30 protein-coding genes and 7 pseudogenes are annotated in these 45,851 nt (G+C 70.6%); 18 read left to right on the forward strand and 19 right to left on the reverse strand.

Going from position 1 to position 45,851, the window contains the following annotated elements; all coding sequences use genetic code 11:
* Window positions 1-297: 297 nt before the first annotated feature.
* Window positions 298-645: pseudogene (locus ABT300_RS17620) on the forward strand (DUF6417 family protein); the annotation flags it as partial.
* A gap of 178 nt (window positions 646-823) precedes the next feature.
* Here ABT300_RS17620 and ABT300_RS17625 read toward each other — a convergent pair.
* Window positions 824-1,279 carry a hypothetical protein gene (locus ABT300_RS17625; RefSeq protein WP_351676348.1) on the reverse strand — a complete coding sequence of 152 codons (456 nt, stop codon included), beginning with the start codon at window positions 1,277-1,279 and terminating at the stop codon, window positions 824-826.
* Window positions 1,280-1,319: 40 nt separating this feature from the next.
* Window positions 1,320-1,499 (reverse strand): annotated as a pseudogene (locus tag ABT300_RS17630) (GNAT family N-acetyltransferase); the annotation flags it as partial.
* A gap of 357 nt (window positions 1,500-1,856) precedes the next feature.
* On the opposite strand from ABT300_RS17630, the gene ABT300_RS17635 reads away from it, so the two are divergent.
* Complete coding sequence (locus ABT300_RS17635; RefSeq protein ID WP_351676295.1) at window positions 1,857-2,645, forward strand: hypothetical protein; 789 nt, start codon at window positions 1,857-1,859, stop codon at window positions 2,643-2,645.
* 526 nt (window positions 2,646-3,171) lie between these two features.
* Here ABT300_RS17635 and ABT300_RS17640 read toward each other — a convergent pair.
* The 6 genes from ABT300_RS17640 to ABT300_RS17665 form a co-directional block, all read right to left on the reverse strand.
* Window positions 3,172-4,269 carry a hypothetical protein gene (locus ABT300_RS17640; RefSeq protein WP_351676297.1) on the reverse strand — a complete coding sequence of 366 codons (1,098 nt, stop codon included), beginning with the start codon at window positions 4,267-4,269 and terminating at the stop codon, window positions 3,172-3,174.
* Window positions 4,266-7,196 carry a hypothetical protein gene (locus ABT300_RS17645; protein ID WP_351676299.1) on the reverse strand — a complete coding sequence of 977 codons (2,931 nt, stop codon included), beginning with the start codon at window positions 7,194-7,196 and terminating at the stop codon, window positions 4,266-4,268. The genes ABT300_RS17640 and ABT300_RS17645 overlap by 4 nt, the downstream gene beginning before the upstream one ends.
* Before the next feature lie 295 nt (window positions 7,197-7,491).
* Window positions 7,492-8,481, reverse strand: a complete 990-nt coding sequence (locus ABT300_RS17650) for a sugar-binding transcriptional regulator (protein WP_351676301.1) — start codon at window positions 8,479-8,481, stop codon at window positions 7,492-7,494.
* A 41-nt stretch (window positions 8,482-8,522) separates the two neighbouring features.
* Window positions 8,523-10,022 (reverse strand): FGGY family carbohydrate kinase, encoded by a 1,500-nt coding sequence (locus ABT300_RS17655; protein WP_351676303.1) that lies wholly within the window; start codon window positions 10,020-10,022, stop codon window positions 8,523-8,525.
* Complete coding sequence (locus ABT300_RS17660; RefSeq protein ID WP_351676305.1) at window positions 10,019-11,035, reverse strand: transketolase family protein; 1,017 nt, start codon at window positions 11,033-11,035, stop codon at window positions 10,019-10,021. Before ABT300_RS17660 ends, ABT300_RS17655 begins: the two co-directional genes overlap by 4 nt.
* Complete coding sequence (locus tag ABT300_RS17665; protein WP_351676307.1) at window positions 11,032-11,913, reverse strand: transketolase; 882 nt, start codon at window positions 11,911-11,913, stop codon at window positions 11,032-11,034. The genes ABT300_RS17660 and ABT300_RS17665 overlap by 4 nt, the downstream gene beginning before the upstream one ends.
* A gap of 166 nt (window positions 11,914-12,079) precedes the next feature.
* Between ABT300_RS17665 and ABT300_RS17670 the strand changes: the two genes are divergently transcribed.
* On the forward strand, window positions 12,080-13,069 hold the full coding sequence (locus ABT300_RS17670; RefSeq protein ID WP_351676309.1) for a sugar phosphate isomerase/epimerase family protein: 990 nt from the start codon (window positions 12,080-12,082) through the stop codon (window positions 13,067-13,069).
* 74 nt (window positions 13,070-13,143) lie between these two features.
* On the forward strand, window positions 13,144-14,898 hold the full coding sequence (locus ABT300_RS17675) for a DUF5605 domain-containing protein (RefSeq protein ID WP_351676311.1): 1,755 nt from the start codon (window positions 13,144-13,146) through the stop codon (window positions 14,896-14,898).
* Between the two features lie 110 nt (window positions 14,899-15,008).
* Here the strand turns inward: ABT300_RS17675 and ABT300_RS17680 are convergent, their stop codons facing one another.
* From ABT300_RS17680 to ABT300_RS17700, 5 genes and pseudogenes are all read right to left on the reverse strand, one after another.
* Complete coding sequence (locus tag ABT300_RS17680) at window positions 15,009-15,980, reverse strand: NAD-dependent epimerase/dehydratase family protein (RefSeq protein WP_351676312.1); 972 nt, start codon at window positions 15,978-15,980, stop codon at window positions 15,009-15,011.
* A gap of 17 nt (window positions 15,981-15,997) precedes the next feature.
* On the reverse strand, window positions 15,998-17,056 hold the full coding sequence (locus ABT300_RS17685; RefSeq protein ID WP_351676314.1) for a family 43 glycosylhydrolase: 1,059 nt from the start codon (window positions 17,054-17,056) through the stop codon (window positions 15,998-16,000).
* On the reverse strand, window positions 17,049-17,378 hold the full coding sequence (locus ABT300_RS17690) for a fibronectin type III-like domain-contianing protein (protein ID WP_351676347.1): 330 nt from the start codon (window positions 17,376-17,378) through the stop codon (window positions 17,049-17,051). Before ABT300_RS17690 ends, ABT300_RS17685 begins: the two co-directional genes overlap by 8 nt.
* 119 nt (window positions 17,379-17,497) lie before the next feature.
* Window positions 17,498-18,403: pseudogene (locus ABT300_RS17695) on the reverse strand (glycoside hydrolase family 3 C-terminal domain-containing protein); the annotation flags it as partial.
* 31 nt (window positions 18,404-18,434) lie between these two features.
* A complete protein-coding gene (locus ABT300_RS17700) occupies window positions 18,435-21,248 on the reverse strand; it encodes a family 78 glycoside hydrolase catalytic domain (RefSeq protein WP_351676316.1) in 2,814 nt (937 codons plus the stop codon).
* 260 nt (window positions 21,249-21,508) lie between these two features.
* Between ABT300_RS17700 and ABT300_RS17705 the strand changes: the two are divergent.
* The 10 genes and pseudogenes from ABT300_RS17705 to ABT300_RS17755 form a co-directional block, all read left to right on the forward strand.
* Window positions 21,509-21,667 (forward strand): annotated as a pseudogene (locus tag ABT300_RS17705) (LacI family DNA-binding transcriptional regulator); the annotation flags it as partial.
* A gap of 100 nt (window positions 21,668-21,767) precedes the next feature.
* Complete coding sequence (locus ABT300_RS17710) at window positions 21,768-22,334, forward strand: substrate-binding domain-containing protein (protein ID WP_351676318.1); 567 nt, start codon at window positions 21,768-21,770, stop codon at window positions 22,332-22,334.
* 310 nt (window positions 22,335-22,644) lie between these two features.
* Window positions 22,645-24,180: an ABC transporter substrate-binding protein gene (locus ABT300_RS17715; RefSeq protein ID WP_351676320.1), complete on the forward strand. Its 1,536-nt coding sequence runs from the start codon at window positions 22,645-22,647 to the stop codon at window positions 24,178-24,180.
* Between the two features lie 30 nt (window positions 24,181-24,210).
* Window positions 24,211-25,149, forward strand: a complete 939-nt coding sequence (locus tag ABT300_RS17720; protein WP_351676322.1) for an ABC transporter permease — start codon at window positions 24,211-24,213, stop codon at window positions 25,147-25,149.
* A complete protein-coding gene (locus ABT300_RS17725; protein WP_351676324.1) occupies window positions 25,149-26,915 on the forward strand; it encodes a dipeptide/oligopeptide/nickel ABC transporter permease/ATP-binding protein in 1,767 nt (588 codons plus the stop codon). The genes ABT300_RS17720 and ABT300_RS17725 overlap by 1 nt, the downstream gene beginning before the upstream one ends.
* A 3-nt stretch (window positions 26,916-26,918) precedes the next feature.
* Window positions 26,919-27,770, forward strand: coding sequence for an ATP-binding cassette domain-containing protein (locus ABT300_RS17730; RefSeq protein WP_351676326.1), 852 nt, complete (start codon window positions 26,919-26,921; stop codon window positions 27,768-27,770).
* Between the two features lie 336 nt (window positions 27,771-28,106).
* Window positions 28,107-29,378 (forward strand): MFS transporter, encoded by a 1,272-nt coding sequence (locus ABT300_RS17735; protein ID WP_351676328.1) that lies wholly within the window; start codon window positions 28,107-28,109, stop codon window positions 29,376-29,378.
* Window positions 29,375-30,919, forward strand: coding sequence for a glycoside hydrolase family 43 protein (locus ABT300_RS17740; RefSeq protein ID WP_351676330.1), 1,545 nt, complete (start codon window positions 29,375-29,377; stop codon window positions 30,917-30,919). Before ABT300_RS17735 ends, ABT300_RS17740 begins: the two co-directional genes overlap by 4 nt.
* A pseudogene (locus ABT300_RS17745) lies at window positions 30,916-31,644 on the forward strand (beta-galactosidase); the annotation flags it as partial. The gene ABT300_RS17740 and the pseudogene ABT300_RS17745, both read left to right, overlap by 4 nt.
* Window positions 31,645-32,094: 450 nt before the next feature.
* Window positions 32,095-32,745: pseudogene (locus ABT300_RS17755) on the forward strand (RNA-guided endonuclease InsQ/TnpB family protein); the annotation flags it as partial.
* Window positions 32,746-32,780: 35 nt separating this feature from the next.
* Here ABT300_RS17755 and ABT300_RS17760 read toward each other — a convergent pair.
* The 4 genes from ABT300_RS17760 to ABT300_RS17775 are packed head-to-tail and all read right to left on the reverse strand — an operon-like array spanning window position 32,781 to window position 36,309.
* Window positions 32,781-33,521: an SDR family NAD(P)-dependent oxidoreductase gene (locus tag ABT300_RS17760; protein WP_351676332.1), complete on the reverse strand. Its 741-nt coding sequence runs from the start codon at window positions 33,519-33,521 to the stop codon at window positions 32,781-32,783.
* A complete protein-coding gene (locus ABT300_RS17765; protein WP_351676334.1) occupies window positions 33,518-34,567 on the reverse strand; it encodes a zinc-dependent alcohol dehydrogenase in 1,050 nt (349 codons plus the stop codon). Before ABT300_RS17765 ends, ABT300_RS17760 begins: the two co-directional genes overlap by 4 nt.
* Window positions 34,568-34,578: 11 nt before the next feature.
* Entirely contained in the window at window positions 34,579-35,439 is an 861-nt protein-coding gene (locus ABT300_RS17770) for a fumarylacetoacetate hydrolase family protein (RefSeq protein ID WP_351676336.1), read from the reverse strand.
* Between the two features lie 45 nt (window positions 35,440-35,484).
* Window positions 35,485-36,309, reverse strand: a complete 825-nt coding sequence (locus ABT300_RS17775) for an IclR family transcriptional regulator (RefSeq protein WP_351676338.1) — start codon at window positions 36,307-36,309, stop codon at window positions 35,485-35,487.
* A gap of 49 nt (window positions 36,310-36,358) precedes the next feature.
* Between ABT300_RS17775 and ABT300_RS17780 the strand changes: the two genes are divergently transcribed.
* The 4 genes from ABT300_RS17780 (at window position 36,359) to ABT300_RS17795 (ending at window position 43,284) form a co-directional block, all read left to right on the forward strand.
* Complete coding sequence (locus tag ABT300_RS17780) at window positions 36,359-38,071, forward strand: IlvD/Edd family dehydratase (RefSeq protein ID WP_351676340.1); 1,713 nt, start codon at window positions 36,359-36,361, stop codon at window positions 38,069-38,071.
* Window positions 38,058-40,883, forward strand: a complete 2,826-nt coding sequence (locus ABT300_RS17785; RefSeq protein ID WP_351676342.1) for an FAD-binding and (Fe-S)-binding domain-containing protein — start codon at window positions 38,058-38,060, stop codon at window positions 40,881-40,883. The genes ABT300_RS17780 and ABT300_RS17785 overlap by 14 nt, the downstream gene beginning before the upstream one ends.
* A gap of 48 nt (window positions 40,884-40,931) precedes the next feature.
* Window positions 40,932-41,612: an SDR family NAD(P)-dependent oxidoreductase gene (locus ABT300_RS17790; protein WP_351676344.1), complete on the forward strand. Its 681-nt coding sequence runs from the start codon at window positions 40,932-40,934 to the stop codon at window positions 41,610-41,612.
* A gap of 391 nt (window positions 41,613-42,003) precedes the next feature.
* Entirely contained in the window at window positions 42,004-43,284 is a 1,281-nt protein-coding gene (locus ABT300_RS17795) for a phosphatase PAP2 family protein (protein WP_351676345.1), read from the forward strand.
* A 226-nt stretch (window positions 43,285-43,510) separates the two neighbouring features.
* Here the strand turns inward: ABT300_RS17795 and ABT300_RS17805 are convergent, their stop codons facing one another.
* The gene (locus tag ABT300_RS17805; protein ID WP_351676346.1) at window positions 43,511-44,557 is read right to left on the reverse strand and encodes a LacI family DNA-binding transcriptional regulator; all 1,047 of its coding nucleotides are present in this window, start codon (window positions 44,555-44,557) and stop codon (window positions 43,511-43,513) included.
* A gap of 201 nt (window positions 44,558-44,758) precedes the next feature.
* Window positions 44,759-45,851: pseudogene (locus ABT300_RS17810) on the reverse strand (Tat pathway signal sequence domain protein); the annotation flags it as partial.

Here is a 45,851-nt window from a genome sequence, read left to right on the forward strand (position 1 = left end):
GCCAACGGCTCCAAGGTCCAGCTGTGGAGCTGCACAGGGGCCTCCAACCAGAAGTGGTCCGCCTCCAGCGGCGGCTGACGACGAGGCGCGGGTGGGCCCCTCTCCGCTCACCCGCGCCCTCCCTTTGGCGCCGCATGGTGCCGAGCGCACAACTGCTGCGGCGTCTTCGGCGGCGTCGAACTTCTGCAGCCGAAACCGGCTCGAGGCAACCGTGTGGAAGTGCCGCGCCATCCCGCGGCGGCGGGGAAGACGGGGGCGGGACTCCCTGACCTGCTTGTTCCCGAGGCCGGGACGGGAATGCCGGCCCGGCTCGGCGTGTTGTGCGGGGTGTGGTCGTGGAGGGGACAGTGTCCCCGGGCCTCACCCATCGCCTGCGGGGACGATCGTTCGGCTGAAGCCCCGCAGAGCCTTTCGCCGCGTAGGCGACCGCCCTCCACCACCACACCGCTCCACCCCGCGGCCCCGGGCTGGCGACAACGCCGCCCCGGGGCCGCGGCGTTCACCGCCGTGAAGCGCGACACGAGAAGGCTGTTCCTGCCGGCGCTGGACGAGGCCAATGACCTGCTCCGAGTGCTGCGCACGGTGGCCCTGGAGGGCGGCACGGCCGCGCCAGAGGCGGACCGGCTGATACGGGAGATCGGCGCCCGCATCCCTTCCGTGGGCCGATCAGCGCCGCCCCGGCCGACTGCGGCGGTGCATGCGTCAAAGGGGAGCGCTGTGTGCCGGGGCGCACCGGTCATGGCGCTTCATGCGGCGCCTCGCCGCCGGTGGGAGCGCGCTCTTGGCGTGCCGCGGTGTCACCGAGAAGGCGCCTTCGGGAGGGTCAGTAACTCCAGCTGTAGAGGCCGCCCCCCATGTTCACCGCTGACGCCGCAAGTCGGGCGACTGCCTGCAGGACGGCCAGCAGGTCGTCGTCGGTCATGTCGTCGCCGTCCTCAGACCGCAGCCGCGCGGTCCAGCGGCCTGCGAGCTCTTCGAGTTCGGCAGGGCTCGCGCCGGCCAGCGCCCGGGTCAGCCGGTTCGGCAGGGCGAACACTTCAATGCCGTCGTTGAGGGGAGCGGTGACGTACTGAGGCCACGGCCGCCACGCATAGACCTGCTCGAGCGGCGGCGTCTGGGCCGAAGGCTCCTCGAAGTACATGTCCCACTCGGCGATGGCACTGTCCGGCTCGATGAAACGGCACGTCACAGATCTGAACGCGTCACCGGGTCCCCGCAGACGCGTCGCAGCGGCGGCCTCGTCGTCGGGAGCGAGGAAGAAGACTATGTCGTGGGCCATCCGAGCATGATCGCAGCCCACCGAACGCCCGCCGACGCAAGGACTCGACCTGCGGGCGGCGCCGGCCCACGTACTTGGCGGCCACTTCCTCGCGCGACAGCGGCACCCCGCCCCAGTGCTCCACGAAGTCGGGATCGGCGAACCAGTTCGCGAGCAGGCCCAAGTCGTCCTCGGACGTGGGGACAAGGCGCGTCAGCTCTCCGCTGAGGGCGAGTCCCATGCCGTTCGACTCCTCATATGGCGCTGCCGGTTTCGTCGGTGCGGTCAATCGTCAGAGGCCGTGGAGGCGCGTGCGGGTATTGACACGCCCTCTCCGCCAACGGCTCGGTGATCAGCGCATTGACGCTACACCGTCGACCGCGGTGCCGAACCGGTGACCTCGAAGGATGAAGCTCGCCGAAACACCTCGTGCTTCCCGCTCAGTCCCCGCCCGCGAGCGCGCACGGGGGCGGCGTCCTTGGACTGTCCGGTTGCGCAGCTCTGGGGACGAGGCTCGTGATCGGAAGAGGATCTCGCCCGGCGGGGACGGACAGGCTCAACGGGGTTCGTAAGCCGATGCCTTGGGGGACGAGGGACGATGCTGACTGCCGACGATCTGACAGCAGCCGAGCAGCAGGTGGTACGTGCAGTCGCCCGCGGCCAGGCCGTTGACCTGCGGGTCGGCGATGCCGCCGCCGACGAGCCGAGTCGCGGCGCATCATGGCCACCGGAGCGGACCATTCGGGCTGACCTTGTGGCCCGGCTGCTCATGGACACCGACGCACGCTCCCCAGTCCGTCTGGCGGGCGCGCGGATCGCCGGCTCTCTTGACCTGGAAGGCGTCACGCTGGGGCGATGGCTGCTGCTCACGGATTGCTGGCTGGACGAGCCCGTCGTCCTGGCCCACGCCACCGCCCCCCTGATCGGCATGACCGGCTGTCACGTGCCTGGACTGGACGCCGAGAACGTGTGCATCCACGCTGACCTCACGCTGGATCACGGGTTCACCGCTCGCGGAGAGGTCAAACTGGCCCGCGCCCGGGTCGGCGGCGTTCTGTCCCTGGCCGGGGCACGCCTGGACAACCCTGACGCCACCGCGCTGGACGCCGGACGGCTCACCGCCGACCACCACACGCGCATGGACGCACGCTTCACCGCCCGCGGTGAAGTCCGCCTGACCGGCGCCCAGATCAGCGGAGACCTCGTCCTCACCGATGCGCGGCTGATCAACCCCGGAGGCGTGGCCCTGGCTGCCAGCCAGCTTCACGTGGCCCAGAGCATGACAGCCGATGGGCTCCGGGCCGAAGGCAGCATCCACCTGACCGGCGCGGAAACAGGCGGCTCGCTCACCCTCACCGGAGCCGGCCTCGCCCAGGACGGCGACTGAGCTCTGACCGGCTCCGCATTGCGGGTGGCGCAGGAGATGCAACTCAGCCTCGGCTTCACTGCGCGCGGTGGCATCGACCTTCAAGGAGCACACCTCGGGACGCTCACCCTCGACGGAGCCGAACTCGACAACCCCGACGGCTCCGCACTGGAAGGCGGCTGGCTCACGGTGGATCGCCAGGTCTCAGGTCGCCGACACCTCACTGTCCGGGGCGAGTTCAGTTTGTACGGCGCACAGGTCGGCGCGCGGGTGGACCTGCGCGACGCTGCTCTCCGGCGCCGGATGGGTGCTGACCACGGCAGTAGCAGCGGGGCTGAGCGGGATACTCAAACGCGACTGAGCACCCACATCAGGCAGGAGACCACCTGCAGTCGGCCTCCTGCTGGATGACGTCGTCGGTGCGTGCGCTGTGCCAGACAGTGCCTTCCCACTTCACGTATCGGGGTTCGCGGTCGCGGAGGAGTGCTGGTTTGAGAGGGGGCGATGCGGCAGTTCTGGCGCCGGGCAGGGTGCGGGGGCCCTACGGCTACGGCTGTGGTTTGGCGCAGGCGGAACCCGGGGCGAAGCGGGCGTAGCCGTGGCCCTCGGGGTCGAAGGTGAAGCCGAGGTGGCTGCGGTAGAGCGTGGCGTGCCGGGCATGGCCCGGGTCGACGGCCATCAGCTTGCCAGGCCCTTCGTAGATCGCCCCCGTGCCCATGGGCGCCGCGAAGGTGGAGACCTGCGCGGCGTTGGCGATCGCGGCGGCGTAAGTCGACTGGTTGGCCAGGCACAGGAAGTACCGCAGGTGCTTCCACTTGAGGGTGATCGCGCGCGGGTCGGGGAAGATCCCTGTCAACGGCCGCAGGAACCACTGGATATAGGCGACTTCGAGGTCGTTGAAATTGGTGAAGGTGAACGGGGTGTCGTCCGGGACCGAGGTCGCGCGGTAGGCGGCGTTGCGCTCGATCTTCCCCAGGATCTGGTCGAGTTCCTGGCGGTGCGCGCAGCCCCACAGCCAGACCCGCCCGTCCTTGGCGAACGCCTTCCGGAACTGGGCGAGTTTCACCTCGTCCATGGAGGGGGCGATGAAGTCCAGCGCCGGACGGGCGTCCTTGTCGTCGGGATCGCGCATGCCGGCTGGGACGACGATGTCCTCCTCCCTGGGAGGGCCGGGCACGCCGTCGCGGACGAAGAGCCGACTCGTGCGGTCGTCGTCGCTGTTGACCAGGATCGGACCGTCCTCCCAGCCGTGCGAGAACACGGAGAACTCCGCGAGCGTGCCGGGTTCCTCGGCGCCGATCCTGTGGATGGCCTCGTAGACATCGGTGATCGACATGACGCTCGTCTGACCGTTCTTGAACCGGCGGCGGACCGGCCGGCCCGGGGCGGCACGCGTCTCGAAGCTGGCCGGGGTGACCTTGCCGAAGAGCTGCTCGCTGGTGGTGGTCTCGACCCTGCGGCCCCCGCCGAACGTCACACGGGTCACCGCGACCTGGCCGGCCTGCAGGTCGAAGACGGTGAACTTCAGCGGGGTGCCGATGGCGCCGGCCTGGGTGAGCTGCTTCCGACGGTTGTCGCAAAGGACCCGGAAGGTGACGTTCTCCCCCTTGTAGTCCGCACCCGACAGCAGGACGTACTGCTTCATGGCGCTCCCTGGGTCCGAGTTCGGCCGGACTGGTTCGGCGTTTCCCCGCTATGGCGCTCGACCGGCACCCAGTCGTCGCCGGACTTCCGCCACTCCGGAAGGTCGCTCTCCGGGCGCAGCCGGACCAGCGTCGTCGGTACCCGTACGAGCCAGGGTTCGCCCAGAGCCGTCTCCGCGCCGGGCGCCCCGCTCGCCTCCTGGATCTCCTTCAGGATCGGAACGTACAGCGGGCTCGCCATGTCCGGCGGGGGCCCGCCGTTCCAGATTTCACCCGTCTCCAGGAAGTGCGTGACCGCCGACTCGAAGCCCGGGCGCACCGGGAAGACGACCCGGGCGGCCCCGGCCCGCAGAAAGTCGGAGAAGTCGGGGTCCGCGTCGTCCAGCAGCATCCGGTCCTGCCAGCCGGGCCGCCGCCCCCAGAAGTAGGGGTAGTAGAAGAACGCCAGGTGCTCCCACTCGAAGGCCTGCTCGAAGAAGCGGACATAGGGCATCTGCTCGGCGCTGAGCCCCAAGTCCGGCTCCGGGTAGCCTTCCTGCGACGACGACTCGATGGCGCCGAATCCCTCGAAGTGCTGGGCGGTGAGCAGCATCAGACACTGCTTGCGCAGCTCCGTGACGACCACCTTGCGATTCAGGCCCGGGTTGCCGCCGGGGATGACGACGCCGGCCGCCGCACGCGCCTCGGCGACGGCCTGCTCGTACTCCTTGAGCTTGGTGAGGTAGCCCTGGGTGAGTTTGGCGTGGGTCTTGAGCTGCCAGACGTGCAGCCCGCGCTCGGTGCGCTCGCAGTAGAGCTCGACGCCCAGTGCGAACGCCACGATGTTGCGGGAGTAGTAGGAGACGGGCACGACCTCGGTCTCCTGGGCCATGTCGAAGGCCGGCGTCGGTTCCTCGGCGAGGTCGTCCTGCACCTTGCCCGCCACGAGCCACAGATCGCGGTCCGCGCCGGTCGCCGAGAAACCGTAACCGCCTTGGAGGAACTTCGCCTGGTAGCCGTCCTCGACCGGGAGGTCGTAGGTCCCCGAGCTGAGCAACGGCGTCTGGGCGATGGTGGCGGCGATCGACTTGCCGGCGATGCGGTAGAGGGGCGGTGGCGCCTCGAGGTCCAGCACGTTGTAGAGCTGTCCCCACACGAGGTAGTTGCCCTCGTCGAGGTCGTAGGCCGTCAGCGGGAAGTCCGGCGGTCTGACCAGCTCGGAGGACTGGGCGCTGCGGCGCTGCTGGGCGTCGATGAACGCGGCGGCCGGTTCGGGGACCGTCACGTCGAACATCTGCCGCTTGCCGTAGTTGTAGACCTGGGCCTGGACGACTTTGTCGATCCACTGGTAGACGCCGCTGACCGGCTGGGCGCCCGCCGTGTTGTCCATGCCGTGCGCGTACTTCTCCTCGAACTCCTCGACGGTGGTGACCGAGCGGCGTTCCAGGACGCGCTCGACCACCTTGCTCACCGAGCGGTTGACCAGATCCTTGCTGAACTCGGTGGACTGGCGTACCGAGGACTCGGTCGCCGTCTTCGTGGCGTAGTCGGCGTTCGCCTTGACTTCGATGAACGGGCCGTACCTGGCGGTGACCGCGAGGCCGGCCTTGAACTCGGAGTCGCGTTTCACGGTGTCGGAGGTCTCGCGCTTGAGGGAGAAGCGATCGGTGGTCTGGCTGTCCCGTTCCTCGGTTTTCGTGGTCTCGCTCTCCTGGACGAGAGTCGCTTCAGTACGTTCCAGCCGTCGGGTCTCGCGGTTGAGCTTTTCGCGGGGCAGGACGTTCTCGATGTGGGCGAGCTCGCCGCCCTCGTAGCGGAGAGTGTGCTGCTTGACGATGAGGAGGTCGCCGATACCGGCGGGGCGGATGTTGCCGCGGGTGGTGGGGAGGGCGGTGGCCTCGTGGGCCACGGGGGCGGGGACGGTGCTGTGCTCGGTGTGCGCGGGGAGGAGGGCGCCGCCGAGCGCATACAGCCGGGTACCGGCCGGCAGCGCGGCTACGGCCGCGTCGCGCAGGGCCCGCACGCGGGCTTGCTGGAGGGCGTCGACCATGGCGGGGAGGTTGGCGGTGGCGGGGTCCGCGCGATGGGCGACCAGGGTGCGGCGTACGTCCTCGGGCAGCGCCTGGACGGCATCGGCGGTCAGGGCCCAGGGGCGGGTGACACGGCTGTGGACGTGGTGAAGCCCCTGCGGGGACGGCATCGGCTGGATCTCTGCGGACGCGATGAGCGGGGGCCCACCGGTGTTGTCCGGGGGCTGAAAACAGGCGGCGGACAGCGCGGCGAGAGCGGCCAGGGCCCGTTCAAGCGCTGGGAGGGTGTGAGCGGGGTCAGTGTCGCGCGTTACGGCGACGGGTGGGGCGGGTACGGCGGGGGTCACAGGTGGAGCCGAGTGGGGGGCCGAGGGCCGGTCACCGTTGCCGGGGGCCGACTCGGACTCAGGGTCCGCGCAGGCGAGTTGCAGGTCGGCGAAGGGCGGCTGCACCAGCGGCCGGAGCTGTACGCACTCGCCCCCGGGGGAAACGGACGCCCGGATCGCATCGTAGCCTCGGGCCAGGTCCGCCAGGCCCGGAGCGTCCGCACCCAGCGAGTCCGACAGCAGCTTCATCGCGACGAGCGAGTCCGCGAGTCTGGCCTCATCGGCGGCGAACCGGGGGTCGGCCACCACCTGCTGGGATGTCCTGCCGGCGTGGTCGTGCACGACGTCACGGACCTCGTCGGCCTCCGCCGGTTTCGGGGCGAGCAGGCCGGCGACGGCCCGGGCTGCCTCCGCGTACGTCAACGGGTCCGGTGTCCGCAGGAATCTCTCAGAGGCGGCGAACTCGCGGGCCTTCCGCCGCGCCGTCGGCCGGTCGGCCCCGGGCTCGACGAACGTGGGGCGCAGCATTTTGACCTCGCTGCTCTCAGGCCGCTGCGCGGGCCGTTGCAGCACAAAGCGTACGAGCTCATCCATGCGGCGCTTCCTCCTGCTTGCGGGAGTGGGCAAGGGCCAGGCCGGACGGGAGTTCCGGGGACGACTCATCCGCTTCCCATGCTCCCGCACCTCCGAGCCACCCGGCTGTCCCCCGTTTGAGCGGAGATCGCACTCCCGAATTGACGCGCCGTGAGCTGGGCACCTCGGCTACCGGGTCCAGGGGACTGCTCGTCGATTTCCTGATGAAGGCCAGGCCGCCGGCCGCGTTTGTCGGCGAGATCCTCCCAGCGGACTGTGACGCCTGCGGATCCGTACAGGAGCGTCAGGGGCAAGCTCAGGGCTCGTCGAGCAGGCGTCGAGCGGTGGCGATGTCGGTGATCAGCGCGGTGATCCAGCGGCCGCGCACCGCGGCGCGGACGGCCGTGTACTTGCGCTCACCGCCGGCGACGGCGATGCGGCGTGGGACCGTGCGCAGCTGGTCGACGGAGATGCCGATCGTCCGCTCGCCGAGTCCGGCGTCGACGTGGACGCCGTTCTCGTCGAAGAAACGTTGACAGATGTCGCCGACCGCGCCGAGGGCGCGCAGTCGGGTGATCTCCTCCTCGGCCACCGCGTTGCCGCTGAGCTGGAGCAGGGGGGACGGTTCGAGGCTTCCGACGCCCACCAGGACGGCGCTGAGCTGCTGCCATGCCTGGCTGACCTCCAGCACCGCCGGATCGCGCAGCAGGGACAGACGGGCTTCCGCGGAGCCGACGAGTCCGGGTGCGCGGACGAACAGCGGGGTGGCGCCGGTGAGTTCGGCGAGGCGGGCGGCCAGACGGGTCGCCTGCACCTGGCTGCGGGGGTCGCCGACGCCGCCCATGAGCTGGACGACCTGGGAGGCGCCTGGCGTCTTGGCGGGCCGCATCGTCTCCACCGCGGCCAGCAGCGTCTCGCTCCAGGTCGAGACGCCGATCAGGTCGCCGGAGCGGAAGGCGGTCTCCAGATGGCTCGCGGCCGCCGATCCGAGGCCGCGCAGCAGCGTGGCGGCGTGTTCCGGCTGATCCTCGTCGTCGAGGACCACGACGTCGGTCAGGTGGTAGCGCTCCGCGAGAGCGTCCTCCACGTCGCTGTGGATGCCGGGCGGCGAGACGACGACGGTCCGGACCACTCCCTGGTCCGCCGCGGAGCGGAGCAGCCGTGAGACGCCGGCCTGGGAAAGCCCCAGGGCTTCGGCGATGTCGGCCTGGCGCAGGCCGCGCTCGTGGTACATGCGGGCCACGCGCACGATGAGCCGCAGTTTGTCTACGGATTCGCCACTGGGGAGGTCAGAACGCTGGGCCACACCCCACACCCTACTGATCTCCGGCGGCCGCGGCGGAGCCGTCATGGCGACACCTCCGCGCCCGGCGGCGTCGCGGACGTCGTCCGTGCCCGTGACACCGCTTCGTGCCAGGCGCTCAGACGGTGGGCGCGCCGCGCGGGCGGCCACTGAGGGCGGTAGACGTCCGCCGCACTCGTCGTCGTGGTCAGGCTCTCCTTGGTGAACAGTCCGAGGGAGCACCCCGCGAGGTGTGCCGCGCCCAGGGCGGACATGGCACGGGCGCGGGGGCGGCGCAGGGTGCGCCCTGAGATGTCCGCCTGCAGTTGCATGAGCGTCGTGTTGTCGGTGGGGCCACCGTCCGCGAGCAGGGTGGCCACCGGGGCGCCCGGAGCGTCGAGCCCGGCCACGACGTCCTCGACCTGGAAGGCGATCGATTCGAGGGCGGCCCGGGCGAGCTCGGGCAGGCCCGCCGCGAAGGTGAGTCCACAGACGAGCCCGGCCGCCTCGTTGTCCCACCAGGGCGCGCCGAGCCCGCCGAAGGCCGGGACCAGGTGCACGCCCGCGGCGTCCGGCGCCGCCCTTGCGACGAGGTCGGACTCGTCGGTGTCGAACAGGCCGGCGAGCCAGCGCAGCGTGGCGCCGGAGGAGCGGATGTTTCCTTCCAGGGCGTAGGCGGGCGTGCCGTCGTCCCAGGCGATGGTCAGGCAGAGGGGGGAGTGTTCGGCCTGTGCCGGGGTGTCGATCAGGCCCATGACGGACGATCCCGTGCCGTAGGTGACCTTCACGCTGCCGGGTGCGAAGACGCCGTGGCCGAAGAGGGCGGCATGGGAGTCGCCCAGGACGGCGCCGACCGGGGTGCCGTCCGGCAACGAGGGCAGTCCTCGGGCGGCGGGGAAGGGTCCCGTCGAGGCCACGATCCGGGGCAGCGCTTCACGCGGCACGCCGAAGACGTCCAGGAGCCGCTCGTCCCAGTCCCGGGTGCGTACGTCGAGGAGCTGGGTGCGGGAGGCGTTGCCGATCTCGATCAGGTGCTCGCGCCGGCCGGACAGCCGCCACAGCAGCCAGGAGTCGACGGTGCCCAGACAGAGCTCGCCGCGCCGGGACCGGGTGCGGTCCGGGTCGTACGCGTCGAGGAGCCACTGAGCCTTCAGAGCGGTGAACATCGGGTCCAGGGGCAGACCGGTCGTCGTGCGGACGAGCGGACCCAGCCCTTCGGCGAGCAGCTCGGCGCAGGCGGGAGCCGTGCGACGGTCCTGCCAGCCGAGCACCGGGCCGAGCGGCCGCCCGCTGGCTCGTTCCCAGAGCAGGCACGACTCCCGCTGACTGGACAATCCGATGCCGGCCACCTGCGCGCGGTCCCGTCCGGCCAGGCAGACCTCGACGGCTCGCGTCACGCTTCGCCAGATCTCCTCGGCGGACTGCTCCACCCAGCCGGGGTGGGGATGCGCGGCGCTGATCGGTGCGGACGCCGAGCCCACGACGGAGCCGGCGCCGTCGATCAGCAGGGCCTTGGTCGCCGAGGTCCCCTGGTCGACGGCGAGAAGGAGCGGAGTGGGCGTCATGAGGCCGAGGATGGCAGACCGAGGGATTCGCGCGCGGCACGCTGGATGGCGTCGGCGGTCAGTCCGAAGTGTTCCAGCAGTCCTTCGGGGCTGCCGGTCGGTGCGAAGCCGGACACGCCCAGCAGCCGGAGCGGGACGGGGGAGTGCTGGCCGGTGAGCGAGGCCACGGCCGCGCCGAGGCCGCCGCTGAGGGTGGCCTCCTCCGCCGTGACGAGGGCCCGGGTCTCGGCGGCGGCCCGCAGGATCGCCGTCTCGTCGAGGGGAGCGACGAACGGGGTGTTGAGCACCCGCGCCGAGACGCCCTCCGCGGCCAGCCGGTCCGCGGCGATCAGCGCGCGCGGGACCATCGTGCCGATGGCCACGAGGGTGACGTCGCTTCCCTGCCGCAGGGTCAGTGCGCGCCCCGGGGCGAAAGGAGCGCCGGGAGGAGTCACGTCGGGCACCCTGAAGCGGGGGACGCGGAGATAGCTCGGTCCGTCGTGGGAGTGGGCCCAACGGACGGCGGCGCGGGTCTGGGCGCGGTCGGTGGGCACCACCACGGTGAGGTCGGCGACCGCACGGAGCCAGGACAGGTCTTCCACCGAGTGGTGCGTGGGGCCGAGTTCGCCGTACGCCATGCCGGGGCTCTGGCCGCACAGGATCACCTTGTGCCCGCTGTAGGCGCAGTCGGCCTTGATCTGCTCCAGCGCGCGGCCGGTCAGGAAGGGGCCGGCCGCGGAGACGAACGGTACACAGCCGGCGTTGGCGAGGCCTGCCCCGACGCCCACCATGTTCTGCTCCGCGATGCCGACGTTGATCAGGCGGTCGGGGAACTCGTCCCGGAATCCGGAGAGGTTGCTGGAACCCACCGAGTCGTTGCAGACGACGACCACGCGGCTGTCCTCGCGGGCGAGCGCGATCAGTTCCTCGGCGAAGGCCTGCCGGCAGTCGTACGCAGGCGCGTCAGCGAGGGGGTGGGCGACGGTTCCGGCCGTCGGGTCGGCAGTCCTCGCCGGGGACGTGGTCTCGGTCATCGGGTCAGCTCCTCGACGGCGGCGCGTACCTGGTCCTGGTCGGGCACCTTGTGGTGCCATTCGGCGCGGTCCTCGATGAAGGAGACGCCCTTGCCCTTCACGGTGTGGGCGATGACGGCGACGGGCCGTCCGCTCGTCGAGGGGGCGAAGGCGGCGAGCAGGGCCGCGTGGTCGTGGCCGTCCGTCTCGCGCACCTCCCAGCGGAAGGCGGCCCACTTCTCCGCGAGGGGGTCGAGGCCGACGGTCTCCTCCGTCCGGGCTCCCTGCTGGAGCCGGTTGCGGTCGACGACGGCGTACAGCCCTGCCAGCTCCTGGTGTCCGGCGGTCATCGCCGCCTCCCAGTTGCTGCCCTCCTGCAGTTCCCCGTCACCGAGGACGACCACGGTCCGGCTGTCGTCCCCCCGCAGCCGGGCGCCGAGAGCGCAGCCGACCGCGACGGGAAGGCCGTGGCCGAGCGGGCCGGTGTTGGTCTCCACACCGGGTACCTTGCGGCGGTTGGGATGCCCGTTCAGCGGGGACGAGGCGGTGGTGAACCCGGCGAGTTCCGACCGCGGGAAGTAACCGCAGTGGGCGAGCGTGGCGTAGAGGGCCGCGGCGGAGTGGCCCTTGCTCAGGATGAACCGGTCGCGTCCGGGTGCGTCGGGGTGTTCCGGATCGACGTCGACGACCGCTCCGAAGAGCGTCGCGAGGATGTCGGTGACGGAGAAGTCGCCGCCGATGTGCCCCATCCCCGCCTTGTCGATCATGTCCAGAACCATGAGGCGGATCTCCGCGGACATGGCACGCAGCCGTTCGACGGTCTCGTGAGGGCGTGCGGAGGGAAGGGAGCGCCGTAGTCGGCGGTACTCGGCGGCCGTACTCGGATCAGCGGTCAACATCTGTGAATATCCATTCAGTGATTGATATCTATTACACATGGATGGTGGAGTGTACCCGCCGTGACCGTCAACCCCCTGTTGGAAGGCTTGACAGTCGGTCGAGTGCCGACCTAGCGTCCGGTCAGCCGAAAGGAAATGAAGTGAATAAACATTCAGGAGGTCGAACATGAAGCCTGAGACGACCCTGGTCGACCGCACGTTCACCGGCGGTATGTGGACGTTCGGCCGCATCATCGACCGCTATGCCACCGACGGTTACGGACCGAGCGTGCCGACCCTGCGGGCCATCGAACTGGCCGCCGCATCGGGTCAGTTGGTCGGTCTGGACCTCAACTACCCCTTCGACGAGGGGGTGAGCGTCGACGACGTCGGCAAGGCCCTCACCGCGCACGGTCTGACGGCGGTCAACATCACGCCGGTGATCTACGACCGTGGCTTCCGCAGCGGCTCGTTCACCAGCGCCGACGCCTCCGCCCGCAGGCGTGCCGTGGAACTCGCGCACGAATCGGTGGAGGTGGCGGGCCGACTCGGAGCCCGCTACGTGAAGTTCTGGCCCGGCCAGGACGGTTACGACTATCCCTTCCAGGTCGACTACGCCGATCTGCGCCGCCACGCGATCGAGGGGATCCGGGACGTCGCCCGGAACTTCCCCGACGTCACCTTCGCCATCGAGTACAAGCTCAAGGAGCCCCGCAACCGTCTCTTCTGGTCGACGGCCGCCACCAGCCTGCTCGCGATCGAGCAGATGGGCGTGGACAACGTGGGTCTGGTCGTGGACTTCGGCCACTCGCTCTTCGCCAAGGAGAATCCCGCCGAAGTCCTCACTCTCGCCCACTCCATGGGCCGTCTCGTCGACATCGAGCTGGACGACAACTACCGGGAGTGGGACGACGATCTGACCGCCGGAGCACTCCACCTCGTGGAGACCCTGGAGTTCCTGCACGTGGTCCGGCAGATCGGCTGGGACCAGCCGCTGAAACTGGACCTCTTCCCCTACCGCGAGGACCCGGCGGACGCCGTCCGTGAATCCGTCGCCACCCTGCGCGCGCTGGAGGACAAGGCTGCCCGTCTGCCGCTGTCCGAACTGCGCGCCGCACAGTCCGCGCACGACGCCATGGCCGTCCAGCGCATCGTCCGCACGGCCCTGCTCGGCTGACCCGGCCCAGCCGCCGGCCGGTCGTCCCACCAGGCGTCTTCTCCGCACACCTCCCCGTTCTCAAGGAATCAGGAATGCCCTACGGCCCCGAATCCGTCCTCGGCGACGTCCTGCACGACAAGCAGGCCGAAGCCGTGGTGCGCAAGCACGTGCCCCGCCTCGACGACGAGCTGACGATGGTCCAGTTCAGATACGGAACGCTGCGGCAGCTCTCGTTCTTCATCGAGAGGCTGCGGACCGATCCGGAGGCCCAGGCCGCCCTCTACGCCGAACTGGCCGCCGTCCCCGAGACGGTCGTCGAGCCGACGCGCCCGGCCGCCGAGGCGGACGTCGTCCCGTCTCCCGACCACGAGTCGGCCGAGGTGCTCATCGGCAGTGCGCGGTGCGTGCACCCGGAAGCCGCGACGCGGTGGCAGCCGTTCGAACTGGAGCTGCACGGGCCCGAGCACGGCAACCCCTTCACGGACGTCGCGCTCCGGGCGGAGTTCCGCCACGGAGACCGCACGCTGACCGCGCACGGCTTCTACGACGGGGCCGGCGTCTACCGCGTCCGCTTCCTGCCGGACGAGGAGGGAGCCTGGACCTTCCGCACCGCGAGCAACGCCCGCTCCCTGGACTCGGTCACCGGCTCCTTCCACTGCGGCCCGGCCCGTCCGCACGACCACGGGCCGGTACGGGTCCACCAACGATTCCACTTCCGCCACACCGACGGCCTGCGCTACTTCCCCGTCGGGACCACCGCCTACGCGTGGACCCACCAGGGCGCCGAACTGGAGGAACAGACCCTCCGCACCCTCGCCGACGGCCCCTTCAACAAGATCCGGATGTGCGTCTTCCCGAAGTCGTACGTCTTCAACGGCGACGAGCCGCCCCTGTACCCCTTCGAGGGCTCACCCGAGTCCGGCTGGGACTTCCGGCGGCCGAACCCCGCGTACTTCCGGCACCTGGAACAGCGGATCGCCCAGCTCGGCGAGCTCGGCGTCGAGGCCGACCTCATCCTCTTCCATCCGTACGACCGCTGGGGCTTCTCCGACATGAGCCCGGTCGCCGACGAGCGGTACGTGCGCTACCTGGTCTCCAGGCTCGCCGCGCTGCCCAACGTCTGGTGGTCGCTGGCCAACGAGTACGACCTGCTGTGGTCCAAGAAGACCGAGGACTGGCACCGGATCGCCGCCGTGATCCGCGCACACGACCCGCACGGCCACCTGATCAGCGTGCACGACTGCATCGAGATCTGGGACAACGACGCCGAGTGGGTGACGCACTGCAGCATCCAGAAGCCCCCCGCGGGGACGGCGGACTGGCGTTCCCGGTGGGGGAAGCCGGTGGTGCTCGACGAGCTGGGCTACGAGGGCGACATCGAAGAAGGCTGGGGGAACCTCACGGCTCAGGAACTGATCCGCCGTTGCTGGGAGGGCGTGGTCCGGGGTGGATACGTCACCCACGGAGAATGCTGGCTGGCCGACGACGACGTGCTGTGGTGGGCGAAGGGCGGCGTCCTCAAGGGCGAGAGCGCGGCGCGCATGGGATTCCTGCGCAGCGTCCTCGAAGAACTGCCCGCCGACCTGGCCGGCATCGAACCGCTCCCGTCGCCCTTCGACTTCCCGTTCGGGGGAGTCAAGGGGCGCCGCCTGCTCGCCTACTTCGGCACCGGCCAACCCCGCCGACGGACCTTCCGGCTCCAACCCGGCGTCCGTTACCGGGCCGACGTCCTCGACACCTGGAACATGACGGTCACCGAGCTTCCCGGCACGTACGAAGGGGACTTCACACTCCCGCTGCCCGGCCGGCCGTACATCGCGGTCCGGCTGAGGGCAGTGGAGGACTGAGCGCGCTCTCCGGGAACACCTCAGAGGGGGTCGGCCTGGCGGCCGGCCCCCTCTGTTCGGCATGGATCCCGCGATCTGCCGTGATCACCCACTCCCGTCAGGGAGTCCCGTCATTCGACGAGCGGGCGTGCCACCTTCAGTTGGTCGTGTTCGATCAACCAGTGGACGGATTCGAGCACGGCGGTCTCGGGTTCGTAGCGCGGCGCGTAGTGGAGAAGCGTCCTGGCCTTCTCGATCGTGAGGCAGTGGCTGCGGTAGAGGTGTTCCCAGCTCACCGCAGCCTGGTCCGGGGTCGTGGTCCGGCGGAACTCGTCCCAGGTCACCGATTCGAGCGACGCGGTCTGTCCGAACCAGCCGGCTGCCGCGTGCGCGTAGCCGCGCACGTTCAACGCGGTGGGGGCCACGACGTTGAAGTCCTCTCCCGCCGCCGCGTTCCGATGCTCGACGGCTTGCTCGAAGGCATGTGCGACGTCGTCCGCGTGCACATGATGCATCGACTCCACGCCGACCCCCGGAATCTGCAACGGCTGCCCGGCCGACAGCGTGTGCCAGACCGCGGGGTCGACGTTCCCCACCGGACCGACCGGATGCCAGCCGGGACCGACGATGTGCCCGGGGTGCAGTGACGTGGTCACCAGACCCCCCGAAGCGGTCTCGTCCTTCAGCATCCGTGCGATGCGGTCCTTCTGGATTCCGTACTCCCCGACAGGAGCAGTCCCCGTCGTCTCCGAGATCGGCAGCTTGTGACTGGGGCCGTAGCGCCACAGAGTGCCGCAGTGCAGCAGGTGTCCGACCTCGCCGCGCAGACGATCGACCAGCGCAACGGCCGACTCCAGGGTGAAGCACACCAGGTCGATGACGACGTCGGCCTTCAGCCCGGCCACCCGGTCGCCGAAGGCGCCTGCAGCGTCCTCCTGCTCCCGGTCGGCGACGACCTGGCGCACCTGCTGCCACTCGGCGGCTTCAGCGTAGGCGGTGCGCGTGCCACGGCTGATGTTGATCACTTCATGGCCGGCCCGCACCAGCCGGGGGACCAGGAATGTGCCGATGTGCCCACTCCCGCCTACAACAGCAATTCTCATGTCCGTCCCAATCAATGTCAGGGGAGGTGAACCATGTCTTCGATCCGCCACTCGTCGTGCCAGTCGATCACCGGCATGGCCCCGTCGAAGCGGAGGGGAAGCCAGACGTGGTCGGCCACCGAGGTGTCGAACTCCTGCGGCGGCAGGGAGGCGCCCGCCCCGCCCTTCGCCTGCTCGGCGAAGTAGCGGTGGAACGCCTCGGTCTGGTCGGACTCCTCCTCCGACAGATGGGGGAGCCAGCGGTCGGCGATCGCGATGTAGAGGTCGGGTTGCGTCGGATGCCGCAGGACGGAGCTGATCTGGGACCGGAACGACGTGCCGCTCGCATCCGAGGGGTGCGGGTCCCCGAGGACGGTGTAGGGCCCATGGTAGGTGTCCGCCACCGCTGCCTCGGAGCGGTTCGGGAAGTAGCCCGAAGTGCCGGAGGTGATCAGGTAGTGCCTGCCGTCGCGCCGGAAGTAGGCGGGCGCCTCGCGGACCATCGGGGGGTGCCGGTGGGGGAAGTGGGTGGAGTAGTGGCCGGTGACGTCGGTGTAGTCGTCGGTGAGGTCGGCGCAGACGAGTTCGCTGTGCACCCGCTCGAAGTAGTAGTAGCCCTTGCCGTCCACGGGGTCGACGACCAGGTCGAAGTCGCCGGCGTCCATGCTGAGCGGCCGAAGCCCGCTGCGGAGGATCTCGTAGGGGCCGAGAAGGGAGTCGGCGGTGAGGACCGTGGAGCGCTGACCGCCGTCCTTGTCCATGATCTTGATCCAGCACACGTACTTTCCCGTACGCGGGTGGCGGACGATGTGCGGCCGGTCCACGCACTGCGACGGGTGCAGGGGCGACGAGGGGTCGTCGAGGACCGGAGGGATGATCAGCCCGCGGTCCTGCCAGTTGTAGAGGTCGGTCGACGAGTAGCAGCGGATGCCCCAGGTCCAGATGTCGCTGCCCGGCTTGGAGTACTCCTTGTTCTCGCCGTACCAGTAGTAGGCGCCGTACTCGTACAGCACGGAGCCGCCGTGCACCTGGATGCGCTTGCCTTCGGTGTCGAGCCAGATCCGGCCCGGGCGGATGGAATCGTATGTCTCAGGCATGCTCGGTCACCGTTTCGGAGAGGAAGGCCCGCTGGGCGGCGGTGAGTTCACGGGGATCGCCCACCAGGTCGAAGGAGCCCTCGACGCGGCGGTCGTCGGAGTCGAAGCCCAGGAAGAAGTCGACCCGCGCGGGTTCCACCGCGAAGGCACGGGCGGCGTTGGTGTGGCCCAGCTGGGAGGCGGCGAGGTCGAAGGCGACTCGGTGGGAGTCACCCGGCTCGGCCTGGAGCCTGCAGAACCCGGCCAGCTGCTGCGCGGGCCGTGTGACACCGCCCTTGGCGTTGACCCGGACGTACAGCTGCACGACGGTGGCGCCCGCCACCGGGCCGGTGTCGGTGACGGTGACGGCGATCCGGATCGTCCCGTCCGTCTCCGCCCGCGGTTCGTCGCGCCGAAGAGGACCTCGGTGATCGCCTTCGGCCCGAACGGGCCCGCGTAGGACGCCATGACGATCGCCGGAGCGTCCCGGACCACCTCGGGCAGCGCGTGGGCACGTCCCTGGACGAGCACGACGACGAGGGGCTTGCCGGCGACGGCCTCGGCGAGCCGCGTCTGCGCGGCCGGCAGCGAGATGTCCGCCGTGTCGCTGGCCTCTCCCTCGGTGCGCTCCCCGGCGGACCACAGACTCGCGCCGCCGAGGGCGAGCACCACCACGTCCGCGTGCGGACCGACCACGGCGACCCTCACCCCGTTGGACAGGGGAAGGATGCCGTCGTTCTTCGCGAGGACCACCGACCGCCGGGCCAGCTCCCGCGACAGCTCCGTGCCCTCGGCCGCGACGTCGATGCGCTCCGCCGGATGCGGGTTCTCGAACAGCCCGAGCTCGAACTTGGCCCGCAGCACCCGCCACACGCTGGTGTCGACGTCGGCGAGGTCCGCGTTGCCGCGCCTGACCTCCTCGGCGAGCACGTGCCCGTAGCCGTACGGCTTGGGCATCTCGACGTCGAGTCCGGCCGCGATCGCGAGGCAGGCGGCCTCCGCGGGGGTGTCCGCCACCCGCTGGCGCTCGACGAGCTGGACCAGCTCCGGGCTCCAGGTCGCGGCCAGGCCCGTACCGGTGGGGAAGGACATGTGCCCGCCGGCGAGGAACCCGCTGAGCGCCTCTTGGTGGAACAGGAGAGGAATCCCGAGCCGGGTCCGCTCGACGGTGATCAGCTGGGCGACATGGCCCGGCGGGTTGCGCAGCCACTGCTCGGCCTCGTCGGAGTCCGAGCCGTCGGCGCGGACCAGGGTCCACGGCATGACCGGGACGAGCTGGTGGCACTTCTCGACCGTCAGCTCCCGCAGCAACAGGGTGGCGCGTTCGCCGGCGGACAGGCGCACCTCGCGGTGATCGTCGGGGGACATGTGGGTGTGCTTCCTGTGGTGCGGATCGGTGTCAGGCGGGGCGCAGGCCGAGGATCGCGTCCAGCCGCTGCTCCAGTGCCCTGGTCGCGGGGGAGACCTCGTGCGGTGCGAGGGCCTTCGGGACCACGGCCACCGGCGAGTCGAGGTACGGGGCGAGACGGGAGGCGACGTCCGGTTCGCCGCCCGGAACGACGCCCGTCTCCACGGCCGACGCCACGACCCGGGACCACATGCCCGTGTCGTCGAGCAGGTCGCGGACCGTGGTCACGGCGCCGGAGCCCGTGCCCGCGGCCATCGGATCGGGCACGTCCCAGCGGTGCTCACCGTGGCCGACGGTCAGGATCTCATCGGTTCCGGGCAGCTGCACGCGGGCGGTGGCGCCGACCGGGACGCGCACGTCCAGGCCGAACGTCCCCGCCGACCTCTCCCAGGCGACATAGGCCTCGCCGTACGGCGTGACGTGGCGGGCCGACGCGGACGTCAGGTCGGCGCAGGGGCGCGGCCGGACGAGGATCTCGCGGTAGCCGGGCGCGGCGGGGGCCAGTCCGGCGACGGTGCGGTGGAGCCAGTCCGCGACGGCGCCGAGCGCGTAGTGGTTGAACGACGTCATCCCGCCGTTGTTGACACTGCCGTCGGGCAGCATGCTGTCCCAGCGCTCCCAGATCGTGGTGGCGCCCATCGTCACCGGGTAGAGCCACGACGGGCACTGCGTCTGCAGGAGCAGGCGGTAGGCGACCTCGACGTGCCCGGTGGCGACCAGCGCGTCGGTCACCAGCGGCGTTCCCACAAAGCCGGTGCTGATGCGGAACGCGTTCGTGCGCACCAGGTCCGCCAGCCGCCGCCCGGCGTGCTCGCGTTGCTCGGCGCCGGGCAGCAGCGCCCACTGGACGGCGAGGGCGTACACCGTCGGGGCGTCGGAGAGGATCCGGCCGGTTCGGGTGACGTACGCGTGGGCGAAGGCCGTACGCACCTCGGCCGCCAGGGCGGTGTACCGGTCGGCCTCGGCCGTGCGACCGAGCACGCGCGCGGCCTCCGCCACGACCTCCGCCGAGCGGGCCAGATGCGCGGTGGCCACCACGTCCGGGTCCGCCTTGGCGCGGGCGGCGTCCTCCGGAGGAGCCGTCGGGTCGAGCCAGTCGCCGAACTGGAAGCCCCCCGACCAGAGGCGGTCGGGGCCGGCGAGGCCCGCCACATGGTCGACCCAGGCCCGCATGCTGGGCAGTTGACGCTCCAGGAGCCCTCGGTCGCCGGTGCGCAGGTACAGCGTCCAGGGGACCAGGGCGGCGGCGTCGCCCCAGGCCGTCGCGGCGGGCGACGGGGTCCGGATCACATCGGGCACCACGTACGGCACCGACCCGTCGGGCTGCTGTTCGGCGGCCAGGTCCGCGAGCCACGAGCTGAGGAAGCCCGCGCTGTCGAACAGGAACATGGCCGTGGGCGCGAACACCTGGATGTCCCCGGTCCAGCCGAGCCGCTCGTCGCGCTGGGGGCAGTCCGTGGGGACGTCGACGAAGTTTCCGCGCATGCTCCACACGACGTTCTCGTGGAAGCGGTCGAGCAGGGCGTGGGAGGAGCGGAACCAGCCCGTACGGCGCAGGTCGGAGCCGATCACCACGGCGTCCACGTCCTCGGCGCGCAGACCGGGCACGCCCGACACCTCCGCGTAGCGGAATCCGTGGAAGGTGAGGGAGGGCTCCAGCGTCTCCTCGGACGCACCGGCGACCAGATAGCTGTCGGTCGCCTTGGCGGAGCGCAGGGGAGCGGTCGCGAGCTCACCGTTCTCCAGGACCTCCGCGTGCCGGACCACGACCTCGCTGCCGGATGTCAGACCGCGCACGCGCAACCGCACCCAGCCCACCGCGTTCTGACCGAAGTCGATCAGGGTGCGGCCGGCGGGCGACGTCCACACCTTCTCCGCGGGGAGGAGGCAGCTGACCCGGACGGGCGGCCCCTCCGGTGCGACGAGGCGTCCGAGGTCGCCGGGCACCACCTCCACGGCGTCGGCGGCCGAGGTCCAGCGTGCGTTGCGCCGTCGCAGGTCGTTGCGCTGGCCGTCGTAGAGATCGTCGGTGAGCACCTCGCTCTCCCGCGCGGTCCAGGCGCCGTCGGTGGCGAGCACGTGCACCTGACCGTCGGTGGTGGTGACCTCGAGCTGAGCCAGCAGGGCGAGCCGGTCGCCGTACAGGGCGCGTTCGCCGTTGAAGCCCAGGCGTCCGCGGTACCAGCCGTTGCCCAGCAGGACCTCCAGGTCGTTGGCGCCCTCGCGCACCAGGTCGGTGACGTCGTACGTCTGGTAGCGCAGCCGGTGTTCGTACGCGGTCCAGCCCGGTGCGAGGACCTGGTCGCCGACGCGGCGACCGTTGAGGGTGGCGGTGTACAGGCCGTGAGCGGTGGCGTAGAGGCGGGCTCTGCGCACCTCGCCCGGCACGTGCAGGGCGCCGTGCAGTACGGGCGCCGGCATCCGCAGGCCGCCGATGGCCACGGGGCTGACGAAGGCGGCGGACCAGTCCGCGACGTCGAGCAGTCCGGCCTCGACGACGGAGCGCTCGCTCCACTGGCTCCACTCGGAGTCGTGCGCCACGCGCACGCGGACCGAGGCGAACTCACGGGATGCCAGCGGCGGCGCGGGCCAGGGCACCAGCACCTGTTCGGTGCTGTCCACCCGGTAGCGCTCGGCGTGTCCGCCGCGCAGGATCTCCACCTCGTAGGCGGTCTGCCGGTAGTCCGCGTCCGCGTGCGGGGTCGTCCAGGAAAGTCGGGGCGAGCCCGTTCCGATGCCCCGCAGCGGGGAGGGGCCGGTGAGGTGCTCGAAGTGGGGTGCGTGGGGAGCGGCTGCCACGGCCATGCAAGTCTCCAGACTTTTCAGGCAGTCGGTGACCGGGCCTGGAGCAGGTTTCGAGGCCATGCCCAGGAACGCCCGCGCGCGGTGATGAGCGCTGTGTGGCGGGCCGGTGTCGTATAACGTTCTACGCGGGCAGCGTAGGGACCGCTGCTCCCACGTGTCAAGGGACGGGGGAGGACGTCGATCCATGAGAAAGCCGATAGGGGCGGCGCTTGTGGCATGGCGCGCACGGACACCGGCTCTGCTGACGGGGGCGGAGCGACATGACCCCCGCACAGGACGGACGCGAGCGGCGGGACGGCCGCGCCGGGAGGGGCCCGGGGGCCTCCGGCGTCCGCCGCGTCACCATTCAGGACGTGGCCAGGGAGGCGCCAGTCTCCGTGTCCGCGGTGTCGAAGGCACTCCGCGACGCCTACGGCGTCAGTCCCGAGATGCGGGCCAAGGTCACCGCCGCGATCGAGAGGCTGGGGTACCGCCCGCAGGCCGGGGCCCGTGCGATGCGCGGCCGGCTACGACACCGTCGTGGACGACGACCGGGGCGGAGCGCGCCTCATGGTCGATCACCTCGTGAGCCTCGGTCATCGGCGCATCGAGTACACGACGCACCCCCTGGGCGGGCTGGAACGTCCGCACGTCCTCGCGCAGACAGCCCGGCTGGACGGCTTCGTGGCGGCGATGAGACGGCACGGCCTGGAGCCGGACGTCATCGAGACGTCCTACACCGAGGAAGGCGGACACCGAGCCGCGCTCGAGGCCCTGACCGGGTCCACGTCGCCCACCGCGATCTTCGCCGGCGCCGACATCGCCGCCCTCGGCGTGCTGCGGGCGGCGGAGGAACGTGGCCTGAGGGCGCCCGAAGACCTCACCGTGACCGTGTACGGCAACGTCGACGCCTCGGCGATCGGCAGGGTGTCCCTCACCGCCGTCGACCAGTGCCACCTCACCGGCCAGATGAGCGCCCGGCTTCTCTTGGAACGGCTGGAAGGCCGCGTCCAGCCCGTCCACTACGCCGTGGCGCCCCGGCTCCTGCCGCGCGGGACCAGTGCTGCTCCCGCGGCGGGGGCCCGCGTCCCGAAGAGGCCCGGCTGAGGGCGCCACCGGACCTCCGGCAGGTATCCTCCCTGCTCAAACGGGGTTGCCGTGTCGGCGGTGACTCGTGTCCGCGCATCGGCGCGTGCGAACACGAGGCTACGGGTGCGTTGCGGAACCGTTACCCACGCGGGCCGGAGCATCCTCTTGACGCGGCCGAATCGACTCCGTACGTTGCCGCGTAGAACGTTGTACATCCTCTTCTTCCCGTCCAGTCTGCGCCGATCTGTCTCGAGGCGCTGGGACGATTTCCCGCCAAGGCGGCACACAGCCCCGGCGGCACCCTCATTCGCGTCCGAAGGAGTCAACGATGAGGCGCACCATTCGACCCGCCCGCAGAGCGGTCACCATGATCACGGCCGTCGCCGCACTCGCCGCGCTCAGCGGCTGCACCGACGCCGGCTCCAGCGCGGGGAGCGAGGGCGGCGGAAAGGCCAAGACCACCCTCACGCTCGGCATGAGCCAGGACATCCAGGGCTGGGACCCCACCAACCAGCCCAGCTACCAGGGCTGGGGCGCGTCCGCCGTCTATGACACCCTGCTCCGCTGCGACGCGCAGGGCAAGCCGCAGCCGGCCGCCGCGAAGTCCTGGGAGCTGAACCCGGACAACACCGGCGGAACGTTCACCCTTCACCCGGGGATGAAGTTCTCGGACGGCACCCCCGTGAACGCGGAGGCGGCGAAGGCCTCGATCGAATACGGTCGCGACCACGGCGCCGGCGCAGCCCGGCTGGCCGGCTGGCAGATCTCCACAGAGGGCGATCTGACCGTCAAGATCACCTTGAAGCCGAATCCGATGTTCGTCGCCCGCCTGTGCGACGTCAGGATGGCGAGTCCGAAGTACCTGGCCTCCGGCAAGCTCAACAAGGCCCCGGTCGGCTCCGGCCCCTACACCCTCGACACCTCGGCGACGACCGCCGGCTCGGTGTACACCTTCGTCAAGAACGACGCCTACTGGAACTCCAAGACCTACCCGTACAAGAAGCTCGTCCTGAAGGTGCTCACCAACGAGACCGCGGCGATCAACGCCCTCAAGACGGGACAGATCGACGGCTCCCTGATCACCCAGGCGACCTACAGCCAGGCCGAGGCCGCCAAGCTGAAGATCCAGTCGCAGAAGTCCCAGGTGACCCGACTGCTGCTGACGGACCACCTCGGCAAGAAGATCCCGGCCCTCGGCAACCTCGACGTGCGCCGTGCGATGAACATGGTCTTCGACAAGGAGGCCATCGCGAAGAACATCTACCGCGGCCTGGCCGACCCGACCGCCCAGATCTTCCGCCCGGGCAGCGAGGCGTACATCGACGACCTCAAGGACCCCTACCCCTTCGACGTCGAGGCCGCGAAGGCGCTGATGGCCAAGGCGGGGTACGCGGACGGGTTCGAGCTCGAGATCCCGTTCATGCAGGGCCAGAACCTCGAACCGCTGATGCCGGTCGTCATCCAGCAGTTGGGCCTGCTGAACATCAAGGTCAAGCAGGTCAACCTGAGCGGCCCCAACGCCATCGGCGAGCTGCTCAGCGGCAAGTACCCCGTCCCGTTCTGGCAGCTCGGCAACTACGGCAACTCGGTCCTGGACATCAACGACTACCTGCTGCCCGAAGGCATCTGGAACGTGGAGCACCAGAAGGACGCGACGGTGGCCGAGGGCTGGAACACGATCCTGACCGGCAGCGCGGCCGATTCCGCCAAGGCGCAGCAGGCACTCAACCGCTACATCGTCGACCAGGCCTGGTTCGTGCCCATGGTGCAGGCGAGCATGCACTACGCCTACAACCCCAAGGTCAACGTCCGCCCGTCCACCGACCCGAGTGGTCTGCACCCCATGCTGTGGGACTTCCAGTAGTCCGACGGAGGGGAACGATTGGAGCCGCAGGTGTTGGGTGCAGTACTGAGGAAACTGGTCCGCTCGGCGAGCGTGCTGCTTCTCGTGAGCTTCGCGACCTTCGCCCTGATGTACGGCAACGGGACCGGCATCGCGCGGTCGGTCCTCGGAGTGAGAGCGACCGAGAGCGACGTCCGGGCCGAGGTCGTCAAGCTGGGGTTGGACAAGCCGCTGCTGGTCCAGTACTGGGACTGGCTCAAGGGAGTCGTCACCGGTGACCTCGGCGAGTCCTTCTTCACGGGCGAGTCCGTGACGTCCGCCCTCTCCTCCCGGGTCCCGGTGACCCTGGCTCTGATCGTGCTGACGATCGTGCTGACGACGGCGGTGAGCGTCCTCATCGGGGTCGCCGCCGCCGTCCGCGGCGGATGGATCGACCGGATGGTGCAGTTCATGTCGGTCTCGGGCGCGGCCGTGCCGCCCTTCATCATCGCCATCGGTCTCGTCTTCGCCTTCGCCGTCTCGATCCGGATGTTCCCGGCGACGGGGTACGTCTCGCCGGACCAGAGCCTCCGTGGGTGGCTCGAATCGATCACGCTCCCGGTGATCGCGCTGCTCATCGGCTCCGTCGCCAACGCCGCCGCACAGTTCCGCGGAGCGGTCCTCGACACGCTCTCGCAGGATTTCGTCCGAACGCTGCGGGCACGCGGCGTCCCCGAGTCACGGGTCGTCTTCCGGCACGTGCTGCGCAACGCAGCCGGTCCCGGACTGACCACCCTGAGCCTGCAGACCCTCGGTCTCATCGGCGGGGCGGTGATCATCGAGGCGGTGTTCGCGCTCCCCGGACTGGGCGACCTCAGCAACACCTCCGCTCAGAAGGGCGACGTGCCCCTGGTCATGGGATGCGTGCTGGTGACCATCCTCGTCGTCCTCGTCGTCAACCTGCTGGGCGACCTCGTCACGGCAGCGGTCAACCCGAAGGCGAGGAAGTGATGACCACGACGCCCCCGCTGACAACGGCCGGGCCGGCCCAGCCGGCCGCCAAGGGAGCCTCGCTCGTCCGACGGCTGCTCACCAACCCGCAGGCCCTCATCTGCCTGACCTTCCTGGTCTGCGTCATGTTCGCGGGACTGTCCAGCCCCTGGCTGGCTCCGCACGGTCAGAACGTGACGGACGTCAACTCTGTGAACACGGCGCCGTTCTCCTCCGGGCACCTCCTCGGGACGGACTCGACGGGACGGGACATCCTGTCCCGGCTCATGAGCGGCACCCTGCAGACCATGCTCGCCTGCCTGGTGGTGCTCCTCGTCTCCATGGTGCTCGGCGTGACCACCGGCCTCGTCGCCGGTTTCTACCGGGGCAGGGTCGACGCCGTGTCGAACTGGGCCTCCGACGTGGTCATGGCCACCCCCGGCATCATCCTGCTCATCGCGCTCTACACGCGGACCGGGGCGAACATCGTGGCGGCGATGGCCACCTACGGGCTGATCGTCGCACCGTCCTACTTCCGCCTCGTGAGAAACGTCGTCCTCGGGGTCCGCAACGAGCTGTACGTGGACGCGGCCAAGGTGGTCGGCCTCTCCGACCTGCGGATCGTCGGCAGGCACGTGCTCTGGGCCGTCCGCGCGCCCGTGATCATCCAGAGCGCGTTCGTCCTGGCCTCGGCGATCGGCATCGAGGCCGGACTGGGCTTCCTCGGCCTGAGCGACCCGGCGAAGGCGTCATGGGGCGGCGTGCTCCAGGAGGCGTTCGGCAACATCTACAACAACAAGGCCGGCGTCCTGTGGCCGGCGCTTCTCATCAGCCTGACCGTCCTGGCACTCGTCCTGCTCGGCAACGCCCTGCGCGACGTGCTCCAGTCGTCCACCCACAGCAAGGCGATGACCCCGAGCCGGCGCCGCGCACTGATCCGGCAGGCGCAGGACCGGGCGGCGGGTCCGGAGACGACGAACGCTCCGGCGGACGCGGTCCTGTCCGTGCGCGGCCTGCGCATCGGCTACCCGGACGGCGAGGACGGGGTGAACGAGGTGGTGCACGGCGTCGACCTCGACGTCCGGCGCGGGGAGATCCACGGTCTGGTCGGCGAGTCCGGGTCCGGCAAGTCGCAGATCGCGTTCTCCACCCTGGGCATTCTGCCCCGTGAAGCGGTCGTCCTGGGCGGCAGCATCGTCCTCGACGGCAAGGACCTGCTCGCGGACGCGCACCACATGCGTGAGGCGCGCGGCCGACGGATCGCCTACGTGCCGCAGGAACCCATGTCCAACCTCGACCCGTGCTTCACGGTGGGCGCGCAGCTCACCTACGGGCTGCGCGCGGTGAAGGACCTCACGAAGCGGGAGGCGGAACGGGAACTGCTGGCCCTGCTCGCGCGGGTCGGGATCAAGAGCCCGGAACGGGTGTTCGGTCAGTACCCGCACGAGATCTCCGGAGGCATGGCCCAGCGCGTCCTCATCTGCGGCGCGATCGCCTCGGGCCCGGACCTGATCGTGGCGGACGAGCCGACCACCGCCCTGGACGTGACCGTTCAGGCGGAGGTACTCGAGCTGCTCCGCGAGCTGCGGGACGAACGCGGCCTGGCCGTGATCCTCGTGACGCACAACCTCGGCGTCGTCGCGGACCTCTGCGACCGGGTCAGTGTGATGAAGGACGGGCACATCGTGGAGCGCAGCGATGTGGACGCGCTCTTCGAGGCGCCCGCCGAGGCGTACACAAGGGAACTGCTCTCGTCGGCACGCCGTGTCGAGATCGCGGAGGTGTGACGGATGACGGAAACGGTTCTGAAGGTCGAGAACCTCGTCGTGTGCTACGGAGGGCGCCGGGGCAAGGGCGCCACGGTGATCGACGACGTCTCGTTCGACCTGCGCGCGGGGGAGACCCTGAGCCTGGTGGGCGAATCCGGATCGGGGAAGACGACGATCGGCCGCGCGATTCTCGGGCTCGCGCCGGTGACCTCCGGCTCCGTCTCCTTCCGCGGCGAGGCCATCAGCAACATCTCCCGGGCCCGCCGACGCAAGATCGCACGCGACATCCAGGTCGTGTTCCAGGACCCGTACTCCTCGCTGAACCCGTCGATGGCGGTCGAGGACATCCTGGTGGAACCCCTCCTCGCCGCCGGCTCCCGGGACGGACGCACACGGGTACGGGAACTCCTGGACGCCGTCGGTCTCCCGGCCGACTCCGGCGGAAGGTACCCGCGGGAGTTCTCCGGCGGACAGCGGCAGCGCGTCGCCATCGCGCGGGCCCTCGCCCTGGACCCCTCGGTCATCATCTGCGACGAACCCACCAGCGCCCTGGACGTCACGACACAGGCTCGGGTTCTCACACTGCTCCAGGACATCCAGCGTCAGAGCGGCGTGGCCTATCTGTTCATCAGCCATGACCTGGGCGTGGTGAACCAGGTCAGCGACCGGATCGCCGTCCTCAACCAGGGGCGCATCGCCGAGATCGGCGACGCCCACGACGTCGCGACGAATCCGCAGCACCCCTACACCCGCAAGCTCCAGATGGCGGCGCCTGTCGCCGACCCGAAGCGACAGCGCGTCCGCCGGGCGAAGCGGCTGAGCCTCGCCGCCGCCGAGGGCGCCGACCTGCCGGAGACCACGGACGTCCGCTGACCCAGCGTTCCCCAGGTGGGACCGTACGCCGTCGACGAACGCCTTCCCGGCGTGCCCTGCCACGGCGGGACGCCGGCATCGGCCGGCGACCCGCCATGGCTCGCACCGACGCGGAAGTCACGTCACCCGCAAGGAGCACTGCGCGCGACCGCTCAACGCGAGGGTGACACGCACACGCCGTTCGCCCGGGTGCGCAATCTGGGCCGGGTACGGGTCGTCGTGCGCTGACCCGGGGGCTCGGGCCGGGGCTCCCCGCTGCTGCTGCACACACATCTCGACAAGGAACAGAGTGAACACATCACATCAGTCCCACCTTGACGCAGCGGGGACTCGGCCGTGCCCGTAGCCGCCTACCGGGAGTTCCTGCGCACTCCCTCGGTGTCCTGGCTGTTCCTCACCTCCATCGTGGGGCGTTTCAACCAGGGCATGACCAGCCTCGCCATGCTGATGCTCACCATCGACCGGTCGAGTTACGCGGTGTACAGCGCGGTGTCGGCGGTCGGCATGATCGGAGCCCTGGTCTCCGGACCGCTGTTGAGCAGACTGGCCGAGGCGCGCGGCCGACGCCGGCTCCTCGCCGCCACCGCCGCACTGCACACCGCGGCCATGGCGGCGCTCATCCTGGTTCCCCCGGAACCGGTGCTGCTGGTCTGCCTGTCGCTGTGCCTGGGGCTGTGCACGCCTCCGCTCACCTCGACCGTGCGGGCGACAGTGCCGGTACTGGTCCGTCCGGAACAGGGACGCACCTTCTTCGCACTGGAGGCGACCGCGCAGGAGGTCGTCTTCGTCGTGGGGCCGGTGATCACGTCGTTCCTGGCCGCCGTCGGCGGGCCCCGCCTCGCGCTCGCCGCGTGCGGCACGCTCGTTCTCGTCGGAACGCTCGCCTACGCGGCGAGCCGTGACGCGGAGGCCGGCCGCGTGGTCGTGGCGCCCGTCCGCGGCGGTGCCGTGCTGCGGGTGCGGGGTCTGCCCCGACTCTTCGCGGCGGGAGCGCTGCTGACCTGTGCGCTGGCCGCCCAGGTCCTCGGCGTGGTCGCCCTGGTGAGCGGCTCCGACGTGTCGACGGATGCGGGCTTCGTGCTCGCGGTGGGCAGCCTCGGGTCCCTCGTGGGCGGACTGGTCCACGGCGCGCGCAGACGTCAGAAGACGAGATTGCGGCGCCCGCTGTCGTACGTGGCGGCGGGACTGGGCGTGCTCGCACTCACGACTGATCAGACCGTTCTGCTCGTATGGCTCTTCTTCTGGGGCATGACCGTCGCACCTGCGCTGTCCAGCCTCTTCGAACGACTGTCCGCGACGGCTCCGACGGGCTCCGCCGCCGAGGCGTTCGGATGGATGGGCAGTGTGCTCGCCATCGGCAACGTGGCCGGGACTGCTCTCGCGGGGCTGCTCGTCACCGGTTGGGGAGCACACGCCCCGTTGGCCGCGGCATGTGTTCTCGCGTTCCTCGCGGCGCTGGTGTGCGAGCCCTGGCGCAGATCCGGACGGCGGGGAGCCGACCGGCCCGACGGGACGACCGACCAGGCCACGGACCAGCCCGCGACGTCGCCTGTCTCCCCGGGCGAGCCCGCGACCTCCGCACCCTCGAAAAGGCAGGACCAGCCATGACATCGCCGAACCCGCACCCGGCCGCACCGCTGCCGAACCCGTTGATCCCCGGGTTCAACCCGGACCCCAGCTGTGTCCTCGTCGACGGAGCCTGGTACCTGGTCACCTCGTCGTTCGAGTACCTGCCCGCGCTGCCGGTCTACCGCAGCACCGACTTCGTCTCCTGGGACCACATCGGCAACGTGGCGACCCGTGAGGAGCAGGTGAGAGTCGCGAACGTGCCGGACTCCGGGGGAGTGTGGGCCCCGACCGTCCGCCACCACGACGGCCTCTTCCACGTGATCGTCACGGTGGCCACCAGTCCCCGCGGCTGCGTCGTCTTCACCGCGGCCGACCCGGCCGGACCCTGGAGCGACGGCATCACCCTCGACGGGATCATCGGTATCGATCCCGACCTGGCCTGGGACGAGACGGGCGCCGCCTACGTCACCTACAGCGGCCTGCACCTGGACGGGACGACGGTCGTCGAGCACCGGGGCATCCTCCAGGCCAGGGTCGACCTCGCCGAGGGACGGGCGCTGGAGGAACCCCGGGAGCTGTGGTCCGGAACAGGGCTGGTCGCGCCCGAGGCGCCCCACCTGTTCCGGCGCGGCGACCACTGGTACCTGATGATCGCGGAAGGCGGCACCGGGTACGGCCACGCGGTGAGCGTGGCCCGGGGGCCGAGCATCGAGGGGCCGTTCGAAGGAGCCCCGGCCAACCCCGTGCTGTGCGCCTCGGGCACCGACCGCTCCGTCCAGTGCACCGGCCACGCCGACCTGGTCCGCGGCCCGCACGGCGAGGACGTCCTGGTGCTGCTCGGCACACGCATGGCCGGCAAGGCCTCGCCCCTGGGCCGGGAGACGTTCGTCACCGGCGTGGAATGGGTCGACGACTGGCCGTGCCCGGCGCCCGTGGAGGTGAGCCCGCGCCCGGAGTCACTGGACGAGTACTTCGAGTTCACCGGCCCGGCCGCCCTGAACGACCCCGGCTGGCTGGCGGTGGGGCGAGCCCCCGCCGACGTCGCTTCCCTCGACGTACGACCCGGTCAACTGACCATGAGCGCGGGCTCGGGCGGCCTGGACGTCTTCAGGCCCGACTTCCTCGGCCGTCGGCAGCGCCATCTGAGCAGCGTCTTCGAGGCCCGCGTCGACCCGGCGGACGGCAGGGGCGGGCTCGGTCTGCGCTACGACGAGCGGCACACGGTCACACTCGTCGCCGAACGGGCGCCGTCCGGCGACGGCCTCCTGGTCACGGCACGGGGCAGCCTGCCCGCGCTGACCCAGACCTGGACCGCCGAGGTGCCGGGCCACCAGGTGCTCCTGCGGCTCGAAACCCGTGTGCCCGAACCGCACAAGGTGCCCTGGCTCCCGCCCGGCGACACGATCAGGCTCGTCGTCGTGGACGAGTCCGGCGCCGAGACCGCGCTAGCCGAACTGGACGGCCGCTTCTGGTCCGTCGAACTGGCGTCACCGTTCACCGGTCGCGTCACCGGTGTCTTCGCCGAGCACGGCACCGTCCACTTCAGCGACCTCCGCTACCACGGAGAGGGCTCGTCATGACCTCGCTGCCGCGCCGCGTGCTGTTCGGCGCGGCCTACTACCACGAGTACCAGCCGTACGACCGTCTCGAAGACGACCTCGACCTGATGGCCCAGGCCCGCTTCACCGTCATCCGGGTCGGCGAGTCCGTCTGGTCCACCTGGGAACCGGAGAACGGCCGCTTCGAGCTCGACTGGCTTCAGCCGGTCCTGGACGGCGCCCACGAACGCGGCATCTCCGTCCTCCTGGGAACCCCGACGTACGCGGTGCCGCCGTGGCTCGCCCGTCAGTACCCGGAGATCGCGGGGGAGCGGAGCACCGGCCGGCGCATCCCCTGGGGCGCCCGGCAGGAGGCCGACATCACCCACCCGGCGTTCCGCTTCCACGCCGAGCGGGTGACCCGCAGAATCCTCGAACGGCACGCCGGCCACCCGGCCGTCATCGGATTCCAGGTCGACAACGAACCCGGCAACGAACTCCTGTACAACCACGGCGTGTTCCAGCGCTTCGTGGACGATCTGCGGGCGAAGTACGGCGACGTGGAGACCCTCAACCGGGCGTGGGGCCTGGTCTACTGGTCGCACCGGCTGTCCACCTGGGCCGACCTGTGGACGCCCGACGGCAACGCGCAGCCCCAGTACGACATCGCGTGGCGGGAGTTCCAGGCCAGACAGGTGAACGAGTACATCGCCTGGCAGGCCGGGATCGTGCGGGAGTACGCGCGCCCGGAGCAGTTCGTCACCACCGAGGCGCGTTCGACGCCCGGCTCCAGGCGCGCATCGTGCACGCCCGGGAACTCGCCGACACGTCCTGCGAGCAGGCGGCCCGGCAGCACCGGGTGCTGGTCGCCTCCGGCCTGTACCTCGCCGACGACCGGACGCTCGACTGGCTGGGGGCCTACGCGGAAGCGGGAGGCCATGGGCCTGCGCCTCGACGGCGTCGACGGCCTGGCGTCCCTCCCCGGCGGTGGCCACGACCTGGACGCCTGGCAACCGCTCGCAGATGGTGACCAGCCCGTCGCGGATGAGCGTCTGGTCGTCGACGATCAGGACTTTCACGCCGGGACCTCCGCTTCCACCCGCCAGCCGCCGTCCGCCGGTCCTGCGCGGAACGTGCCGCCGAGCCGTTCCACGCGCTCTCGCATGCCTTGCAGACCATAGCCGCCGCCGGTCGCGCTCGTCGTCGAGACGGTCACCGAGGCGCTGCCGGAGACCGGCCGGTCGATCGGCATCGACTGGGGCGTCAGGGAGACCGCCACCACCACCAGCGACCCGCACGACCTTCCCCACCCGCAGCACGGGAAGAGCGCCGCTGCGAAGCTGGCCCGCTGCCAGAGGCAGACGGCGAGGCGGAAGCCCGCGCGTGGGAAGGCCGCGTCCAAGGGCTACCGGGCGGCGTCCCGCGCCGCGGCCAAGGTCCACAAGAAGGTCGCCCGGCAGCGCCAGGACACCGCCCGCAAGTGGGCCAAGACGGTCGTGCGCGACTTCGACCAGCTCGCCGTCGAGGACTTCAAGCCGAAGTTCCTCGCGAGGTCGACGACGGCCCGCAAGGCCGCCGACGCCGCGATCGGCGCGACGAAGACCGCGCTGACCGAGATGGCCCGCAAGCACGGCCGGACCGTGCACCTCGTGCACCCGGCCCACACGACGATGGACTGCGCACAGTGCGGTGCGAGAACCAAGCACGCACTACCTCTCTCAGAACGAACCTACGCGTGCACCGCGTGCGGAGCCGTGTCCCCCCGGGACAAGAACTCCGCCCGCGTGATGCTCGTCCGGGCTGGTCTCAACCCGGCTAGTGCTGATTGCGGAAGACCTGACGGACCGCCGGTCCGCCAGGCTGCATGAGCTCGGAATCCCCCCGCTTTAGCTGGGGGAGGATGTCAAAGACGCAGACTGGTCATGCCGCCGTCCACCCGGAGGATCGTTCCCGTGGTCGATCCGGCTCGCGGGGAGGCGAGGGACGCGATGGCGTGGGCCACCTCCTCGGCAGTCACCAGACGCCCCAACGGCTGGCGCGCGCGCAGGGCTTCGGCCGCCGCCTGCGGGTCCTCCGCGTCGTCGAGCAGACGGGTCACCCACGGTGTGTCCGCCGTGCCGGGGGCGACGGCGTTGACGCGGATCCCGTCTGCCGCGTGGTCGGCGGCCATGGCCAGCGTGAGGGCGTGGACCGCGCCCTTGCTGGCGCTGTACAAGGCCCTCTGGCGTACGCCCAGGTAGGCGACGGCAGAGCACAGGTTCACCACCGCCGCGCGGGACGAGCTTCGCAGGTGGGGCAGAGCCGCGCGGGTGACCCTGGCGATGCCGGTGACGTTGACGTCGAGCACCCGGGCCCACTCGGCGTCGTCGTTGCGGCCGATGTCGCCGACTGCTCCGATGCCGGCGCTGTTCACCAGGACGTCGAGACCGCCCAGGCGAGCGACGGCCTTGGTGATCGTCTCGTCGACCGCGGCTGCGTCGGCGACGTCGCACACCATGGCCGGCACGCCCTCGGGTGCGCCTTCGACTCGGACGTCCAGGACCGCCACCCGTGCGCCCCGGTCCCGGAGCAGCGCGGCGGTCGCGGCCCCGATGCCGCTGCATCCGCCGGTGACGAGTGCGGTGAGACCGTCGAACTCACTCATGGACTGCTCACTCCCCAGGTTGACCGGACGGTGTCTCGACGGGGGTCGACATGGATCTTCGGACCGGGTCCCGCGTCCGGCGGCCGCTCGCCGGCGAGGACCGCACCGGCCTGGGCGAGTCCGACGGTCGAGGCGACCAGAGGTCTGGGGTCGATGGAACCGTCGGCATAGGCGCGGATGGTGGCGTCGAGGCCGGGCGAAGCGGACAGGATGCCGACGGCGGTGACGTCCTTGAGGGCGAGCAGGCGGGTGTCGATCCTGCTCGGCTCGCCCGCCAGGCCGATGTACACGAGGCGGCCGGCGGGTTCGACCAACTCCAGAGCCCTGTGCGGCAGATGGACGGCGTTCGAGGCGTCGACGACCGCGTCGAACGGCAGGTCCGGCAACGAGTCCTCCGTCCACGCGTCCGCGAAACCGAGACTCCGGGCGAAGGCGAGCGAGTCCTCGGTGACGCCCATGAGGTGGACTTCCGCCCCGGCTGCACGGAGGAACATCGCGCTCAGCAGGCCGATCGTCCCCGGGCCCAGGACCAGTGCCCGGTCTCCGGCCCCCGCCGCGGCGGCCTGAGCAGCGCGCAGGGCGTTGCCGCCCGGCTCCACCAGTGCGCCGAGCACCTCGTCGACGGAGTCCGGCAGAGCGTGCAACGAGCTGACCGGATAGGCGAGTTGCTCGGCCAGGGCACCGGGGCGGCCGGTGCGTATGCCCACCTCGTGCCGTCTCTCACAGACATGCTGGCGCCCGCGCCGGCAGCGTCTGCAGGAACCGCAGCCGATCATCGTGTCGCCCATGACGCGTCTTCCGATCCACGCGTGGTCGACGCCGTCGCCGACCGTCGTGACACGGCCGCACCATTCGTGGCCGAGTCGCATCGGGTAGGCGGAGTGGCCCTGGTGGAGGTAGGCCATCTCACCGGTGAAGAACTCCACGTCGGTGCCGCACACGCCGACCCGCTCGACGTCGATGACGACTTCGCCGGGCCCGGCCACCGGCGCGGGGAGGTCCTGGACGTCGTGGACGCCGGGCGCCGTCAGGACGAACGCACGCATGGAGGGCAGGCTCACCGGGGCCCGAGCACGTTCTGGCGCTGAGCGCCGAGCTGCTGGATGCCCAGCTCCATCACGTCGCCCGGCTGGAGGTAGACGGGCGGGGTGAAGCCCATGCCGACGCCGGGCGGAGTGCCCGTGTTGATCAGATCGCCGGGCTCCAGCACGAGGAACTGGCTGAGGTAGTGCACGATGAAGTACGGGTCGAAGATCATCGTCTTGGTGTTGCCGGTCTGTCGGCGCACGCCGTTGACGTCCAGCCACATGTCCAGGGCGAGGACGTCGTCGATCTCGTCGGAGGTGGCGAGCCACGGACCCGCGGGGTTGAAGGTCTCGGCGGACTTGCCCTTGGCCCACTGTCCGCCGCGTTCCAACTGGAAGGCGCGCTCGCTGACGTCGTTGACGACGACGTATCCGGCGATGGCGTCGCGGGCGTCCTCGACCGACTCCAGGTAGCCGGTGCGGCGGCCGATGACGATGCCGAGTTCCACCTCCCAGTCGGCCTTGGTGGACCCGCGAGGAATGCGCACGTCGTCGTACGGGCCGATCAGGGTGTTGGGGGATTTGGTGAACAGGATCGGCTCGTCGGGAACGGGCATGCCGCTCTCGGCCGCGTGGTCACGGTAGTTGAGCCCGATGCACAGGATCTGGTGCGGGCGCGCGATGGGGGCGCCGATGCGTTCTCCGTCGAATCGGGAGACCTGGCCTGCGGCGGCCCGCTCGGCCACGAGGGGTCGGATGCGGTCGATGCCGCCGTCGCCGAAGAACGTCTCGCCGAAGTCGGTGACGACGTCCGACAGATCGACGTACGTCTCGTCGTCGATACGGGCGATGGGCTTCTCGGCGCCGGGTTCGCCGATGCGCATGAGGTACACGGGCGGTGTCTCCAGGGTTCGGTGAGATAAGGAGGGAGGGGGGTTTCAGCAATGGGGCTCGCCGAGGGAGCCGAGCAGCGCCCGGATCTCGTCGAGGGCGTCCAACAGGGTTGCCAAGGGCATCCGGTAGGCCAGCGCGCTGACGCTCACCGATCCCGAGGGCACTGTGGGCGAGGTGGCGAACACGGGCAGCGCGATGCAGTTGACGCCGGTCTCGTTCTCCTGGTCGTCGACTGCGTAGCCGCATTCGGCCGCGGTCCTCAACTCGCGGTGCAGGTCGGGGGGTGTGCACAGGGTCCGCGGGGTGCGCCGTTCCAGGACCGAATCGCCGACCCACGCCTCGACCTCCTCCAGGGTGCCCAGGCGCGAGGCGAGGAGCAGTTTGCCGACGGCGGTGGCGTGAGCGGGGTTGCGTCCGCCGATCGTCGACGTCAGCTTGACGGCGCCGGAGGGCGGGTCGACCTTGGCGCGGTAGACGACCTCCCGGCCGTCGAGGACCGCATAGTGAGCCGTCTCGCCGAACCGGTGCGCCAACGCCTCGAGGACGGGGCGGACGCGGAGGTGGTCGGGGCGGGCCTCGTGGTGCGCGAAGGCTATGCGAAGGAACTCGTCGCCGAGCACGTAGCGGCCGTGCGTGTCCTGGTCCGCCAGCCCGGCGCGGCGCAGGGCGCCGAGCGCGCGGTGCACGGTCGGCTTCGGGCTGCCGATCGTGCGGGTCAGCTCGTCAAGGCCCACCCCGTCGGGATGGCGCGCGAGTTCCTTGAGGACGGCGAGTACCCGGTCCGAGCCGACGAGTCGGCTGCCGTCGGCGCCGCTTCCGCCGTCCTCGCCGGGGTCTGTCGATCCGTCGAATGTCTGCGTATGCTTCATGGCGTTCCAAACTTTAGATTGTCGTACCGATTATTGGAAGGGTGTCGAGGTGGCTCTCCGCAGCGCGCAGTGGTACGCGGGTCAGGACCGCAACGCCTACATCCACCGGGCGTGGATGCGGCGGGGTGTGCCGGGCGACGCCTTCACCGGCCGGCCCCAGATCGCCGTCGCCAACACCGCCTCCGACCTGACCCCCTGCAACGCCCACCTCGACGAGGTTGCGGCCTCGGTCCGCAACGGCGTGTACGAGGCCGGCGGGATCCCGCTGGACCTGCCGGTGGTGTCGCTGGGGGAGACGAACGTGCGGCCCACGGCCATGCTGTGGCGCAACATGGCCGCGATGGCCACGGAAGAGATGCTGCGGGCCAACCCCATCGACGGTGTCGTGCTGCTGGGCGGCTGCGACAAGACCATCCCCTCGCTGCTGATGGCCGCCGCGTCGGTGGACCTGCCCGCGGTCGTCGTCCCTGGCGGACCGATGCTCAACGGCACCTTCCGCGGCGGCCTGCTGGGCTGCGGCACCGGTGTGTGGCAGCTGTCGGAGGAGGTCCGCGCGGGCACGCTCTCGCAGGAGCAGTTCGTACGCTCCGAGTCGGCGATGATCCGCAGCCGCGGCCACTGCAACACCATGGGGACGGCATCGACGATGGCTCTGGTCGCGGAGGCGCTGGGCACGGTGATCCCCGGTGTGGCAGGGACCCCCGCGCCCGACAGCCGGCTGCTGGAGGCCGCGCACCACACCGGCCGGCTGGCAGTCGACATGGTGGGCGCCGACCGGCGGCCGGGGTCCTTCCTGACCAAGGCGTCGTTCCACAACGCGATCGTGGCACTGGCCGCCGTCGGCGGTTCGACCAACGCCGTCGTCCATCTCCTGGCGATCGCGGGCCGGTTGGGCATCGAGCTCACGCTCGACGACTTCGACCGCATCGGCTCGCGCGTACCGGTCCTGGTGGACCTCCAGCCGGCCGGCCGCTTCCTCATGGAGGACTTCCACCGCGCCGGAGGCCTGCTCGCCGTCCTGCGCGAGGCCCGCGACCTGCTCGATCCGGACGCACTGACGGTCACCGGAACCCCGCTCGTCGACTATCTCGACGACGCCCCGATCTGGGACGGCGAGGTCATCCGCACCCGCGCCGAGCCGCTGGTCGCCGAGGGCGGCATCGCCGTCCTGCGGGGGAACCTGGCCCCCGACGGCGCGCTCGTCAAGCCCGCGGCGGCCTCACCCCACCTGCTTCGACACCGGGGCCGGGCCCTGGTGTTCGACTCCATCGAGGACTTCCGCGCCCGAATCGACGACCCGGACCTCAATGTCGACGCCGACTCGGTCCTGGTCCTGCGGGGCTGCGGCCCCAAGGGGTATCCGGGGATGCCCGAGGTCTCCAACATGCCGCTGCCGAAGAAGCTGCTCGAGCAGGGCGTGCGTGACATGGTCCGGGTCTGCGACGGCCGGATGAGCGGCACGGCGTACGGCACCGTCGTGCTGCACGTGGCGCCGGAGGCCGCGGCGGGCGGTCCGCTGGCGCTCGTACGCACCGGGGACTTCATCAGCCTCGACGTCGAGGCCCGCCGCATCGACGTCGACGTACCCGCCGACGAACTCGCCGCCCGGGGGCCCGACCAGGCCACGGTCGACGGATTCGCCGCCCCCCGCCGCGGCTGGGAACGCCTCTACGTCGACCACGTCCTGCAGGCCGACACCGGCGCCGACCTGGACTTCCTGGTCGGCTCCAGCGGATCGGAGGTGAGCCGTGAGTCGCACTGACGGTCTCCTCACGCCCGACGCCACGCTGCTGGCGCGGCTGGAGGCGGCGGTCCCGGGCGCCGTGGCCGCCCGCGCCTCCGACCGCCTCGCCTTCGCCCACGACGCCTCGCACTACCTGCTCGTGCCCGACGCGGTGGTCACCCCGAAGGACGCGACCCAGGTGGCCGAGCTCCTGCGCACGAGCGCGGCCCACGGCCTGTCCCTGACGTTCCGCTCCGGCGGCACCAGTCTCTCCGGCCAGGCCGCCAACGACGGAATCCTCGTCGACACCCGTCGTGACTTCCGCGGCATCGAGATCCTCGACGACGGCAACCGCGTACGGGTCCAACCGGGCGCCACCGTGCGGGCGGTGAACCGTCGTCTTGCCCGCTACGGCCGCAGACTCGGCCCGGACCCCGCCAGTGAGAGCGCCTGCACGATCGGCGGCGTCGTCGCCAACAACTCCAGCGGCATGGCCTGCGGCACCGAACTCAACGCCTACCGCACCCTGGAGTCGGCCGTCCTGGTCCTGCCGAGCGGCACGGTCATCGACACGGGCGCAGCAGACGCGGACGACCGCCTTCGCGCCCGCGAACCGCACGTCCACGAGGGACTCCTGCGCCTGCGGGACCGCGTACGCGGCAACCCCGCCTCGGTCGAGACGATCCGCCGCCTGTACTCCATCAAGAACACCATGGGCTACGGCGTGAACTCGTTCGTGGACCACACCCGCCCGGTCGACATCCTCACCCACCTGGTCATCGGCAGCGAGGGCACCCTCGCCTTCGTCGCCGAGGCGACCTTCCGCACCGTGCCCGCCCATCCGCACGCGGCCACTGGGCTGCTCGTCTTCCCTGATCTCACCGCTGCGACCGGCGCCCTGCCCGACCTGGTGGCCGCCGGCTTCGTCACCATCGAGCTCCTCGACGCCACAAGCCTGCGCATCGCCCAGCGGGACCCCGGAGCCCCTGCCGCGCTGCGGGAGACGCAGGTGCGAGGTCATACCGCCCTCCTGGTCGAACACCAGGATCCGACGGCCGAGGCGCTGCGCGAAAGAGTCTCGGAGACCGCCCCGGTCCTGGCTGCACTCCCGCTGGCCGCTCCCGGCACGCTGACGACCGAACCGGCTACCCGTGCTGCGCTCTGGCACATCCGCAAGGGGCTCTACACCGCGGTCGCGGGCGCACGCCCGTCCGGCACGACGGCCTTGCTGGAGGACGTCGCCGTACCGGTCGATCGACTGCTGCCCACCTGTTCGCAGCTCACCGAGTTGTTCGACCGTCACGGCTACACCGGAGGCGTGATCTTCGGGCACGCACGGCACGGCAACGTCCACTTCCTCCTCAACGAGGACTTCGACCGACCCGAACTGGTCGAGCGCTACCTGGCGTTCACCGACGACATGGTCGATCTCGTCCTGGGCCACGGCGGCACCCTCAAGGCGGAGCACGGCACGGGACGCATCATGGCGCCGTACGTCCGTCGCCAGTACGGCGACGAGCTCTACGACGTGATGCGCGAGGTCAAACACCTTCTCGACCCGCACGGACTGCTCAATCCGGGCGTGTTGATCAGCGACGACCCGGGCGTCCACATCCGTCACCTCAAGTCGACTCCCACGGTCGAGGAGGAAGTGGACCGCTGTGTGGAGTGCGGCTACTGCGAACCGGTCTGTCCCAGCCAGGATCTCACCACGACCCCGCGCCGTCGGATCGTGCTGCGCCGCGAGCTCGCCCGTGCCCGGACGGCGGGAGACGCCGAACTGGTCGGCCGGCTGGAGGCGGAATCCCAGTACGACGTCGTCGACACCTGCGCGGTCGACGGCATGTGCCGCACGGCGTGCCCGGTGCTCATCGACACGGGCGACCTGACCCGCCGACTGCGCGCCGAACGGCGCGGCCCCACCGAACAGAAGGCCTGGGCCTCGGCGGCCCGGCACTGGGACGGCGTCACCCGCGTCGCGGCCGGTGCGCTCACCGCGGCACGGGCCGTGCCGGCCGCCCTGCCCGTGAGCGCGACAGCGGCCGGGAGGGCGCTGCTCGGCGCCGACGTCGTACCCGCATGGTCCCCGGAGCTTCCGCGCGGCGGCAGGCGGAGACGCCCCCGAACTGCGGAGTCCGCGCAAGCGGTCTACTTCCCGGCCTGCGTGTCCACGATGTTCGGCGCCGTCGGGCCGGGGAAGGGGAACGGCGTCGGGGACGCGTTCCTGGCCCTGTCCGAGCGGGCCGGAGTCGAGGTGCGGGTACCTGAGGGGATCGCTTCCCTGTGCTGCGGCACGCCGTGGAAGTCGAAGGGACTGACCGACGGTCATGCCGTGATGCGCGAGCGCGTCGTCCCCGTCCTGCGGTCGGCAACGGACGACGGGGCGCTGCCGGTGGTGGTCGACGCGGCCTCCTGCACGGAAGGCCTGACGCACCTCCTGGCGGAGGAGGGGATCACTGTGACGGACGCGGTGGCGTTCGTCGACGCGGAGGTCCTGCCAGGTCTGCCTGCTGCCCGGCGCATCCCCTCACTCGTCGTCCACCCCACCTGTGCCTCGACGCAGCTCGGTCTCAACCCGGCGTTGCTGCGCGTGGCCGCCGCGGCCGCAGAGGACGTGATCCAGCCGGAGGAATGGGGCTGCTGCGCCTTCGCCGGGGACCGAGGACTGCTGCATCCGGAACTGGCGGCCTCCGCCGTCGCTGCCGAGGCCCGCTCCCTCCGCACCGTGCACGCGACGGCGTACGTCTCGGTGAACCGCACCTGCGAACTCGGCATGACGCGGGCGACCGGACGCCCCTACCGGCACCTCCTCGAAGTGCTCGAAGAAGTCACCCGCCCGACGCCCGACTGACCGAAAGCTCGCGCGTTCGTACCCACGCCCTCGACTCACAGGAGAGCCATGACGACGACGAAGACGGCCCTCGTCACCGGAGGCGCCGGCGGACTCGGCCTAGCCGCCGCCCAGAGGCTTCGCAGCGACGGGGTGAGAGTGACCACCCTGGACATCGACGGTGCCGACGTCTGCGCCGACGTGACAGACGAACAGGCCTTGCGCCGGATCCGCGACGAGATCGGGCCGGTGGACATACTGGTCAACTCGGCCGGCGTCGTCGGCCCCAACAAGCCGCTCGTGGAGACCACCGCCGAGGAGTGGCGCCGGGTCCTCGACGTCAACGTCCTGGGCACGGTGAACACCCTGCGGATGTTCGTCCCCGGGATGCGCGACCGGGGCTGGGGACGCGTGGTCAACTTCGCGAGCATGGCCGGCAAGGACGGCAACCCCAACCTGTCCGCCTACTCCGCGTCCAAGGCGGCCGTGATCGCGCTCACCAAGTCGGCGGGCAAGGAACTGGCCACCAGCGGCGTCCTCGTCAACGTCGTCGCCCCCGCGGTGATCGCCACCCCCATGAACGACAGCACCGCTCCCGAGGTGCTCGAACACATCACCGGCCTCATTCCCATGCAGCGGATCGGACGCCCGGAAGAGGTGGCGGAACTGGTCGCCTTCCTCGCCTCGGACCGGGTCAGCTTCTCCACCGGCGCGGTCTACGACATCAGCGGCGGGCGGGCGACGTACTGAGATCCGCAGCCTGGACGGCAGCGGACATGGTGTAAGGGAAGCAGGCTGACCTTTCGCTGCCCTCGCCCAGCGCACTGTCAATGATGTCCACATCGGTCATGACGCCGTCCCGCCGGCACGGACATCGTCTCCGTCCCGTGCTGCCCGGAGGAGGGGTGCCGGTCGCGGTGGGCGGGCCGGTCGCCGTCGAGCCGCGGGCGGATGGCGTCGATCGCTGTATGCGACGTACCGGGGATCGGTGAAGCCGCCTGTTCCGCTAGCATGTTCGAGCTCGCGGGCAATGATATGGAAATATGACACACCGGCTGGAAAATTGATATCTCGGGTATTGCACGGTTTCTCGCGAATAAGCGGCAGCCTTCGGGCGGTTCCATGGCGTCGACCACGCAGCATGTTGTGGGTCGCGGTGACCGTGGTGGGCCTCGGATTCCTCATCGCGCTGGAGATCGCCTCGCGTCGGTACGGGGTGCGGGGGCCGATCACCGACCAGGCGCGAGAGGTGATCTTCGCACCCAGGTCGGGGACCGTGCTGTACGCCGGCATGGCGTTGATGACGGTGGTGCTCACGTGGCGCCAGCGGTTCGTCGCGCTCGGTGCGGCGGTCGGCATCGACGTCGTCTTCTGGCTCGTGCGAAGGGCTGTCGACGCCGAGGCGATGTTCGGCAACGGCGCATTGTGGGTGACGTTGGCCTGCGGCGTCATCGCCCTCACGCGCCGAACCGGCCGGGACCGTGTCCTGCTGCTGAAGGGCGTGGGACTGGCCCTGCTGCTGGTCGCCGGCCGCAAGACCGGCTACGCCTGGCTACTGATCACGGCGAAGACCCGCCCGACGGTGCTGGACCAGTACGTGGCCACCGCCGATCACGCCTTGGGCAACCCGTCGTGGCTGGCGGGCCGGATCGTCGCGTCCACCGGCACGGTCGGCGCCCACATTCTCGAATGGGTCTACATCCAGCTTCCGGTCGCGGCGGTCGCGGTCGCTCTGTACCAACTGCGCCGTGTGGCGGTCGAGCGCCGTTTCCCGGGCCATCATCTGGTGCGCACCTTCCTGGTCATCGGCCTGCTGGGGCCCGGCATCTACATGCTCTTCCCGGTGGTCGGACCGGTCTTCGCCTACGGCGCCGACGGAGGGCACTGGGCCGTGACCAATCTGTGGCCGCACACTCCGCCGCCGGTCGGCAATCCGCAGCCTGTGCCGTTCAACGCGGTCACCCCGCGCAACTGCATGCCCAGTCTGCACACGGCATGGGCCACCGCGATCTTCGTCCATGCCCTCAAGGGCCCGTGGGTGCTGCGGTTCGCAGGCGCGTTCTGGCTGGTCGCCACGCTGGGCGCGACGCTGGGCTTCGGTTATCACTACGGCGCGGACATCATCGCCGGTGTGGTCTTCACCCTCACGATCGATATGGCGCTGGGCTCGCTCGACCGCGGCTGGGACCGGCCGGCGAAGCGGTTCGTCGTCTACGGCGCAACGGTCTTCACCGCGTTCTTGGTGTCGTACCGCTGTCTCTCGACGGAGATGGCCGCCCTTCCGTGGGTGTTCGGCCCGTTGCTCATGCTGGCAACGGTTTCAGTGGTGTACGGCTATGCACGGATCACCATGCAGTCGAAACTGACGGCCGTGCCGGGCCACGCGGAACCGCGACGCGAACCGCAGCCCGAGCTTCTCTGATCCGACGCCGATGTGCGACCGGTGAGCGAGACAGAGCGTCGCCGCCTGTACAGGACGGAAGACGCCCAGGCCAGAGCCGTGCTTTTGGCCTCGCTCGGCGATCAGCGGCGCGATACCGCGCGCCCGTGCCAGCCGTCGGTACGTGTCGTGGTCGTAGCCGCGGTCGGCGAGCAGAGCGTCCGGGCGCTGACGCGCTCGACCGACCGCACCAGCCACGGCCGGGCCCTCAGGACGCGGACGGCGCCGCAGCCGTGCTCCGTTCCACCACGCGAGGTGCGACGACGTAGTGCACGGACACGCCGCGGCCCTTGATGCGTTCGAGGAGAAGCCGTGCACTGACGGAGCCGGTGAGCTCGCCGGACTGGTCGACCGTCGTCAGTGAGACGCGGCTTATGCGGGCGGCGAAGATGTCGTCGTAGCCGACGACGCTCACGTCGGCGGGGACGCTGAGGCCCTTGTCCGCCGCGGCCCGCAGCACTCCCAGGGCCGCTATGTCCGCGCCGGCGAAGATCGCGGTCGGCGGTTGCGGTCGCGCGAGGAGTTCGGTCGCTGCCTCGTGCCCACCGAGTTCCGAGTACGAGGTCACGACGACGTCCGGCTTGAGACCGTGGCGCCGCATGGCCTCCTCATAGCCGCGCCGGCGGGCGGTGTGCGAGAGCACGTAGGGCTCCTGGAACGGGCCGTCGGGCATCGCCGTGTGCGCGATGCGGCGGTGGCCGAGTCTCACCAGGCGATCCACCATGAGCGCGGCGCCGAGACGGTCGTCGTTGGTCACGGTGTCCACGTGCTCGGGAGTGCCGTGCAGGGCCACCGCGACCGTCGGGATGCGGTCACCGAGCTGTTCCAGCCAGTCCACCTCCACCCAGGGCGCGATCAGGATGAGCCCGTCGACCTGGCGGTCCACCAGCGCTTCCACACAGTGGCGCTGCCGCGCCGGCTCGGTCCCGCCGATCGCGATGATCTCCTGGAAGGGGCCTTCGCCCAGCGCCGAACTGATCGACTGGGCGACCTCGGTCTGGAACGGCGAGGACAGGTCGGTCAGGACGACACCGACGGTGAAGGACTTGCCGCGCATGGCGCGTGCCCCGGCGTGCGGCCGGTAGTCGAGGCGAGTGATCGCCGCAGTGACCTTCTCGCGCATCTCCGCACTGACGCCGTACGCGTCGCGCAGGACCTTGGAGACGGCCGAGACCGAGACACCGGCTTCCCGCGCCACGTCCTTGATCGTGGCGCGGGCCACCGCCTGCTTGCGTCCCGGCTGCACGTCGGTCATGCGCGGCATCCTATTTCAGCCCGCCGTCGTACGGGAACGCGACGTCAGCGGACCGCGATGCGTACCCGAGCCCGTTCATGCTCCTGCTGAGGACGACGGGAAGCGGTACTGGTGGTGCCGGGCGGGCGGAGCCCGAGCGGGGAGGCCGAGAGACTCCGCCCGTCCCGGTACCGGTATCAGTGAGGCGGGGTGCTTCGCAGGTCAGCGCACGACGACGCGTACGCGGGCCAGGTTCTGCACCCGTGCGAAGGGGGTCTTCGCATCACCTTCGCGCTGCACGGTGGCGCGTAGGACCGCGAAGTAGGTGCCGGGTGCGGTGTAGGCGTGCGTGCGGTGCAGGTCCACCTCCTGGCGCCCCGCGCCGAACGGCACCGGCGAGTACGCCCCCGTACCGAGCGCGTCCCACTCGACGGACACCAGTTGGCCCGCGCCCGGCGGCACCTGGACCGAGGCGCGGAAGACGACCCGCTCTCCCGTGCGGACCTTGACGCGGTCCCCATGGCCCACGCTCAGGTGGACCACCGGCTGGACGCCGTGGCGGACCGAAGCGCGCGCGGGAACGCGCACCTGGCCGTCGGACACGGTGTAGCAGGTGGACCGAGGCGGCTTGACACCGCGCTCCGTCCACGCGCTCACGTCGCGCAGGGCCTGCTGCACGATGAGCGTGAAGTCGATGAAGTGAGCCTCGCGTGCCGGGGTGATGACGGCGTCTTCCTGGTGGTCGGCGTAGTCGTTGTACCAGAGGCGGAAGGTGTCGTCGTACGCGTCGCCGAGCTGCGCCCGCACCTGCTGGTCGTACCAGTCGGCGTGCCAGGGGAAGGCGTCGGAGTCCAACAGGTTGGCCACGGCGATCGTCTTGCCGTGCAGCATCCCGCTCCAACTGCCGCCGCCACTGGCGCCCCTCGAGATGAGCGGGGCGATCTCGAGGGAGCGCTGCGGGTACAGCGGCTTGCCGTCCGCGCTCAGGAACTGGTCCCAGACATGGAACCCGGCGCGGCTCGGGATCTGATGACGGTAGTAGGAGCACAGGGCCAGGAACCAGCGGTTGTCGATCCGCAGCTTGGCCCCCTCGGCGATGGCGGCGAGGACCTTGCCGTCGTTGCCGCCCGCCAAGGTGAGGGTGCGGGCGCCGGCGTCCAGAGAGCCCTGCAGTACGCCGACCTTCGTACCGTCGGCCGTGTACAGGGTGAAGTCCGCGCCGGTCAGGTCCTTCGACGAGGCCGCGGCGACGGTGAGACTCGCCGGGGTCCCGCCGGAGTCGAGGACGACCCTGGTGATCACGACGGTGTCGTCG

This window comes from Streptomyces sp. NPDC001027, from assembly GCF_040299045.1.
Lineage (GTDB): Bacteria > Actinomycetota > Actinomycetes > Streptomycetales > Streptomycetaceae > Streptomyces.

Coding starts and splice junctions, on each gene's coding strand:
- ABT300_RS17700 (WP_351676316.1), bottom strand. CDS start 21,248: ATGGCCGTGGCAGCCGCTCCCCACGCACCCCACTTCGAGCACCTCACC.
- ABT300_RS17665 (WP_351676307.1), bottom strand. CDS start 11,913: ATGTTGACCGCTGATCCGAGTACGGCCGCCGAGTACCGCCGACTACGG.
- ABT300_RS17715 (WP_351676320.1), top strand. CDS start 22,645: ATGAGGCGCACCATTCGACCCGCCCGCAGAGCGGTCACCATGATCACG.
- ABT300_RS17730 (WP_351676326.1), top strand. CDS start 26,919: ATGACGGAAACGGTTCTGAAGGTCGAGAACCTCGTCGTGTGCTACGGA.
- ABT300_RS17685 (WP_351676314.1), bottom strand. CDS start 17,056: ATGCCTGAGACATACGATTCCATCCGCCCGGGCCGGATCTGGCTCGAC.
- ABT300_RS17765 (WP_351676334.1), bottom strand. CDS start 34,567: ATGCGTGCGTTCGTCCTGACGGCGCCCGGCGTCCACGACGTCCAGGAC.
- ABT300_RS17725 (WP_351676324.1), top strand. CDS start 25,149: ATGACCACGACGCCCCCGCTGACAACGGCCGGGCCGGCCCAGCCGGCC.
- ABT300_RS17625 (WP_351676348.1), bottom strand. CDS start 1,279: ATGGCCCACGACATAGTCTTCTTCCTCGCTCCCGACGACGAGGCCGCC.
- ABT300_RS17645 (WP_351676299.1), bottom strand. CDS start 7,196: ATGGATGAGCTCGTACGCTTTGTGCTGCAACGGCCCGCGCAGCGGCCT.
- ABT300_RS17655 (WP_351676303.1), bottom strand. CDS start 10,022: ATGACGCCCACTCCGCTCCTTCTCGCCGTCGACCAGGGGACCTCGGCG.
- ABT300_RS17675 (WP_351676311.1), top strand. CDS start 13,144: ATGCCCTACGGCCCCGAATCCGTCCTCGGCGACGTCCTGCACGACAAG.
- ABT300_RS17635 (WP_351676295.1), top strand. CDS start 1,857: ATGCTGACTGCCGACGATCTGACAGCAGCCGAGCAGCAGGTGGTACGT.
- ABT300_RS17775 (WP_351676338.1), bottom strand. CDS start 36,309: ATGAAGCATACGCAGACATTCGACGGATCGACAGACCCCGGCGAGGAC.
- ABT300_RS17740 (WP_351676330.1), top strand. CDS start 29,375: ATGACATCGCCGAACCCGCACCCGGCCGCACCGCTGCCGAACCCGTTG.
- ABT300_RS17680 (WP_351676312.1), bottom strand. CDS start 15,980: ATGAGAATTGCTGTTGTAGGCGGGAGTGGGCACATCGGCACATTCCTG.
- ABT300_RS17670 (WP_351676309.1), top strand. CDS start 12,080: ATGAAGCCTGAGACGACCCTGGTCGACCGCACGTTCACCGGCGGTATG.
- ABT300_RS17790 (WP_351676344.1), top strand. CDS start 40,932: ATGACGACGACGAAGACGGCCCTCGTCACCGGAGGCGCCGGCGGACTC.
- ABT300_RS17795 (WP_351676345.1), top strand. CDS start 42,004: ATGTTGTGGGTCGCGGTGACCGTGGTGGGCCTCGGATTCCTCATCGCG.
- ABT300_RS17760 (WP_351676332.1), bottom strand. CDS start 33,521: ATGAGTGAGTTCGACGGTCTCACCGCACTCGTCACCGGCGGATGCAGC.
- ABT300_RS17660 (WP_351676305.1), bottom strand. CDS start 11,035: ATGACCGAGACCACGTCCCCGGCGAGGACTGCCGACCCGACGGCCGGA.
- ABT300_RS17640 (WP_351676297.1), bottom strand. CDS start 4,269: ATGAAGCAGTACGTCCTGCTGTCGGGTGCGGACTACAAGGGGGAGAAC.
- ABT300_RS17805 (WP_351676346.1), bottom strand. CDS start 44,557: ATGACCGACGTGCAGCCGGGACGCAAGCAGGCGGTGGCCCGCGCCACG.